General features: G+C 61.1%; 52 protein-coding genes, 2 tRNA genes and 4 pseudogenes (2 of these 58 cut by a window edge). 42 read left to right on the top strand and 16 right to left on the bottom strand.

Translation table 11 applies throughout. The annotated features are described in order from the left end of the window. Positions 1 to 379, top strand: partial view of a bacterioferritin gene (gene bfr, locus IPK59_08555; GenBank protein MBK8158793.1) — the 3' portion only. Its footprint begins 104 nt before the window's first position; the window shows 379 of its 483 coding nt (coding positions 105–483); its start codon lies beyond the left edge, outside the window; it ends in the stop codon at positions 377 to 379. Between the two features lie 4 nt (positions 380 to 383). Here the strand turns inward: bfr and IPK59_08550 are convergent, their stop codons facing one another. Beyond that, entirely contained in the window at positions 384 to 599 is a 216-nt protein-coding gene (locus IPK59_08550; protein MBK8158792.1) for a (2Fe-2S)-binding protein, read from the bottom strand. Between the two features lie 364 nt (positions 600 to 963). Between IPK59_08550 and hemP the strand changes: the two genes are divergently transcribed. From hemP to IPK59_08490, 12 genes and pseudogenes are all read left to right on the top strand, one after another. After that, positions 964 to 1,197, top strand: coding sequence for a hemin uptake protein HemP (gene hemP, locus IPK59_08545; GenBank protein ID MBK8158791.1), 234 nt, complete (start codon positions 964 to 966; stop codon positions 1,195 to 1,197). 99 nt (positions 1,198 to 1,296) lie between these two features. Next, the gene (locus IPK59_08540) at positions 1,297 to 2,352 is read left to right on the top strand and encodes a hemin-degrading factor (GenBank protein ID MBK8158790.1); all 1,056 of its coding nucleotides are present in this window, start codon (positions 1,297 to 1,299) and stop codon (positions 2,350 to 2,352) included. Continuing rightward, a complete protein-coding gene (locus IPK59_08535) occupies positions 2,349 to 2,942 on the top strand; it encodes an ABC transporter substrate-binding protein (GenBank protein MBK8158789.1) in 594 nt (197 codons plus the stop codon). The genes IPK59_08540 and IPK59_08535 overlap by 4 nt, the downstream gene beginning before the upstream one ends. Before the next feature lie 19 nt (positions 2,943 to 2,961). Beyond that, positions 2,962 to 3,243, top strand: a complete 282-nt coding sequence (locus tag IPK59_08530) for a hypothetical protein (protein MBK8158788.1) — start codon at positions 2,962 to 2,964, stop codon at positions 3,241 to 3,243. 17 nt (positions 3,244 to 3,260) lie between these two features. After that, a complete protein-coding gene (locus IPK59_08525; protein ID MBK8158787.1) occupies positions 3,261 to 4,340 on the top strand; it encodes an iron ABC transporter permease in 1,080 nt (359 codons plus the stop codon). Next, on the top strand, positions 4,337 to 5,110 hold the full coding sequence (locus IPK59_08520) for an ATP-binding cassette domain-containing protein (protein MBK8158786.1): 774 nt from the start codon (positions 4,337 to 4,339) through the stop codon (positions 5,108 to 5,110). Before IPK59_08525 ends, IPK59_08520 begins: the two co-directional genes overlap by 4 nt. Positions 5,111 to 5,263: 153 nt before the next feature. Next, positions 5,264 to 6,120, top strand: a pseudogene (locus IPK59_08515) (dienelactone hydrolase family protein). A gap of 176 nt (positions 6,121 to 6,296) precedes the next feature. Next, complete coding sequence (locus IPK59_08510) at positions 6,297 to 7,034, top strand: transporter substrate-binding domain-containing protein (GenBank protein MBK8158785.1); 738 nt, start codon at positions 6,297 to 6,299, stop codon at positions 7,032 to 7,034. 41 nt (positions 7,035 to 7,075) lie between these two features. Further along, a complete protein-coding gene (locus IPK59_08505) occupies positions 7,076 to 7,996 on the top strand; it encodes a 3-hydroxyacyl-CoA dehydrogenase (protein MBK8158784.1) in 921 nt (306 codons plus the stop codon). Between the two features lie 33 nt (positions 7,997 to 8,029). After that, positions 8,030 to 8,674 (top strand): nitrile hydratase subunit alpha, encoded by a 645-nt coding sequence (gene nthA / locus IPK59_08500; protein ID MBK8158783.1) that lies wholly within the window; start codon positions 8,030 to 8,032, stop codon positions 8,672 to 8,674. 2 nt (positions 8,675 to 8,676) lie between these two features. Further along, positions 8,677 to 9,333: a nitrile hydratase subunit beta gene (nthB, locus tag IPK59_08495; protein MBK8158782.1), complete on the top strand. Its 657-nt coding sequence runs from the start codon at positions 8,677 to 8,679 to the stop codon at positions 9,331 to 9,333. Beyond that, a complete protein-coding gene (locus tag IPK59_08490; GenBank protein MBK8158781.1) occupies positions 9,320 to 9,727 on the top strand; it encodes a nitrile hydratase accessory protein in 408 nt (135 codons plus the stop codon). The genes nthB and IPK59_08490 overlap by 14 nt, the downstream gene beginning before the upstream one ends. Here the strand turns inward: IPK59_08490 and IPK59_08485 are convergent. Both IPK59_08485 and IPK59_08480 read right to left on the bottom strand, forming a co-directional pair. Continuing rightward, a complete protein-coding gene (locus IPK59_08485; GenBank protein MBK8158780.1) occupies positions 9,724 to 10,173 on the bottom strand; it encodes a YaiI/YqxD family protein in 450 nt (149 codons plus the stop codon). The genes IPK59_08490 and IPK59_08485 overlap by 4 nt on opposite strands. Beyond that, positions 10,170 to 12,194 (bottom strand): FAD-dependent oxidoreductase, encoded by a 2,025-nt coding sequence (locus IPK59_08480; GenBank protein MBK8158779.1) that lies wholly within the window; start codon positions 12,192 to 12,194, stop codon positions 10,170 to 10,172. Before IPK59_08480 ends, IPK59_08485 begins: the two co-directional genes overlap by 4 nt. Positions 12,195 to 12,496: 302 nt before the next feature. Here IPK59_08480 and IPK59_08475 point away from each other — a divergent pair, with 302 nt between their 5' ends. After that, the gene (locus IPK59_08475) at positions 12,497 to 14,563 is read left to right on the top strand and encodes a DEAD/DEAH box helicase (protein MBK8158778.1); all 2,067 of its coding nucleotides are present in this window, start codon (positions 12,497 to 12,499) and stop codon (positions 14,561 to 14,563) included. Positions 14,564 to 14,570: 7 nt separating this feature from the next. Here the strand turns inward: IPK59_08475 and IPK59_08470 are convergent, their stop codons facing one another. Then, the gene (locus tag IPK59_08470) at positions 14,571 to 15,011 is read right to left on the bottom strand and encodes a hypothetical protein (protein MBK8158777.1); all 441 of its coding nucleotides are present in this window, start codon (positions 15,009 to 15,011) and stop codon (positions 14,571 to 14,573) included. Between the two features lie 171 nt (positions 15,012 to 15,182). Here IPK59_08470 and IPK59_08465 point away from each other — a divergent pair, with 171 nt between their 5' ends. Continuing rightward, on the top strand, positions 15,183 to 15,971 hold the full coding sequence (locus tag IPK59_08465) for a class I SAM-dependent methyltransferase (GenBank protein ID MBK8158776.1): 789 nt from the start codon (positions 15,183 to 15,185) through the stop codon (positions 15,969 to 15,971). Between the two features lie 21 nt (positions 15,972 to 15,992). Here the strand turns inward: IPK59_08465 and IPK59_08460 are convergent, their stop codons facing one another. Together IPK59_08460 and IPK59_08455 are read right to left on the bottom strand one after the other, a co-directional pair. Continuing rightward, positions 15,993 to 16,712: a DUF4328 domain-containing protein gene (locus IPK59_08460; protein ID MBK8158775.1), complete on the bottom strand. Its 720-nt coding sequence runs from the start codon at positions 16,710 to 16,712 to the stop codon at positions 15,993 to 15,995. Positions 16,713 to 16,851: 139 nt separating this feature from the next. Then, a tRNA-Arg gene (locus tag IPK59_08455) sits at positions 16,852 to 16,925 on the bottom strand. A 139-nt stretch (positions 16,926 to 17,064) separates the two neighbouring features. On the opposite strand from IPK59_08455, the gene IPK59_08450 reads away from it, so the two are divergent. The 8 genes from IPK59_08450 to IPK59_08415 all read left to right on the top strand — a co-directional run bounded on the left by IPK59_08450 (position 17,065) and on the right by IPK59_08415 (position 25,191). Continuing rightward, positions 17,065 to 18,369: a tyrosine-type recombinase/integrase gene (locus tag IPK59_08450; GenBank protein MBK8158774.1), complete on the top strand. Its 1,305-nt coding sequence runs from the start codon at positions 17,065 to 17,067 to the stop codon at positions 18,367 to 18,369. Positions 18,370 to 18,505: 136 nt separating this feature from the next. After that, entirely contained in the window at positions 18,506 to 19,069 is a 564-nt protein-coding gene (locus IPK59_08445; GenBank protein MBK8158773.1) for a hypothetical protein, read from the top strand. 587 nt (positions 19,070 to 19,656) lie between these two features. Next, positions 19,657 to 20,283: a hypothetical protein gene (locus tag IPK59_08440; GenBank protein ID MBK8158772.1), complete on the top strand. Its 627-nt coding sequence runs from the start codon at positions 19,657 to 19,659 to the stop codon at positions 20,281 to 20,283. 296 nt (positions 20,284 to 20,579) lie between these two features. Then, positions 20,580 to 21,008 carry a helix-turn-helix domain-containing protein gene (locus IPK59_08435; GenBank protein MBK8158771.1) on the top strand — a complete coding sequence of 143 codons (429 nt, stop codon included), beginning with the start codon at positions 20,580 to 20,582 and terminating at the stop codon, positions 21,006 to 21,008. Positions 21,009 to 21,159: 151 nt separating this feature from the next. After that, positions 21,160 to 21,573 carry a hypothetical protein gene (locus IPK59_08430; GenBank protein ID MBK8158770.1) on the top strand — a complete coding sequence of 138 codons (414 nt, stop codon included), beginning with the start codon at positions 21,160 to 21,162 and terminating at the stop codon, positions 21,571 to 21,573. 3 nt (positions 21,574 to 21,576) lie between these two features. After that, positions 21,577 to 22,368 carry a hypothetical protein gene (locus IPK59_08425; GenBank protein MBK8158769.1) on the top strand — a complete coding sequence of 264 codons (792 nt, stop codon included), beginning with the start codon at positions 21,577 to 21,579 and terminating at the stop codon, positions 22,366 to 22,368. Positions 22,369 to 22,667: 299 nt separating this feature from the next. Beyond that, positions 22,668 to 23,723 carry a DUF4935 domain-containing protein gene (locus tag IPK59_08420; GenBank protein ID MBK8158768.1) on the top strand — a complete coding sequence of 352 codons (1,056 nt, stop codon included), beginning with the start codon at positions 22,668 to 22,670 and terminating at the stop codon, positions 23,721 to 23,723. Between the two features lie 278 nt (positions 23,724 to 24,001). Next, positions 24,002 to 25,191, top strand: a protein-coding gene (locus IPK59_08415) for an IS3 family transposase (GenBank protein MBK8158767.1) whose coding sequence is annotated in 2 segments (ribosomal slippage) — positions 24,002 to 24,254 and positions 24,254 to 25,191 — 1,191 coding nt in all. Because the reading frame shifts where the segments join, the coding sequence is not laid out codon by codon here. Between the two features lie 244 nt (positions 25,192 to 25,435). On the opposite strand, the gene IPK59_08410 is transcribed toward IPK59_08415, so the two are convergent. Continuing rightward, the gene (locus IPK59_08410; GenBank protein MBK8158766.1) at positions 25,436 to 25,660 is read right to left on the bottom strand and encodes a hypothetical protein; all 225 of its coding nucleotides are present in this window, start codon (positions 25,658 to 25,660) and stop codon (positions 25,436 to 25,438) included. Beyond that, positions 25,660 to 26,454 carry a hypothetical protein gene (locus IPK59_08405; protein MBK8158765.1) on the bottom strand — a complete coding sequence of 265 codons (795 nt, stop codon included), beginning with the start codon at positions 26,452 to 26,454 and terminating at the stop codon, positions 25,660 to 25,662. Before IPK59_08405 ends, IPK59_08410 begins: the two co-directional genes overlap by 1 nt. 1,031 nt (positions 26,455 to 27,485) lie before the next feature. On the opposite strand from IPK59_08405, the gene IPK59_08400 reads away from it, so the two are divergent. The 5 genes and pseudogenes from IPK59_08400 (at position 27,486) to IPK59_08380 (ending at position 31,393) form a co-directional block, all read left to right on the top strand. Then, positions 27,486 to 27,722 carry a hypothetical protein gene (locus IPK59_08400; protein ID MBK8158764.1) on the top strand — a complete coding sequence of 79 codons (237 nt, stop codon included), beginning with the start codon at positions 27,486 to 27,488 and terminating at the stop codon, positions 27,720 to 27,722. 210 nt (positions 27,723 to 27,932) lie between these two features. After that, positions 27,933 to 28,250, top strand: coding sequence for a hypothetical protein (locus IPK59_08395; protein ID MBK8158763.1), 318 nt, complete (start codon positions 27,933 to 27,935; stop codon positions 28,248 to 28,250). Next, positions 28,247 to 28,495 carry a hypothetical protein gene (locus IPK59_08390; protein ID MBK8158762.1) on the top strand — a complete coding sequence of 83 codons (249 nt, stop codon included), beginning with the start codon at positions 28,247 to 28,249 and terminating at the stop codon, positions 28,493 to 28,495. Before IPK59_08395 ends, IPK59_08390 begins: the two co-directional genes overlap by 4 nt. Before the next feature lie 252 nt (positions 28,496 to 28,747). Continuing rightward, the gene (locus IPK59_08385; GenBank protein ID MBK8158761.1) at positions 28,748 to 29,266 is read left to right on the top strand and encodes a hypothetical protein; all 519 of its coding nucleotides are present in this window, start codon (positions 28,748 to 28,750) and stop codon (positions 29,264 to 29,266) included. 938 nt (positions 29,267 to 30,204) lie between these two features. Continuing rightward, a pseudogene (locus IPK59_08380) lies at positions 30,205 to 31,393 on the top strand (IS3 family transposase). Positions 31,394 to 31,657: 264 nt separating this feature from the next. Here the strand turns inward: IPK59_08380 and IPK59_08375 are convergent. Both IPK59_08375 and IPK59_08370 read right to left on the bottom strand, forming a co-directional pair. Then, positions 31,658 to 32,260 (bottom strand): SocA family protein, encoded by a 603-nt coding sequence (locus IPK59_08375; protein MBK8158760.1) that lies wholly within the window; start codon positions 32,258 to 32,260, stop codon positions 31,658 to 31,660. Positions 32,261 to 32,462: 202 nt separating this feature from the next. Continuing rightward, positions 32,463 to 32,539: transfer RNA gene (locus tag IPK59_08370), tRNA-Arg, on the bottom strand. 143 nt (positions 32,540 to 32,682) lie between these two features. Here IPK59_08370 and IPK59_08365 point away from each other — a divergent pair. Continuing rightward, the gene (locus tag IPK59_08365; protein ID MBK8158759.1) at positions 32,683 to 32,961 is read left to right on the top strand and encodes a DUF3572 family protein; all 279 of its coding nucleotides are present in this window, start codon (positions 32,683 to 32,685) and stop codon (positions 32,959 to 32,961) included. A gap of 7 nt (positions 32,962 to 32,968) precedes the next feature. On the opposite strand, the gene IPK59_08360 is transcribed toward IPK59_08365, so the two are convergent. Both IPK59_08360 and IPK59_08355 read right to left on the bottom strand, forming a co-directional pair. Further along, entirely contained in the window at positions 32,969 to 33,955 is a 987-nt protein-coding gene (locus IPK59_08360; protein ID MBK8158758.1) for an alpha/beta fold hydrolase, read from the bottom strand. Between the two features lie 4 nt (positions 33,956 to 33,959). Continuing rightward, complete coding sequence (locus IPK59_08355) at positions 33,960 to 34,931, bottom strand: ABC transporter ATP-binding protein (protein MBK8158757.1); 972 nt, start codon at positions 34,929 to 34,931, stop codon at positions 33,960 to 33,962. A 102-nt stretch (positions 34,932 to 35,033) separates the two neighbouring features. Here IPK59_08355 and IPK59_08350 point away from each other — a divergent pair, with 102 nt between their 5' ends. Both IPK59_08350 and polA read left to right on the top strand, forming a co-directional pair. Continuing rightward, positions 35,034 to 35,210, top strand: coding sequence for a zinc-finger domain-containing protein (locus IPK59_08350; protein MBK8158756.1), 177 nt, complete (start codon positions 35,034 to 35,036; stop codon positions 35,208 to 35,210). Beyond that, positions 35,210 to 38,028 (top strand): annotated as a pseudogene (polA, locus tag IPK59_08345) (DNA polymerase I). The gene IPK59_08350 and the pseudogene polA overlap by 1 nt, the downstream one beginning before the upstream one ends. Positions 38,029 to 38,110: 82 nt before the next feature. Here polA and IPK59_08340 read toward each other — a convergent pair. Together IPK59_08340 and ubiG are read right to left on the bottom strand one after the other, a co-directional pair. Next, positions 38,111 to 38,803, bottom strand: coding sequence for a lipid-binding SYLF domain-containing protein (locus IPK59_08340; GenBank protein MBK8158755.1), 693 nt, complete (start codon positions 38,801 to 38,803; stop codon positions 38,111 to 38,113). A 179-nt stretch (positions 38,804 to 38,982) separates the two neighbouring features. Further along, positions 38,983 to 39,783 (bottom strand): bifunctional 2-polyprenyl-6-hydroxyphenol methylase/3-demethylubiquinol 3-O-methyltransferase UbiG, encoded by an 801-nt coding sequence (gene ubiG, locus IPK59_08335; GenBank protein MBK8158754.1) that lies wholly within the window; start codon positions 39,781 to 39,783, stop codon positions 38,983 to 38,985. A gap of 238 nt (positions 39,784 to 40,021) precedes the next feature. Between ubiG and IPK59_08330 the strand changes: the two genes are divergently transcribed. From IPK59_08330 to clpB, 11 genes and pseudogenes are all read left to right on the top strand, one after another. Then, positions 40,022 to 41,227, top strand: a complete 1,206-nt coding sequence (locus IPK59_08330) for an aspartate kinase (protein ID MBK8158753.1) — start codon at positions 40,022 to 40,024, stop codon at positions 41,225 to 41,227. Positions 41,228 to 41,253: 26 nt separating this feature from the next. After that, positions 41,254 to 42,315, top strand: a complete 1,062-nt coding sequence (locus IPK59_08325) for a nitronate monooxygenase (GenBank protein ID MBK8158752.1) — start codon at positions 41,254 to 41,256, stop codon at positions 42,313 to 42,315. A 4-nt stretch (positions 42,316 to 42,319) separates the two neighbouring features. Next, positions 42,320 to 44,602, top strand: coding sequence for a phosphoenolpyruvate--protein phosphotransferase (gene ptsP, locus IPK59_08320; protein ID MBK8158751.1), 2,283 nt, complete (start codon positions 42,320 to 42,322; stop codon positions 44,600 to 44,602). A 202-nt stretch (positions 44,603 to 44,804) separates the two neighbouring features. Further along, positions 44,805 to 46,010, top strand: a complete 1,206-nt coding sequence (locus IPK59_08315; GenBank protein MBK8158750.1) for a DUF4115 domain-containing protein — start codon at positions 44,805 to 44,807, stop codon at positions 46,008 to 46,010. Positions 46,011 to 46,206: 196 nt separating this feature from the next. Further along, complete coding sequence (ispG, locus tag IPK59_08310; GenBank protein MBK8158749.1) at positions 46,207 to 47,322, top strand: flavodoxin-dependent (E)-4-hydroxy-3-methylbut-2-enyl-diphosphate synthase; 1,116 nt, start codon at positions 46,207 to 46,209, stop codon at positions 47,320 to 47,322. A gap of 50 nt (positions 47,323 to 47,372) precedes the next feature. Next, positions 47,373 to 48,617: a histidine--tRNA ligase gene (locus IPK59_08305; GenBank protein MBK8158748.1), complete on the top strand. Its 1,245-nt coding sequence runs from the start codon at positions 47,373 to 47,375 to the stop codon at positions 48,615 to 48,617. Next, positions 48,583 to 49,869, top strand: coding sequence for a glutamyl-tRNA reductase (locus tag IPK59_08300; GenBank protein MBK8158747.1), 1,287 nt, complete (start codon positions 48,583 to 48,585; stop codon positions 49,867 to 49,869). Before IPK59_08305 ends, IPK59_08300 begins: the two co-directional genes overlap by 35 nt. 3 nt (positions 49,870 to 49,872) lie before the next feature. After that, on the top strand, positions 49,873 to 50,949 hold the full coding sequence (prfA, locus tag IPK59_08295; protein ID MBK8158746.1) for a peptide chain release factor 1: 1,077 nt from the start codon (positions 49,873 to 49,875) through the stop codon (positions 50,947 to 50,949). Positions 50,950 to 50,987: 38 nt separating this feature from the next. After that, on the top strand, positions 50,988 to 51,815 hold the full coding sequence (gene prmC, locus IPK59_08290; GenBank protein ID MBK8158745.1) for a peptide chain release factor N(5)-glutamine methyltransferase: 828 nt from the start codon (positions 50,988 to 50,990) through the stop codon (positions 51,813 to 51,815). A 310-nt stretch (positions 51,816 to 52,125) separates the two neighbouring features. Next, positions 52,126 to 53,082: a DUF4167 domain-containing protein gene (locus IPK59_08285; GenBank protein ID MBK8158744.1), complete on the top strand. Its 957-nt coding sequence runs from the start codon at positions 52,126 to 52,128 to the stop codon at positions 53,080 to 53,082. Positions 53,083 to 53,304: 222 nt separating this feature from the next. After that, positions 53,305 to 55,902 (top strand): annotated as a pseudogene (gene clpB / locus IPK59_08280) (ATP-dependent chaperone ClpB). Positions 55,903 to 55,961: 59 nt separating this feature from the next. Here the strand turns inward: clpB and IPK59_08275 are convergent. Both IPK59_08275 and IPK59_08270 read right to left on the bottom strand, forming a co-directional pair. After that, a complete protein-coding gene (locus IPK59_08275) occupies positions 55,962 to 56,492 on the bottom strand; it encodes an HPP family protein (protein ID MBK8158743.1) in 531 nt (176 codons plus the stop codon). 175 nt (positions 56,493 to 56,667) lie between these two features. Next, positions 56,668 to 57,072, bottom strand: partial view of a peptidoglycan DD-metalloendopeptidase family protein gene (locus tag IPK59_08270; GenBank protein MBK8158742.1) — the end only. 1,317 nt of this gene lie beyond the right edge of the window; only the last 405 of its 1,722 coding nucleotides appear in the window; the start codon falls outside the window, past its right edge; it ends in the stop codon at positions 56,668 to 56,670.

Raw genomic sequence — 57,072 nt, 5'->3', positions numbered from 1 at the left:
GGGCATGAAGAAGCTTGGCGAAGTCACGTATCATGAATCCATCGACGAGATGAAACACGCCGACAAGCTGATCGAGCGCATCTTGTTTCTGGAAGGCCTGCCCAATCTGCAGGATCTCGGCAAGCTGATGATCGGCGAGAACGTGAAGGAGGTCCTCTCCTGCGATCTCAAACTCGAGATGATGGCCCATCCCGACCTCAAGGCCGGAATCGTGCTGTGCGAGCAGGCCGGCGACTATGTCACCCGCGAGCTGCTTACGGACATCCTGGAATCAGAGGAAGAGCATATCGACTTCCTGGAGACCAATCTCGAGATCCTCGAGAAGATGGGCCTGCAGAATTACATCCAGTCGCAATACGAGCCGGGCGAGAGCTCCTGAGGGATCATTCCGCCGCAAGCGGAAGCGGTTCCTGTTCGCGCAACGTCTTTGAGCAGTTGCCGACGCCATTGATGATGTCCTGGGCCATCGGCAGGCAGGTCCCGCAGCACGGGCCGCTGCCCAGCACTTGGTAGACCGCCACCGGGCAGCTCAATCCGCTGGCGCGCGCCGTCTGTTCGATTTCGCTCTCGCGATAGCCATTGCAGATACAGACATACATCGGTCGATGAACTCACCAAGAGTGTGACGTCTCGCTGGGAGATATTTGTATCTCTGCGAATGATTGTCAATGTCATAGACGCGGATTTATGGTCCTTGATGCCGATTTTGCAAATGAGAATAATTATCACTTGAACCATCCACCCAGCTTTGATATTTCTGTCTCTGTTGATAATGACTCGCAACTGCAACGGCTGATTGAGGCAAATCGGCGGGTCATTCCCTCCCATCACCAACAGGTCGCAGGAGTGGACATGGACAGAGAAACTTATGATTTTCGCCTTTCCGCTGCAGTTGCAGCCACGACCGGGGATCAGACCAGCGGGCCGGAATCACGGCCGGAAACACGGCCCGAGCCACGCCTGATGTCGGCACGGCCCCTGGAGCTGCGCGAGCGCCACAATGGCCGGGACCGGCACGCGGCCCCGGCGATGGCGGGGACTTCGACCCGCGACAATGCCAGCCCGCACCGCGGCAGCATCCAGACGGTCACCATTCAGTCCATCCTGAAGGGCGCCCGCGAGGCCATCATCGATTTTGACGGGGCGGCCTATCGGCTGCGCATCACCCGCAACCATCGCCTCATCCTGACCAAATAACCCGCTCTGCCACGACGGCAGGGCAATACGGCTTTGGCCGGCCAGCGCACTGCGTTTGTGCGCTGTGTCGGCGCGTTTCTGAAACTGGGGAGACGGTTCATGTCGCGCGTCCAATCCGCCGAGCAGATTGTCGGCACACTCGGTGCCCGCTGGCAGGTGCTGCGTGCCGAACAGCCGCGTCTGCGAGCCCGCGATGCGGCGCAGGAACTGGGTGTCAGCGAAGCGGAATTTGTGGCGGCGCAATGTGCCGGCGAAGCCACGCGCCTGATGCCCGACTGGGCGGCCTTCTTTGCCGGCCTGCCGGCCCTTGGCCGCGTCATGGCGCTGACCAGGAATGACAGCTGCGTGCATGAGCGCAAGGGAGTCTATGAGCCGGCAACCTTCATGGCCCATGCCGGCCTCGTTCTCGGGCCGGATATCGATCTTCGACTTTTCCCGCAGCACTGGGCCCATCTCTTTGCGGTGACGGATCACAGTGCATCACCGACACGGCACTGTTTCCAGGTTTTCGACCGGTTCGGCGGCGCGCTGCATAAGATCTACGCCCTGGAGGGAACGAGGCTGGAGGCTTGGGCGCATCTCGCCAAATCCATGATGGCGATCGGCCATCCCGATCTCGCGGTCGACCCACTGCCGCCGACACCCATTCGGCCAAGGGCCGTCGCGAACCGCGATGCGCTGCGGGCGGATTGGGCGCTGCTCAAGGATGTGCATGACTTCCCCGCCATGCTGAAACGCCATGAGACGGAGCCTCTCCCGGCCATGGAGGCCATGCTAGGCGCCTTTACGGAGCGGCTGACCCGATCGGCGACCTTCGATCTCCTCAACAGGGCTAGCGCCGAGCAGGTGCCGATCATGGTGTTTGTCGGGAACCGCGGCATCATCCAGATCCATACCGGGCCGGTGGAACGGATCGTCCGGTTGGATCACTGGCTCAATGTGCTGGATCCGGATTTCAATCTGCATCTGCGCGAGGATCATATCGCCCATTGCTTTGCCGTGAGAAAGCCAACGAGCGATGGGATGCTGCATTCGGTCGAACTGTTCGATGCCGTGGGCGAGCGGATCGCCACCTTCTTCGGCAAGCGGAAGCCAGGGCAGCCGGAGCTGGAAAGCTGGCGCGACTTGGTCGCCGGGCTGGAGCGCGCACAGTGAAGCTCGACCGCCGCACATGGCTGTTGGCGGCGCTCGGCGCCACATTGGCGCCGCGTCCTCTGTCAGCGCGCCAGCAACGCATCGTCTGCGCCGGCGGGGCCATGACGGAATGCGTCTATGCCCTGGGTGCCGGTGATCAGGTCGTCGCCGTCGACACCACCAGCCTCTATCCCCGCGCAGCACTCAGCCTGCCCAAGATCGGCTATTTGCGACAGTTGGCGGTCGAGGGCGTGCTGTCGCTGTCGCCCGACATCGTTCTTGCCGACCGCGATGCCGGTCCACCCAACGTGCTCCAGCAGTTAAGGGCGACGGGCAGCATCCTCCATCAATACGAAGGTCCGCTTTCCGCGGAAGCCGTGCCGGACAAGGTCCGCTTTGTGGGCCTTGTGCTGGATCGCGCGACCAAGGGCGAGGAGGTGGCGACCGCCATCAGCACCGACCTCGCCACGCTGGCACAAGCGGTGGCGCGGGTGGAAAAACGACCGCGCGTCCTGTTTATCCTCGGGACCATCAAGGGGCGCATGGCGGGGCGGGGGCACCATCGCCGATCTTGTCATCAACCTTGCCGGCGGCCTGAATGTTGCCGGTGATTTCGACGGTTACCGCGCCATGTCGGCCGAAGGGATCATCGGCCAGCAGCCGGATTTTGTCGTCACCATGTTCCAGAGCGACCATGCGCCGCTTGCCGGCGAAGACCCGGTGCAAAAAGCGACCAAGGAGTTGGGGCTGGATATCCTGCCGCCGGAAAAGCGCCCGCAGATCGTGCCGGTCGACGGCGCCTATCTTCTCGCTTTGGGGCCACGCTCGGCCCATGCCTGCCACGATCTCGCGGCGAAATTGCACCCCACCCTCGACTGGCCGCCCTTGCCGACGCGCCCCTGGGTCGGTTGAGCGAAGCAAGGGCGCCGATGACAAGCATCGATCTGGGTGCCGCGCCTGCCTTTGAAGGGATACGCCAGCGCCGTCGCTGGCGCATCGTCCTGGCGCTCGGCTGCTTCGCCGGTCTCGCGACGCTGCTTGCCGTCGGTGTCGGGCCACTGGACACGGTTGCTCTCGATATCATCGGCTGGGCGCTGCATGTGCCGCTGGGCGAACCGCTTACCGAATTGCAGCAAAGCGTCATCGTCGATATCCGCCTGCCGCGCGTCGTGATGGCGCTGCTGGCCGGCATCGGCCTCGCCATCAGCGGTTGCCTGATGCAAAGCCTGTTCCGCAATCCGCTGGCCGATCCCGGCCTGATCGGCGTCAGCAGCGGGGCGGCACTTGCGGCGGCTGTCACCATCGTGCTGGCGGAACATCTGCCGATCTGGTTTCTCCATCTTGGTCCCTTTGCCTTGCCGGTGGCGGCGGCCATCGGCAGCCTGCTTGCGACCCTTGCAATCCTGCGCCTGGCCGACCTTGCCGGCGGCGAAACAACCCTCGTGCTCCTGCTGGCCGGGATCGGTATCGGCGTGCTGGCGGAGGTCGGCGTTGGTTTCCTGATCTTCATCAGCAACGAGCAGGAGTTGCGCGACCTCACATTTTGGCGCATGGGCAGTCTCGCTGGAAACGGCTGGGCACAGGCCGCCATCGTTGCCATCCCGGTCGCCGTCATCGTCCTCTTCGCGTGGCGCATTGCGACCGCTCTCAACGCCTTGTCCCTGGGCGATGACGTCGCCGGGCATCTCGGCATCGACGTGGTGCATTTGCAGCGCGGCATCGTGATCACCGTGGCTGCGGCTATCGGCGCCATCGTTGCCTTCTCTGGCATGATCGGCTTCCTGGGCCTGGTGGCGCCGCATCTGGCGCGCCTGCTGGTCGGCCAGGATCATCGCTGGCTGGTGCCGGCAAGCGCCCTCATCGGCTGCGTCATCATGACGTTCGGTGATCTGGTGACGCGCATCGCCGTGGCGCCGGCGGAGTTGCCGATCGGCCTGGTGACGGGCGCCCTGGGCTGCCCGGTCTTCCTCTTTCTGCTGGTCCGGCAGATGCGATACGGCACGACATGATCAGCGCTGCCGGCATCGCCACCACGCGTGGTCATCTCCGCGATATCTCGCTGCGGGCCGAACGTGGCAAGATCCTCGCCTTGATGGGGCCGAACGGGTCGGGCAAGTCGACGCTGCTCCATGTTCTGGCCGGCGACCTTTCGCCAATCGCAGGCGACGTCCGGCTGCTGTCGCGCCCGCTCAGCGCCTGGGACCGGACAGCGCTCGCCATGCACCGCGCCGTGCTGCCGCAAGCCTCGCAGGTCGCCTTTCCGGTCCGGGTGCGCGATCTGGTCGGTATCGGCCGGCTACCCTATCGTGGTTGCGCCAAAGGCACCGACCGCGCGTCCGTGGCGGATTCCCTGGCGGCAGTCGGTCTCGCGTCGTTGGCCGATGCGCTCTATCACCGCCTCTCCGGCGGCGAAAGGCAGCGCGCGCAATTGGCCCGTATCCTCGCCCAGATCTGGCAGCCGCCGGGCGACGCCGCACCCCGGCTGCTGCTGCTCGACGAGCCGACCAACAATCTTGATCCGGCGCAGCGCCTCGCTGTCATGGCCTGTGTGCAATGTTTGGCGCGGCGCGGGGTCGCGATCGTGATCGTCCTGCACGATCTCGGCGAAGCCCTGCGATTCGCCGATGAGGGGCTGCTGCTGCGGGACGGCCGCACCCTGGCCCAGGGGCCGATCCAGGATGTTCTGACCCCTGACCTGATCGGCGCGGCATTCGACGTGACAGCCGCGATCGTCGTGGGCAATGGCCATCCCGCCATGGTGGCGATGTCGGGTCGCTGATGGCCGGCCGCTGATCCCCCACGCATCAATCCGCGTATCTTGATGGATCTGTCGCAAAAGCGGACGATACAGGCTGGATATTGCGCGGCGGGCCCCTATATCGATTTATGCCAACCATACAAAAATCGCAGACACAGGCAGGGAGACGGAGACATGAACCAGAAGGTCATCGATCTTTTCGACCGCTACACGCATGGCGGTATGGATCGGCGTAAATTCCTGGAAAAGCTGGCTATTCTCGCCGGTGGGTCGAGTGCCGCCCTGGCGCTCCTGCCGCTGCTCGAAAACAATTACGCGAAGGCCGAACTGCTGCCGGAAAGTGATCCCAGTATCAAGACCGAAACCATCGCCGTCGCCTCCGCTGGGCAGGATTACAGTGTCTATCTGAGCAAGCCGAGCGCCGGTGAGAAATTTCCAGCCGTCCTGGTGATCCACGAAAATCGCGGTCTTAACCCGCACATCAAGGATGTCACGCGCCGGGTCGCCGCTGCGGGATTCCTTGCAGCCGGTGTGGATTTCCTGAGCCCGCCGGCGGCACGCCGACCGACGAGGACAAGGCACGCGATCTCATCGGTGCGCTCGACAAGGCAGCAACCGAGGCCGCGGCCCGCGATGTCGTCGCGGCCCTGCGCAGCCGGCCCGACAGCAACGGCAAGGTCGGCGCCATCGGGTTCTGTTGGGGTGGCGGTCAGGTCAATAGATTGGCGGTCACGGATGCAACGCTTGACGCCGGCGTCGCGTTCTATGGCATGCAACCGGACGCAGCCGATGTCGGCAAGATCAAGGCGCCCTTGATGCTGCACTATGCCGAGAAGGACGACCGGATCAATGCCGGCATTGCGGCTTATGAGGCGGCATTGAAGGCTGAGGGCAAGACCTATCAGCTCTTCATCTATCCCGGCGTGAACCACGCCTTCAACAACGACACCAATGCCGCGCGCTATGACAAGACCGCGGCCGACCTCGCCTGGTCCCGCTCGATGGCGTTCCTGCATGAAACCCTAGGTTGATCTAAATCGTTGAAATATCCAGTCGCACGTGCTGGGTGCAGCACGTGCGACTTACGGCTTTCTTAACCACTCCCCGCGAAACTTGATGCTGAACAAGCTGAAGCGGCGCAGCTGCTGCTAGTTGGGGTGTGGCCATGCGAAGATCCGGGCGGTGGGTATTTTGCACGATTTTGGCGATGTCAGCCGCGATGGCGCTCGCCTGCAGCCAGATTGCCCACGCCGAAGAGCGCCCTGTTATCCTTGCCTGCAATGACTTCCCACCGCTCAAGATCGAGAGCCCCGGCGCGGACGGGTTGCGCGGCAGCGATATCGAGAGTATCGGCGAAATCGCCCAGCGCAGCGGCCTCAAGCTCGAAACCCGCTTCATGCCCTGGAACCGCGGCTATGCGCTGGCGAGCGATGGCGCGATTGACGGACTTTGCAGCTGTTCCTTTCGCGCCGATCGCGCGGAGCTGTTCTACTTTTCCGACCCGATCGGGGAAACCTCGGTCGGCATCTTCCATCCGCCCGGTGAAGTTCCAGAGCCGATTGCCAGCGTCGCTGATCTTGCCAATCCGGGCATTGGCGTCGTCGGGGTCGTGAAGGGCTACAATCTCGACGCTGAACTGTCCGATGCCAAAGTCAGGCACCTTTCTGTCAGCGGCGACCAGCAAGCCTTCGTCATGCTGGTCAACCACCGCATCGACCATCTCTATTCGTTTCGGGCGCCGATCGATTTCATTCACCGTGCCACGGGTGAGACCGGTATCGCCTATACGGAGTTGCGGAGTTCGCCCTATTTCATCTGCCTCAGCAAAAAGGTTGATGGCGCCATCGGCAAGATCGGCCGCATCAATGACGCCATCGCCGAGATGCGACAGGATGGCGCCTTTGACAGGATTCAGCGGCGCTACGGACAGAAACCAGTCAATTGATGGCTGTCATCGTCGGCGGAATCGGCTAATCAATCAGGATCATGACGACGACACGGGACATCGGCAGGGTTGCCGTCATCGGCAGCGGGTTGATCGGCGCAAGCTGGGCAGCGCTCGCCTGCAGTCATGGATTGTCGGTCGCTGCCTACGATCCCTCGCCGCAGCGGCGCGCGGAACTGGGCGACGTCGTGGCGCGGCTTCGTGGGCAATTGTCGACCCTGCGCCCCGACGACCACGGCAGATTGACCATCGTCGACACACTTGCCGAGGCCGTGGACAGCGCCGACATTATCCTGGAATCCGCGCCGGAACGGCTCGATCTCAAAATATCGCTGCTGGCCGAGATCGACCGTCACTGCGCTGCCAGCGCCATCGTCGCGACCAGTACCTCGTCATTGCTGTTGAGCGACATGACCGCGGCCTGCGGCAACCGGGCCAGATTTATCGTGGCGCACCCCTTCAATCCCCCACACCTCATGCCTTTGGTCGAGTTGTTTGGCATCGACCAGGGCATCGTCGAGCGCGCCGAGCGCTTTTTTCAATCCCTGGGCAAGCACACCATTCGCTTGAAGCGAGAAGTGCCGGGCCATATCGCCAATCGCCTGGGGGCAGCGCTCTGGCAGGAGGCGGTGCATCTGCTCGCCGAAGGTGTCGCCGACGTGGCCGATATCGACGCCGCACTCATCCATGGCCCGGCCATGCGCTGGGCGGTCCAGGGCACGCATCTCACCTATCATCTTGGCGGCGGGCAGGGCGGCATCCGCCACTATCTCGACCATCTCGGCCCCAGCCAAGAGAAACGCTGGGAAACGCTGGGGCGCATGCGCCTGACGCCGGAGATCAAGCAGTTGCTGATCGACGGCATCGAGGCCGAAGCGGCCGGCAGGTCGGTTGCCGATCTGGAGGCCGAGCGCGACCGTTTCCTGATTGATCTCTTGAAGCTGCGCGGCCACACTGCCTGATCCTTTCCGACCCCAGCCAGGCATACCTGCATCATGACCAGCTATGATTCCAAGAAGATCGTCGAGATCCACGAACATCTGCACAGCGACCTGCCGAGCGACCCGGCTTTGCGCGTGAAGGCGCTGGAAAGCCTGCTGGTCGAAAAGGGTATGGTCGACAGCGCCGCGATCGACGCCTGGATCGATCTCTATGCCGAAGAAATCGGTCCCCGGCGTGGGGCTCATGTGGTGGCGAAGGCCTGGACCGATCCTGCGTTCAGAGCAAGGCTGCTGGCCGACGGTACCGCCGCCATCAGCGAGCTCGGCTATCAGGGTCATGCCACCGGGCATCTCAAGGCGGTCGAGAACACGCCGCAGGTCCATAACCTGGTCGTCTGTACCCTCTGCTCCTGCTATCCCTTCACCTTGCTCGGCATCTCGCCCGGCTGGTACCGGCTGCAGGAATACCGTTCGCGCGCCGTGCGCGATCCGCGTGGTGTGCTCAAGGAGTTCGGTGTCACGATCGGCGACGATGTCGAAATCCGCGTCTGGGACAGCACGGCGGAACTGCGCTATCTCGTGGTACCCGAACGGCCCGCCGGGACCGATGCGCTGGACGAAGCGGCACTCGCGCAGTTGGTGACACGCAACTCCATGATCGGCACCGATATCCTGCGGCCATACGGGGCAGGGAGGTAGCCATGCCGCGCACCCATGATGTCGGCGGCAAGCAGACGACCAAGCCCATCGACGTGGCGGAAGACGAGGCGCCTTTCAAAGCCGCCTGGGAAGGCCGCGCCTGGGGCATCAACGAGGCGCTCGAGGGGCATCCCGGCTGGACACTCGATTGGTGGCGCTATGTGCGCGAACTGATTCCTGCCGAAGACTATCTGACGCGGCCCTATTTCGATCAGTGGATGCAGGTCTACGCCGCCATGATGGTCGATTCGGAGGTTGCCAGCGTGGCCGAGATCGCGCGCGGCAAGGCGGTGGGACCGAAACCCAATTTCGGCAAGCCCATGGGGGCTTCCGACGTTGCCCGGATCTCGCGCATCGCCCGGGATTACACCCGGCCGGCGACCCAGGCGCCGGCCTTCGCCATCGGCGATCGCGTGCGGACGAAAACAATCGGTGGCACCGGCCATACGCGTCTCCCCGCCTATGCCATGAACATGTCCGGCGTCGTCCAAGCCTATCATGGCAATCATCTGCTGCCCGATGCCGGTGCCATGGGCCGTGAGCATGCCGAACCGCTTTACAGCATTGCCTTTGTGGCGGCCGATCTGTGGCCGGAGGCAAAGGGCAAGCGCGACCGCGTCTTCATCGACCTGTGGGAGAGCTATCTTGAGCAGCCCTGACCTCCTGGCCAATATCGCGCAGCCGGGTCCGCTGCGTGCCCGCGATGGCGAACCGCTCTTCTCCGAGCCCTGGCAGGCGCAGACCGTGGCCCTCGCCACGGCCATGGTGGCACAGGGCCGGATTTCGGCCGTGCGCTGGTCCGACGCGTTGGGGGCCGAGATCAAACGTGCGCTGGCATCAGGTGCTCCGGACAATGTCGCCACCTATTACGATTGCGTTCTCGTCACGCTCGAGACCCTGACCATGGAAGCGGAACTCGCCAGCGCCGGCCAATTGTCGGAACGCAAGGCACAATGGATCCGCGCCTATGAAAACACGTCCCATGGCGCACCGGTCATCCTGGGTGCAGGCGACGTTGGTGGTTTTTGCGGCGGCGGTGGCGGCGACTGCTAGAGTTTCTTCGCCTTTTGAACCGCCAGCTCCAGGGCATTCAGGAACCGTGAGCGATCCGCCGCTGAGAAAGCCGGCCCGCCGCCCTTTATTTCGCCCATATCGCGGAGCTGGCTGCTGAGTTCACGCATGGCGAGCGCGGTCCCGATGCTGTTTTCGGTGAAGGGCTTTCCCGTCGGTCCCAGCACCTGGGCGCCGGCCTTGAGGCATCGGTCGGCCAATTGAATGTCGGTGGTGATGACGATGTCGCCCAGCTTGGCGCGCTCGACAATCCAGTCATCGGCGGCGTCGAACTTGTCGCTCACCACCACATTGCGGATGAGCGGATTATGGCTGGAGCGGAAGCCGCTGTTGCTGACCAGATGCATGACGATTTCATGGCGCAACGCCACGCGCTCGATCTCTGCCTTGACCGGGCAGGCATCGGCATCGACATAAAGCTCGGTCACGGTGCGACCATCGCGCGGTCGCGCTTGAACGGCTGCGCATCAAGCAGATCATGGGCCGCCCGGTGACCATCATGAACCGCGGTGGCGATAAAGCCCGGCGCCTTGCAATCGCCGATGCGCTGGATGGACATCGGGCCGGCATCGCCTGAAAGATCGCGCCACAGTTGGTCGTTTGGCTCGCGCGAGGTGACGGGGATGAATCCGCCGCAGGCGATTTCCCGGGTTCGGCCCGTGAAGACGCAGGTGAGTTCGGCGCTCTCGCCCCGCAAGGCCGTCACCGCTTGGCTGACGATGATCTTGACGCCGGCCTCGATCAACCGTGCCTGCACCAGATGCTGCTCGTTGGTGTAGAACGACCAGGCCGACACCAGCCCGGTGGTCGTGACATAGGTCACGTCAAAGCCTTCCCGTGCCAGCAGTTCGGATAACGCACTCGCCATCAGATAGCCTTCATCGTCGAAGATGACGACGGGTCCGTTGGGGCGCTTGCCCGCCATGATCTCATTCGGGCTTAGTGTGCGCACATCGTCAAAGCTCGGCACCGCGGCGGCGTGATATCGACCGAGGCCGGTCTTGCGCCAATGACTGCCGGTCGCGACCAGGACATGGTCGACACCCGTCGCACGCACATCCTCGGCCGTCATGCGGCTTTCGAGATAAACCGTCACACTGTCGAGCTTGCCGAGCTGATGCGCCCGGTAATCGCGCACCCGGATCCATTCGCGGAGGCCCGGCAGCTTAGATTCGATGAGAACGCGACCGCCCAGCTCGCGGCCGGCTTCCGTCAGCATCACCTCATGGCCTTGTCGACCCAGCGTCAACGCTGCCTCAAGGCCGGCCGGGCCGGCGCCGACCACCAGGACCTTTTGTACTTGCGCCGTCCTGGTGACGATCTCCGGATGCCAGCCGCGCCGCCATTCCTCGCCCATGGTGGGATTCTGGGTGCAACGCAACGGTACGCCCTGGATGTCGCTTGCATAGCAGATGTTGCAGCCGATGCATTCGCGGATGTCTTCCTCACGACCCTCGGCGATTTTTTTCGGCAGGAACGGGTCGGCGATGGAGGGCCGCGCCGCGCCGATGAGATCGAGCGTCCCGGACTTGATCAAGGCCAGCATCGATTCCGGCGAGGTATAGCGACCGACACTTACCACGGGTTTCCCCACCAATTGCCGCACATCTTTCAGGAAGGGTTCCAGCGAGCCCTGGGGATGAAAGCGGGAGACCCCCATCTCCTGGCCGTAATCGCTGATGGTGACGTCGAAGAGGTCGGGGAGATCGCGGATCATCTCGAACAAGGCGCGTCTCTCGCCGGTAGGATCTGTGCCGGGATGAGCCTCGTCATCAATCTCGATGCGCACGGCAATGGCGCAAGCGTCGCCGATCGCCTCCTTCGTCTCCTCAAGGAGTTCGCGCAGGATTCGCGCGCGGTTCTCCAGCGATCCGCCATATGCGTCGTCGCGCTGGTTCATCTCGCTATTGAGGAATTGCGCAATGAGATAGCCGTGCGACGCATACACATAGACGATGTCGAAGCCGGCCTCCTTCGCGCGGAGCGCAGCCGCCTTGTGGGCGCGGCGATAGTCGCGGATATCGGCCTTGTCCATGCGCCGGCTCTGCACCGGTGCCTTGCTGGCCATCTGGCTCACCGGCCCCATCGGTGTCGCGCGCGACAGCAGGTTGGCGGAGCGGAAGCCGCCATGCCACAGCTCAATGCCAGCCAACGCGCCATGCGCATGCACGCCCGACGCCGCCTTGGCCATGTTGCGCACATCGCCCTGGTCCCACAGCGTCGCATAAGGCGAGGGCAGGTCGTCGGCGCTGGGGTCGATCGAGCAATATTCCGTGCACACCACACCCCAGCCGCCCTCCGCCTTCATCGCCCGCATGGCGGCGAGTGTCTCGGGCATGGCGAAGCCCATGCCGGTACAATGCGGGACCTGGTAGAAGCGATTGGGGGCCGTCACCGGCCCGATGCGGATGGGTGTGAAGAGCGGGTCGAAACGGGGCTCGCGCGGCATAGGACGTCCTGATTCTGGCGATTCGGCTGCTGCACTTTGCCCAGAATCAATGGTTTCAGACAAGAATAGGACCCGATCCCGCATGTCAGGGGTCTGCCATGCGGGATTAAGCCGCATTCGCACCTGCGAAGAACATTGGCGCTTTTCGGCCGATTGGGGTATCTAGCGCGCTTAAGACCCACAGGCGCGCCGCCGACGGGCCATAAATCCAGTAAATCGATCCAAGGGCCGAACTCAGGGGCCAGGATCGTCGGATCGGCCGGAAACAGGTGCCCCTTCACCTTTTTCCAGATCGGACAGTCATGCCTTTCCCCACGACCAATCCTGCCCTCGAACGTGCCTTGGCCGGGCGTGCCTATCTTGAACCAACCTCCGTGCAATCGGCGGTCCTCGCTGATGAAGCTGCGGGGCGCGACCTTCTCGTTTCCGCCCAGACGGGCTCCGGCAAGACCGTCGCTTTCGGCCTTGCCATGGCGGCGACTCTGCTCGGCGACTCAGAACGCTTCGAGCGCGCGGGCGAACCCCTGGCCCTGATCATCGCCCCGACGCGCGAACTGGCCGTGCAGGTGCATACCGAACTCTCCTGGCTTTATGCCGATGCCGGCGCCCGCGTCATCTCCTGTGTCGGCGGCATGGATGCCCGCGCCGAGCAGCGCCTCCTCGCCAATGGCTGCCATATCGTCGTTGGCACGCCGGGGCGTCTCCGCGACCATCTCGAGCGTGGCCGTCTCGACATCTCGAGCCTGAAGGTCGTCGTCCTCGACGAAGCCGACGAGATGCTGGATCTCGGTTTCCGCGAGGATCTCGAGTTCATTCTCGATGCGACGCCCAAGTCGCGCCGGACCTTGCTGTTCTCGGCCACCATCGCCCGGGAGATCGCCAACCTCGCGCGCGACTACCAGCAGGACGCCCTGCGCATCGACACCCAGGTGCGCAACCAGGCCCATGGCGACATCGAATACCGCGCCGTGCGCGTAGCGCCGACCGATGTTGATCATGCCATCGTCAATCTGCTGCGCTTCTATGAAGCGCGCGCGGCGCTCATCTTCTGCCACACGCGCGAAGCGGTCCGCCATCTCCATGCCAGCCTGTCGGAACGCGGCTTTTCGACCGTGGCGCTTTCAGGCGAACTCAGCCAGTCCGAGCGTACCCACGCCCTGCAGGCCCTGCGCGATTGCCGAGCCCGCGTCTGTGTCGCGACCGACGTCGCCGCGCGCGGCCTCGATCTTCCCGATCTCAGCCTCGTCATCCATGCCGATCTGCCGCGCGAGAAGGCGACCTTGCTGCACAGATCGGGTCGCACCGGCCGTGCCGGCCGCAAGGGCATCTGCGCCCTCATCGTGCCGTTCCCGCGCCGCCGTCATCTCGAAAGACTGCTGACCGAGGCCAATATCAAGGCGATCTGGCAGGATCCGCCCAAGGCCGAGGAAATCCGCGCCCGCGACCAGGAACGCATGCTGGAAGACCCTGCCATCAAGGAACCGGCGACCCCCGAGGATATCGTCCTCGCCCAGGCCTTGCTCGCCGGAAGGCCGGCCGAGGAAATCGCCGCGGCACTTATCCGCTTCTACCGGTCGCGCCTGCCGGCGCCCGAAGACATGTTCGACAGCGGCCCGGCGGATATGCGCCAGGAACGCTATGAGGAGCGCGGCGAGCGCAAGCGCCGCGACGATGGTGCCCGTGGTGGTGACAGAGGGGGCAGCGACAGAAGCGAAGGTGGTCCCGTCTCCTGGTTCCGCCTCGATGTCGGTCGCGAGAACAATGCCGATCCGAAATGGCTCATTCCGCTCATCTGCCGCCGCGGCCACATCACCAAGCGCGAGATCGGCTTCATCAAGATCTTCGACAAGGAAACCAAGTTCGAGATCGCGGCCGATGCGGCCGATCGTTTCTTGAGCGCCGTCGAGAAATCGGGCGACCAGGAAATCAGTATCAAGCCGACGACACCGTTCAACAAGGATGCCGGCCGTTCGAACGCCGACCGCCTGACCAGGGACAACCCGCCCTCGGAACGGCTGCCGCGCAAATTCGATGCACCCGCCGACGGTGCAAGGTCTGATCGCCCGCGTACCGAGCGGCCGCGCGATGGCGAGCGGCGCCCCTTCGCCGCCAAGCGCACGGAAGGTTACGCCCGGCCGCGTGATGACAAGGCACCGTTCAAGAAGGAGGGGCGCAGCTTTGAAGGCAAGCGCTCCAATAACCCGAAATTCGATAAGCCGAAATTCGAAGGCCCGCGGTCGGAGGGATTCAAATCGGATCGCCCTAAATTCGACAAACCGAAGTTCGACAAGCCAAAATTCGATGGACCGAAATTCGATCCGGCTGGCAAGGCCAAGAAGAAGCATCGCAAGGGACCTAGCCGTCCCTGAGCGACCCCTAATCCATCAATGACTTGAAATCGAGCGCGGCGCGGTCGGGCGCGACCCAGACTCGCCGTGCCTCGACCGACATCAGCCGGTCCTTGCTCCAGTAGTCGAGCGGCAGATCCCGCCGTGCCCCTGGGCTGGCCAGGAAATCCCGGACGATATCGCTGAGCGCGGAACTGCCGGCAACACGCGCGAGATAGGCGCTGATGAGCGCGATATAGAAGCGGGTGATGGTCTCGTGATAGCCGTCGCTGTCACTGTTGGCGGTGCCGCTGGCCGCGTTGTAGCGCCAGATGATGCCCGGCAATTCCTTTTCCACATCGATATCCGGCCGCTGCCGCAGCAGATAGATGCAGGCGATGCAATGGGCGGCGTGCGTCCATGCCGTCTTCGGCAGGGTTCGGGCCAGCAATCCCTCGCCGATATGCGTGATGTCTGCGTCTGAATACATGGATCCAACTGACAAGGATTGAGCACGGGCACGGCCTTGACCCTAAAGTCTTTGTCCTTGCCGGGCAACGTGCCGGCCTTGCGCCACATTGCCTCATGGGTCGGCCTTGGCTACTGTCGCCACGGACGCCCGGTTGATCTGAGGAAGCCTCGCCCCAAAAATGTCTCTCTCATGACGAAATCCGACGAGATGCATGTGGCAGCGCCCGGTCGCGGGCGGCGTCTGATCCAGGCGGCTCTCTGCCAACTCGTCGCCTGTGTCGTGGTCTTCGGCAGCAACACTCTGTTGCGCGAGGTCTTGAACATCACCGTGCCGCTGCCGGCCCTCCTGCTGGCATCCGGCCTGTTGGCTGCGATGCTGGGATACTGGCGGCGGCTGCCCCTGTGGTGGCTGCCGGTGCTGGCGCTGTTCCCTCTCGCCGTCGCGGCGGCACTTTGGCTGCAGCTACCGGCATGGGTCTATCTCCTGGCCTTTGCCTTGCCCCTGTCCCTGCAATGGAACGCAGCGCGGGGCGGCGTGCCGCTTTATCTCACCAACCGACAGACGATTGCGGCACTGGCGCGCCTGCTGCCCGACCGGCCGGGCCTGGTCGTTGCCGATCTCGGCAGCGGCCTCGGCGGCACCCTGATGGCGCTTGCCCGCACCAGGCCCGACGCGCGCTTCGAAGGCATTGAGACGGCGCCCTTGCCCTTTGTCCTATCCTGGTTGCGTGCGCTGCTGGTAAGCCGCGTCCGCTTCACCTATGGCGATTACCACCGCCGGAACCTCGCGGCCTATGATGTCGTCTACTGCTTCCTGTCGCCGGTGCCGATGCCCGACCTCTATGCCAAGGCCCGCCGGGAAATGCGCCCGGGCACGATTCTCATCAGCAACAGCTTTATGGTGCCCGGACATCCAGCCCATGAGATCATAGACGTGGATGACGCCCGCCAGACACGCCTCCATATCTGGCGTTTCTGACCCGCCAATCCGGCGCGCAGGTCAGAAGGCGGAATAGGCGCGCCCATCGATATGCCGGCGCGTGAGGTCGGCGACGATCTTGAGAAAGACCAGGCTCAGCGCAATGCCCGCTGCTGTCGAGACGTTGGTCAATATGTTGGACTGAAGGAGCGTATCGATCTCCCCCGCCCGGTCGGCGAACCGGTAGGCGGCGTTGCTGAGGACGCTGTTCAACAACCACAGGAACCACCACCAGCCTAGGATGGCGGGAGTTTCCTGTGTCCTCCAGTTGAGCGGGTCGCCGCTTGCCTTCCAGTTCTCCTTCATCGCCTGGAAGGGCGCCCATAGATTCAGAAGCGGAATGAAGTAGCAGCCGATCGACCAGCCGGGCGTGTAGCGCAGATCATTGACGCCTGTCGCCCGCAGATTGGCGTTGATGCGGTAAAGCCAGATGAGCGTCAGAATGCCGGCGACGATGAACAAACCAATCTGGGTGAATCCGATCGCCATCTGTCGCAGGTCGTTCGCCTCGGCGAGCGCCATGATATCCGGATTATCACTATGGACGCCGGCCTGAATGTCAGAGAGAAATTTATACTCCATCAGACCGGAGACGATCGCCGCGGCGCCGATCACGATATCGGCGATCAACAGCCAGCGAATCCAGCGTGCCGGGCCGGCAACATCCTTGACCACGTATCGCGCATCGGGGGTTGTTTTGAAGTTGTCGGTCGGATTCGGATCTTGTGAGTCGACTGTCATTGCCCCATCACCCCCGCCATTGCCGACCGATCACGCATCGGCCTGCAGGTTCGTCGGACAGAGTAAAGGTTGATAAAGCCGATTCGCACGACAATTCAGCCCGTGGATGCGGGCTGGACGTCTAACTCATTGAAAAGATTGGCGCACCCGATACGATTCGAACGTACGACCTTTGCCTTCGGAGGGCAACAATAGCCCCTACCTTGGCACCGCCAAGGATCGCCAGAGCTACAGAAAACCTTATTTAATCGCGCCTCTTGTCGCCACCGTTACCCGGCCATATCTTATTTTGGTGGGTCCCCGGTGGGTCCCCACCTGAATATGCCTGTAAATGCAGCGATGGGGGGCCGAAATGCCGACAGTCAATCTCACCAAGCGGGTGGTCGATACCGCCAAGCCCCATCCGGCCGGTGACGTTTACCTTTTCGATGATGAGGTGAAGGGCTTCGGTCTCCGGGTGAAACCCAGCGGCGCTAAGAGCTTCATTTTCTCCTACCGGGTGGGGCATGGCCGGGCCGCCCGCAAGGCACGGATGGTGATAGGACGCCCTGGCAGCCCCTGGACGGTCGAGACGGCCAAGCGCGAAGCCAAGCGCCTAGGCGGCATTGCTGCCGCTGGCGGCGATCCTGCCGCCGCCCGCAAGGCCGATGAGAACGCCACCATGACGGTTGACGATCTGTGCAAGGAATACCTGAAGGAAGTCGAGGGCGGCCGGGTGCTGACCAAATTTGATGTTCCCAAGGCTGCCTCGACCCTTGTCACCGACCGCGCCCGGATCAACCGGCATATCGTGCCGCTCATTGGCAAGAAGCGGGTCCAGGAACTGACCAAGGCCGATATTGACCGGATGCTGCGGGACATAGCCGGGGGCAAGACGGCCGTTGATGAAAAGACCGACAAAAAGCGCGGCCGGGCGCGGGTGACGGGCGGGCAGGGGACAGCCACGCGGACGGTGGGCATGTTGGGCGGGATCTTCAGCTATGCCATCGAGAAGGGCTATTGCACCGAGAACCCGGTGAAGGGCGTCCAGCGCTACCGCGACAATAAGAATGAACGGTTCCTGTCGCCGGAGGAATTGGGGCGGGTGGGTGCGGCACTGAAGAAGGCCGAAGCCGACGAAAAGGACCTTTACGCCATCGCGGCCACCCGCTTCCTAATCCTGTCGGGTTGCCGGAAATCGGAGGTCCTCACCCTCAAATGGGACCATGTTGATATCAACCATGCCTGCCTGCGGCTGCCTACATCTAAGACCGGCAAAAAAGTTGTCCCGCTGGGCGCGGCTGCCCTGGCGTTGCTGACCGATTTGCCGCGCGTCAGCAAGAACCCGCATGTTTTTCCCGGCCGGGTCGAGGGCAAGCACTATGTCGGACTGCCGCGCTTCTTTGAAAATATCCGCAAGGCTGCCAAGCTGCCAGAGGTCCGGTTGCACGATCTCCGCCACAGCTTCGCCAGCGCTGGCGCTGCGGGCGGCCTGGGGCTGCCGCTGATCGGGGCGCTCCTTGGTCACAAGGACACCAAGACAACCGCCCGCTATGCTCACTTGGCCGACTCTCCGGTGAAGGCGGCGGCCGATCGGATCGCGAAGTCGATCAAGGCAGCGATGGATGCCAAGCCGAAAGCGGATGCTGCGAATATGAATCGGCGCGCCAAGGGGTAGCTCAAGGGAAAGGAGCATAGCCGGTTGTGGAGGCCCGACGGCAGTCGCCTGCGACCCCAAAGCAAATCCCACTCGACCTGGAAACAATCCCAATTAAGCTGGTAATGTAACCGTTCCGTTCTGGGGGGCAGGCAGAATGCAGATAAACATCTTCTCTGGCGGCCGACGTATCGCGTTTGCACTCGGTTTCATTATCGCCTGCCTTGCGGCGTTGTTTGCGTTTCTTGTCAGCGACACACGCCCGGTTGAGGCGGTCGTCTATTCCATAGAGATGAAACAACCGGTCAAGCGTGCAGCCGGATGCAACTACAATGACGACTCAACAAGACAGTCAGTGGGGACCGTCTATGAGTGGTTCGACGTCGACGTCGTTTTCTGCTTTCGCAGCATCAAGCTTGAGGACGGGCAGTACATTCCTTACACAAACCCAAGCGGAGAATGGATGGCCGGACAGTCTTATTCTGATGAAGTCGACAAGTATGAAAGAGACTTCATTCGGGAATTTGTCATTCCCAGTGCTGATCGCATAGAAGCCGCCACAATCGCACGCGAAAATGTGCACCGCGTCTTTCTCTACAGCATGCTCGCATTTGCCGGAGCAGCAGTCGCGGTCTGGATCATCACCTACATCCTTGGCTGGATTGTGCGCGGCTTCTTAGGTGTGCCGCGCGGACAAGATTTCCGGCCCCCTCAACTGTGAAGCTCTCTATTCAAGCTGGCGCATGGGCTTGATGAAATTTTTAGGGGACATAAAGTTTCACGACTGACTGCTAAGATTCGCATCCAACTATGGGGAAGCTGTCTCATGAGGGCACAGAGTCTGAGAAAACAAGTTTTGCTGTTGGCTGCAACAGCTGGTCTCCTATCAGGATGCGGAGACAGCTGCGGCGAATACTCAGATTTCACATGCCAGGAAATCGAGGCCGCGCGTTACAATGTGTATTTCTACTACCCTGATCAACGCGAAGAGTATCTTGATGAGGTGACCACTCTTTCAGCCTGCGGGAATGTCGCGCGCAGTTTCGCCAGCTCCAAGAATATGTCCTCTGCAGATTGGGGCTATATCTGCTGCATGATCGCCAACGGATCGAGTTGCTACGAGAAACATAGGTAGTAGCTCGGCCAAAACCAATCATTCCGAGGCTGATCGCCGCACTTAAACGCTAGCGAGACCTCGCACTACAAGAAGATCAGACGCGGCTGCCATCAGTAGAAATCAGCTAGCGGCTAAGAAATCGGCGCAGCTACAAGTTTCCCTCAATGGATCAGAAACAATGAGAACCGCAAATGGCTCGCAAGAAGAAGCCTGATCTTAATGAACTGAAGGAGATATTCCGCGAGGATGGATCGTTAGAAAGCTATCTGCTAATTCGCAGATCATTCCCCAACCAAAAAGTCGAAGTGGGCAGATTCGGGGGGGTCGATCCGTTCCTTGTCATGCGAGCTGAATTGGAAGAGCACGGTGTTGTGCCTACGCTCATTCTTGGTGTGATGGACGGAGACGAGGTCCAAATTGATGAACTGGCCCTAAGAATAATGGAATGGCTCGTGGTTCGATCCGCGCTCATAAAATCGGGCCAAACCCATTTGAAAATCAAAAGGGAAGCGGTACCGGATTCCCTCATAGATTATCTCCTAATGATCATTATCGAGTCCTGCGAACGCCACTCGGTCTCGATGCCACCAGCTCTAGTCGTTCTTCTTAGGGAGAGATTGGGAGGGCCAAATCCAGCGCGCCACGCTCGATATGAAATATCAGAAAAGCAAAAGGAGGCGGTTTGGGTGGCTGCCCAAATTTTTGGGGCGAATGAAAGTATCTCCATAAGAAGGTTAGCCAAAGAGCTGAACATTGAGCCGAGTACAATATCTCGATGGTTCAAAAAGGAGAACTTGAGGCTGAGGCTCAACAGGTAAGAGACATGCTCGAAAGACATAAAAATGGGACGTTATTTGAGGGAATGATGAAATCAACAAAGTTTAAGAAGCGCACTACTTAGGCGTTGCACGAAATTCCAAGTGCGCAACGGCCATCTGGGCACCTAGCTTTCCGCAGTCGCCGCCACTAATGCGCGGCAATTAGAAGGAAAGCGCAATGACAGATACCTTCAGCAGATCAGCCGCCGGAACGGCAACCGGCAGTCAAAACGCCGATCCTCGACAATCTCAGCACGCTTTGCCGGAGCGGCAAGGAAAATGAGGGGGAAAGCTGGATTCCCGTCCAGGAATGGCTGCTGCGGTTGCGGCGGCAGGGTGTCGCGGTGCTTCTCATTCACCATGCCGGCAAGGGCGGCAACCAGCGCGGCACGTCGAAGCGCGAAGATGTTCTCGACACCGTCATAGCCCTGAGGCGCCCACTCGATTATGAGCCTGACCAGGGCGCCCGCTTTGAAGTCCATTTCGAGAAGGCGCGCGGCATGAGCGGGGATGATGCCTTGCCGTTGGATGCGCGGTTAATCCTCGACGATGACACCGTCAAATGGTCCTGGCAGCCGCTGGTCGATGCCAAGGCGAGCGCGGTCGAGGCGATGCTGCAAGACGGCCTGCCGATCCGGGACATTGCCGAAGAAACCGGCATGTCGAAATCCGCTGTCCACCGCCTCAAGGACAAGCTGAAGAAGGAGGGCCGCATCAATGGCTGAAGTTCAGCAGGTCGATTCTTGTCCCATTGTCCCAGCCCTAGGGAGCGGGACAGCGGGACACACCTCTGAGTCGAATGGTGGCAGCCTCATTCGGTCCCTGGCGGATCGTGTCATTGCGCGGGACAAAGAGCGGGACAGGGCGCGGGACACAATGCCGAAGCTGGTTTCCAACCAGGGACAGCAACCCCAGCAGCCAAGAAAATGCCCACCGTCGCTGGACTGGTCCGCAGAAGATTGGTGCGGGTTCTATCACGAAAGGGCGGCAATCCTGGAATGCGACAACAACCTGCCGCGCGTCGAGGCGGAAAGAGTCGCCTACGGTACGACCCTGGCGAAATGGATGGATGCCCACCGGCCGCCCACCGACAGGCAGGACCAATGCGCCCATTGCCGAGGTGATCGGCCGGGCGCGGTGCTTATCCCCTGCCTCAGCGCTTCGGGCGGGCATTACGGGGTGCATGACAAATGCCTGCCGGATCTTTTGGAGGGGATGCGCCAGCGCGGCATTGCAGCGCTATCGGCGTATGGCCTGGCACCCAGCCTGGGCGAGCGGCAGAGGGGCTAGGCGATGGCAAAGAAAGCGACACCTCCCAAGAATGAAGTGGTGCCAGTTGCACCCTTCAAGCCCACGGTAAAGGACGATGCTGCGGTCAATGCCTATTACGCACGAGAGAAGGAACGACCGAATCCAGGCAAGATCAAAATCGAGAAGCAGAAAGGCGAGCAGATCAGCATCACTATCGCCCCCGCACTTGGCCCCCTTTCGAAAGACAAGGGCGCGGGAATAGTGGCGGTGGCGCGACTGACCGAGACCTTCGGTGGCGTCGATTACGATGGCGCCAATCGCCTCTTGCGCGGCCTGATCAATGCGACACCAACCAAGGGCGGCGTGAACGACCAGTTTGTGAATGAGTCCCTGGCCCTGGTGGCAGCGATTGCACCGCAAGACGGGGTCGAGGGGATGTTGGCAGTCCAGATGGTCAATGCGCATAGCCTCATTTCAGAACTGCAGCGGCGCATGATCAACAGCGTCGAGAGCATCGCACAACAGGATAGCAACGGTGGGCTGTTGGTCCGATTGCTGCGAACCTATACCGCCCAAATGGAAGCCCTGAAGCGCTACCGGACCGGGGGCGAGCAACGAGTGAATGTCACCCACCAGCATGTCACGGTGAATGCCGAGAAGGCAGCCGTTGCCGTCAATCCGCCCTCAGCCAACGTGCAGGGGGTGGGGGTCACAGAAAAAACCGAGGAACAACCCCATGAGCCAAGACCCGCCCAACTCACCTACGCCCCCGGCGATCCGTTGCCGTGCGCACTCAAAGCGGACCCGCAAGCGGTGCGGGAACGCGCCGGTTAAGGGGTGGAAAGTATGCAGATTTCACGGTGCCGGTGGTGGGGCGCCGAAGGGAAACAAGAATGCTTGGAAACATGGACAATTTAGTGCGATATCGATGCTGAGAAGAAAGCAGGCGCTGCAGATCCTTAGAGACCTCGAAGGTATAGATAAATGGTTCAAAAGTTAAATCTGAGGCTAGAGACACGTTGGGTGCCGTGCGCTTCCGGTTTTAATCGCGAAGGGTCGGCTGTCCTCGCTCGCTAGTGAAGCGGCTGCGATAACGTTACTTCTGTGTTCGCCGCATTGCTGATCGGATGATTATGCCTGACAATCCAATCCAGGTTTTCTTTGATGCAAATGTCCTGATCTCGACAGGCAAGCCTCCGGGCGGGCCAATTTTTCGTCGTATCGCTGACTTGGTCAAAGGCGGGTTCATTTCTGTCTTAACAACAGACGTAACGGTGCAGGAAGTCGCAAGGAAACACGTCGAGAATGATTATGAGGTCATTAAGGAACTTTCGCGCTCACATTTTCGGAAGATTACCGCCGAGACGCTAAACATACCTATTCGAGAAGTCACAAAGGAAGAAATTCGAACCTCGTTATTTCGAAAGTACGGTGCCGAAACCGATAGGATGTTTAAGACTTTGCAAGCTAAAGTTATCCTCATCGATTCTGTTCAACCTTCAAAGATTTTTTTCTGCTTACAGCAAAAAGAAGGCTTCTTTAGTGGGGAAGGAAAACAGCATCAATTCTCTGACGCATTCATTTTTGAATCTCTGCGGCAGACGGCGACAGATGAATTGCCAATCATCATAATCACAAACGATGACGATTTTCTGGCCCCAACTAAAGGCGAGAAAAATCTATCCGTCCTTCGATCTGTGCCAGATCTCTTCAAGCATCTCGACCTAGAAATCAAAGCCCCTGAGGTCGAAGCCTTTCTGGAAGAGCATAATCAAGACTTGGTCGGCTTGTTTGATTCCGAGTTGAAGAACTGGAGCCTGTTCGCTGCTGACGTTGAGGATGCCGAAATTGAGGTCGACAGTGTCAGTAAAGTGACACTTTCGGAAATAGCGACGTTTGATAATGCAGAGAAGGATGGGTCACATCTCGTCGTGGGCACTGCTCTTGTTACTGCGAGTGTGTCCTATACGCATCCCGATTGGGAGACCGCAATTTATGACAGCGAAGACAAGGTCCTTATTCCGCTCGGAGATTCATCGGGTGAGACAGAAATCGAGCTGGAGGTAGATTTTTCCCTAAGCATATTGCTTAAACAGGAGAGCAACGAACCTGAAGAGATTGATGGATTCGAGTTTCGAAATGACGACTTCACGTGGGTGACGTTGCACTCTGACGTAAATGAATACTGAGGGCTGTCCCCGTCATGGGTGCAAGCATCCTGCCTAAAGTGTGGACCTTCTAAAAAAGGTCTAGGTAGATGGGCGCAACATCTTCACAACTTTTCATGCAGTTCCTGATTGCGTTAGCAATGTCAACTCTGAGGTTGCCTTTCACCGTGGTCTCCTTGCTCACAATGGCTTTTTGGATTTCCGCGCGTGGGAACTGATATGGGTCGTGAAGTGGTGACCTGCCACTGAAGAATTCCTCCAAAACGGATTAGAGTCTGGCCCAGCAATGGAGACAGACGATGAAGAAGAGGCGGTTTACGGAAGAGCAGATTATCGCGGTGCTGCGGGAACATGAGGCCGGGGCGAAGACGGCGGATCTGGCCCGCAAGCACGGGGTATCGGAGGCGACGCTCTACAACTGGAAGGCCAAGTTTGGCGGGCTGGATGTTTCTGAGGCCAAGCGGCTGCGGGCCCTGGAGGACGAGAACGGCAAGCTGAAGCGACTGCTGGCCGATAGCATGCTGGACGCGTCGGCGCTGCGGGAGCTTCTGGCAAAAAAATGGTAAGGCCCGCCGCCAAGCGTGAGGCTGTCGCTTTTCTGAAGGGTCGGTTTCAGATAAGCGAGCGCCGGGCCTGTTCCGTCATAGCCGCCGATCGCAAGATGATCCGCTATTGCTCCAGGCGACCGCCAGAACCAGCCCTTCGGGCCAGGTTGCGGGATTTGGCCAATGAGCGCCGCCGCTTCGGCTATCGGCGCCTGTTCATCCTGCTGCGCCAGGAGGGCGAGGCATCCGGCATCAACCGGATCTACCGCCTCTATCGCGAGGAGGGTCTGACCGTGCGCAAGCGCCGTGCCCGGCGGCGCGCTGTCGGCATTCGGGCGCCGATCCTGGTCGAGGCCAGAGTCAACGCCCGCTGGTCGCTGGATTTCGTTCATGACCAGATGGCGAACGGCCGCCGCTTCCGCATCCTCAACGTGGTTGATGATGTGACCCGGGAGTGCCTGGCTGCCATCCCCGACACGTCGATCTCGGGACAGCGCGTGGCGCGGGAACTGACAGCGCTCATCACCCGACGTGGCAAGCCCGGCATGATCGTATCGGACAATGGCACCGAGCTGACCTCGAATGCCATCTTCGCCTGGGCCAAGGATCACGCTGTCGAATGGCACTACATCACACCAGGAAAGCCGATGCAGAACGGCTTTGTCGAGAGCTTCAACGGCCGGATGCGCGACGAGCTGCTGAACGAGACCCTGTTCCGCGGCCTCGATCACGCCAGGTCGGTCATTGCCAGGTGGGCTGAAGATTACAACACAGCGCGACCACATTCCGCGCTCAACTACCGAACTCCGGTGGCCTACGCCGCCATCCTGAAAGCCGCAAGGGGCCCTGACGCTGCGCGCACTGAAAGCTCCGCGCCAGAGCCCCTTGCTACCACCGCGCCACACGGCGTATCAAACAGCGAGACTCTAAAAGCGACTGGATGACGCTTCAGTGGCAGGTCAATCGGGATCAACATTTTCTGGATCATTTTCAGAAGGTTCTGTACGGACATGACGGCAGTTGAATCGTATATTTTCAATCTGTCGGCAGGTGTTTCCTTGTCCTTCAGGAATTCGCGTTCAGGCAAAGTGTATTGGTAGCACTCTCTGATTTCGGCTTCATGTGGTGCGCGAAGTGACTTTGCTTTTTCCAATAGCTTGTTGATACGCTGATAGGTGATTTCTTGCATTACTTTCCGGTTAGCTTTCCTGTGATGGTGGCACCTGTTCCTAGTGCATCGGGATCACCAGAATTTTCTTGAAGGGATAGAGATGCACGTCCACGCATAGAAGCGAGACGGGCACGTTCGGCAGCTTGTGCGGCGGTTTCAGCGGCGGCTTGTTGGGCGCGTAGCTGATCGGCGCTGTCTGCCTTCTTCACTTTTGGAGAAGAAAAAATCTTTTTTGGGCACATTACAGGCTCATCAAATTGTTGATTGGCAAATTGTAGGAGAATGGGAGTCCAACTGACTTCACCTTCTTCTTTGCCAAACCTGTTTCTGGATCAATTTCACCATCAATGAAGTTGTCTGGTGTCTTAGCTGTGGTTGAATTGTTGGCTGTCTGGGTTGCGGCTGCTTCTTCGTCAACGTTTGGCTTCGAATTCAGGATTGCCTTGGCGAGTGTGTTTGAACCATCGCCTTTGCCACCCGTCATGCCACCACCTAGACCATTCTTGTTTTTGGCACGGTCATCTGATGCAGCGTTGCCGAAAGATGAAATACCTTCACCTTCCATGTCATCAACGCGGCCCATTGCTGGATCATCCATGCGTGTGGACTTCTTGCGGCCTGCGTCAACGTCTTCTTGGTTTTTTTGAACCATGTCGCCCATTTCATCGCCCACAGCCATCAAAGCGCCCATGCCTGGGGCTGGGACTAGTGCACCGACAACGGCACCAAGGAGTTTGCCGAATTCGTCACCGGGTTTCTTGTTGCGTTTTGGGGCGGTATCCAAAGTTGAACCATCTTGCATCGGTCCTTGTTGTGGACGCGATTTGCCAGAAGGATTTACATCCAACGTTGAACCATCACGGTTGGGGCCTTGTGCTGGACCTTTACCGCTTGGGTTTTTGTCGATTGTTGACCCATCGCGGTTCGGTCCTTGTGCTGGACCCTTCTTCGGACCAAGCCCTGCTGATCCATCACGGTTGGGGCCTTGTACTTCTTTTGATTTGTCTTTGGACTTTTTCGAACCGCCTGCTGCCATTGTTTGAATCCTCTAATGAATGGAATTGAAGTGTTTCCATTATTTAGGTCGGACAAGGATTCAGGCTGGGGATGGACAGGGAAGGGTGATTATGGTGGGGTGGAAGCGTTCAACCTAGGGGGGGAAAAATGCAGACGTTGGGTGGAATACTGATCTTCGTCCTATTCATCGCTACCGGAGTCTTCGGATATCTACAGACGACATTCTATATTCCGTTGGGTGCTGCCTTTATCGGTTCTCTTTTCGTTATGCTGTTTCGGCCAGAAGGTAGGTTCGCGGTCCAGCAAGACGGGGCTTTCGCTGCTCTATCGAAAATGATGGTCCCAACGTTCATCCTCTTCGCTGTCGTCTTCGCAGTTGGTTGGGGGGTCGGATCACTGGTCGGGTAAGGGCAGGTAGTTTTGAAATTTGGGCTGCAAAAATTTCTGACAGTCGAGAGGATTCCGAGGGGTAGCCATTTTTTCAAACCTTCCGCAAATATTCCTAGTTTCCCCCAAACCAGCAAGAAAATTACCCAAACAGCTAAGTCACTGTAAAATATACGTTCATTCATCCATTCAATCCGGCAAACCCACGGCTCATAGCACAGCCGTAGCACAATGTTCCGAATAGCTGAATGATTTCAACATGCAGTAGTAGATTACAGATTGACGTGTTGTGTGTTGGGTGAGGTGCAGAAGGTTTGAAAAGCGAATTATATCAATAGGCTGTAGGGTGGGACGCCTGTATTTGTTGAGTTTCTGGCGAATAGGATTTTGAACTATGCCGAATGAAATGAGTCGGGCTTGGTTGTATATACAAGTTGATTGGCAGGATTCAGTAGAGTTTACCGAAACCCCCTGACCATTCCCTTTGCCCACTCACAGCCGCTACGGACCCTCACCACGGGCTTCTGATCCAATCGCCATACATTTCAACCTTCTGCTTCCTGACCCTTGGTGATCGGCTGGAACGTCTCTGGTGGATTGCCTGCGATGGTGGAATGATGGTGGTTGTCTGCTACTGGATTTCAAATCTTCTGGGGAAACATCATGGCCTCTAAGCGGCACGTGCCTTTCATCATGGGCATTGTCACTATGGCGATAGCTCTATTCGTATTCTTCACTGTGGATAGCTGGTGGCGGTGGGTGATTGCTGTTCCGTTGTCCATGTTCGCCTGGGCATCGCTCAAGACGGCATTATTTGCATCGGACAAAGAAGTGCGGGAACTGACTGGCACGGGACCGATGAGCAAAGACACCGCTGAACGCTTCAAGGATCGAATGTAATTTCAAATCTGTTTGGGGGTGTGGGATGACTGATCGAGGAATAATCGTTGCGGCGTTGTTGATCAGCATTGCTTTTGGATTGAATGCACTATCTGAACGATACCAGATGGCCGGACAACATAGCGTGGTTGCCTACGATAGCTGGACCGGTTCTTGGTGCTTAATCAGCATGTCTCCATCGCCAAAGGGATGTGATGCGCAAGGTGATTGATGAAGCTTTTGCGGAATGGCTGGGTACGTCATTGGATCGTCTTAGCTATGGGGTGGATGGTTGGTTATGGATTGTTGCATACGGAACAAATCAAACTCGCCTGGGGCTTCGGGTGGGACGCGGCTTATCCATCGGCTGACTGCGTGTACGATCCTGAATCCTATGTTTGCAAAAGTATCAAGGCAGATGTAGCGGCGATGAACGAAGACAAACGCATTGATCATCTTCAATTGATGTTCGGCCCGCCTTTCGTACTGCTGTTGGTTGGAGTTGGTGGGGCCTGGGTGTTTCGTGGGTTCAGAAAGAAGGGGGAATGATGAAACGTCTGGTAGCTATCTTGTTCTTGATTGGCTCGGGTGATGTTGCTTGGGCTGATTGTAACTACGCGATCAACGACTACAACGATGCAATCTCTGAAATATCGTATGCAATGAAGCGGTATACGAACTGCGTGAGCAATAGCGAAGGGCAGGACGATTGTTCTTCAGAGTTCAGGAAGTTGAAGTACGCTCAAGACGAATTTGAAAGTGCAGTTTCAGCCATCTCCTACGAGTGTGACTGAGCGTTGATCGGTGGGTTCAGGAAGCGGAAATAAAATCTGATTGAGGGGCAGGGGAATGAACCTATCGAAACTTCAGCTTGGTGCATTAGTCGTTCTTGGGCTTCCTCTCGTGTTCCTATATGTGCAGCTTCATCGCTATCAGTATGTGGCATTGACACTGGAAGGTGGTGGGGTTGGCGGGGTGATACGGGTTGATTCGCTCACGGACAACACATGTATTGTGATCGTTGCGAATGGGCAGGGGAATTGCTGATGAAACCTATCTTGATTGCCGCATGCTTGATGTTAGTGGCTGGTGTTGCTCGGGCAGAGCCAGGCCCAATGGTGACCTATCTGATGAACTCAACCGCATCTGATTTCACAATTGGAATGCTCAGGTTAGAACTTGCTCTTGATAAGCACGCTAATCGACTAGGAGAAAACTATGCGGTCCTTCCGCTATATGACTGGGAGAAAAACCGCATAAATGTATGGGTGTGGTATAATACAAAGACAGATGTTGATTTCATCTCTGAGAAACACTGCAAAGAGGTTGTGTCTGATATTCGCGGCCTTCTTGGCATAAAGTTAGACACGGGCAAGCCATGGAGCGGCGATGAATCGTTTATCGGAATGTACTTCACTCCAATTGGGTATGAATCGAAGGCGCAGCCAAAGGACCTTGGCAAGAATCTAGAATCGGACATTGCAATTCTGCGGCAGGGTGAGGTTTTGCCCTTCCAGATGGTGGGCGACCGCCCGAAAGCGGCCGCCTCCCCACCGGTCCTCTAGCGGTGCCGCGGCTGAACATCTCAGTCGCCTTTGAAGCATGGCTCGGTGAGTCCAGTCGGGAGGCAGCCACTTCCGAAGCCTCGGAACAACCGCACCTCATTGTGGCCGATAATTGACCCTGCTCTCCGAAGCGCTTCCCGTGCGGCCTCATTGGAAATCAACTACCAGTCACCCTTTGGCACAGGATGGGGCTTGTTTGTCGGCCAATCGCCCTGAGGGTCTGGCTCCTTAGGATCGTTATACGGGTTCGGCTTCGGCTTCGGCTTCGGCTTCGGCTTCGGCTTCGGCTTCGGCTTCGGCTTGTCTGGGTCGGGCCAGGGCGGTCCGTATCCCGGCTTGTTGGGATTTGGCGGTGACGGACAACCCCAGCTATCCGTACAGTCCTTTGAATCAGCTGGCGTAGGCCATGGGCTAGGTGGAGGAAATCCGCCGCCGCCGCCACAAGCATGCAGATTAGCAAGGCTGCAAGCATTGGGGTCCCACTTTCGCGGATCTCTAGTCTCGTCTGATTTATCACCAGAGGAACCACGACCGTGATCCTGCGCCGACGGTTGACCTCGGTCATTGGCATCTACTGAACTATCTTGGGCATGAACCGAAGGGGCGAACGCGACACAGACGAGCACACTTACAGCGACACCAGTAAAAATTGGGATGGAAACCTTCGAAAATTTTCTCATAGTGTTTGCGTCCGATGGTTGTCACAACAATGAAAGGCAGGACCGATTTCTTTTCCGTTCCGTTTCATTTCGGTCCAGGCTATGAGACGTCTCTTCGGACGAATGGTTGCAGCAGAATGACCATTGCTCTGCCCCTCAGCATCCGTCCCGCATGTAGGCAATTCCGGTGGATACTTCGACTTGCTAATATTGTTTGACCTGCCACTGAAGAATTCCTCCAAAACGGATTAGAGTCTGGCCCAGCAATGGAGACAGACGATGAAGAAGAGGCGGTTTACGGAAGAGCAGATTATCGCGGTGCTGCGGGAACATGAGGCGGGGCGAAGACGGCGGATCTGGCCCGCAAGCACGGGGTATCGGAGGCGACGCTCTACAACTGGAAGGCCAAGTTTGGCGGGCTGGATGTTTCTGAGGCCAAGCGGCTGCGGGCCCTGGAGGACGAGAACGGCAAGCTGAAGCGACTGCTGGCCGATAGCATGCTGGACGCGTCGGCGCTGCGGGAGCTTCTGGCAAAAAATGGTAAGGCCCGCCGCCAAGCGTGAGGCTGTCGCTTTTCTGAAGGGTCGGTTTCAGATAAGCGAGCGCCGGGCCTGTTCCGTCATAGCCGCCGATCGCAAGATGATCCGCTATTGCTCCAGGCGACCGCCAGAACCAGCCCTTCGGGCCAGGTTGCGGGATTTGGCCAATGAGCGCCGCCGCTTCGGCTATCGGCGCCTGTTCATCCTGCTGCGCCAGGAGGGCGAGGCATCCGGCATCAACCGGATCTACCGCCTCTATCGCGAGGGAGGGTCTGACCGTGCGCAAGCGCCGTGCCCGGCGGCGCGCTGTCGGCATTCGGGCGCCGATCCTGGTCGAGGCCAGAGTCAACGCCCGCTGGTCGCTGGATTTCGTTCATGACCAGATGGCGAACGGCCGCCGCTTCCGCATCCTCAACGTGGTTGATGATGTGACCCGGGAGTGCCTGGCTGCCATCCCCGACACGTCGATCTCGGGACAGCGCGTGGCGCGGGAACTGACAGCGCTCATCACCCGACGTGGCAAGCCCGGCATGATCGTATCGGACAATGGCACCGAGCTGACCTCGAATGCCATCTTCGCCTGGGCCAAGGATCACGCTGTCGAATGGCACTACATCACACCAGGAAAGCCGATGCAGAACGGCTTTGTCGAGAGCTTCAACGGCCGGATGCGCGACGAGCTGCTGAACGAGACCCTGTTCCGCGGCCTCGATCACGCCAGGTCGGTCATTGCCAGGTGGGCTGAAGATTACAACACAGCGCGACCACATTCCGCGCTCAACTACCGAACTCCGGTGGCCTACGCCGCCATCCTGAAAGCCGCAAGGGGCCCTGACGCTGCGCGCACTGAAAGCTCCGCGCCAGAGCCCCTTGCTACCACCGCGCCACACGGCGTATCAAACAGCGAGACTCTAAAAGCGACTGGATGACGCTTCAGTGGCAGGTCAGTGGGAGCCAAGTCTCTTTGCCAAATACGTCTTTTTCGCCACCCGGTATCAGATAGTAGCCCTGCTGACTATTACATCCGGGTGCGAAGCTGCGACCGTGTCGTTGTGAGGTCGCGACAAGAAGCAAAATGTCTTTTTCTGGGTGGGCAGCTACAACGACCAGGAACTTGTTTTTCTCGGTGCCGTCTCTGAATCTGAATCCGTTCCAATGCAAGACCAGACCGATTTGCAACATGGTGCCAACCGTTAACTCTGGAGATCAGCAAAGAGATTGCGACGATATTCGAGCTCGTCTTTATCGATTGTCGGCATGCTCCCGATGATGGGATCGCATTCGAGAGCTAACTCATAGGGGATCAGTTCTTTGTTACCCGCGCCTTTCCTGAAAATTTTTGTCCAGGGCAGTTTCCTTCCGTGAGAGAAGTTACTCATATCGTTACCGGGAGTGTCTTTAAAGAACTCTGCGAGACGATCCATGATCTCCAGCTCGCGCTTGCTAAAAAGTCGCTTATTAAAAGTGGCGCCGACTCTCGCCTTAATATCGCGCCTCTTTAACTCTCCTGTGAGATCATCATGGATCGGCATGAAAGACACCAATCGTCCCATGTCCGGTTTTGGATTGTCGACCTCGCCATACAAGGCCATCGGCACGGGGCCTTGAGCTAGCGCGCGATAAGGCATATCGGTGACTGATTTTCCAGTCTGCCTATAATGTTCAAAATCTAGGAAATTCAGAAGTTTGAACAGCTTGAGCGTGTGGCAGAATCGAGTGTGCGAAATAAAGAACAATATCGCGTGAAGTAGCTTCTCGCGGTGGTGGGTTACCCTATGATTTTGCAGTTCGGCCATTTGCTCTTAAGCACGTTGCTCAGGTTAGATTCGTCGAACAAAGTAAGATTGCTTTGAACTGGTCGTCTTATTAGTGCAAAGCAATGCGGCGCGTTGACCCTAGCACGCCCGTGTCAGACTTTCTTGGCAATTTTGTGGGTCCCTGGTGGGTCCCTGACGCTTAGGATAAGCTATCATCTGCGGTCTAAGTTATTGAAAAGATTGGCGCACCCGATACGATTCGAACGTACGACCTTTGCCTTCGGAGGGCAACGCTCTATCCAGCTGAGCTACGGGTGCATGCCTTGCGCAATCGGCCGGAACATAACCGGGACGCCTGCGCTTCGCAAGGGTCAGGGCGGTCCTAAAATCTGGCTGATTGGCGGCGGCGCCGCGCTAGAATGCGGCCGACCGTCGTCATGTCCCCCTGGATGTCCACCGCCATGCTGCTGAAAACACCCAAAGCACCGCCACCCGATCCCGAGGCCCTGGCGCTGCAGGCGCTTGCCTTCCTCATCGCGGATGATGATCGGCTGTCGCGGTTTCTCGGCCTCACCGGGCTGGACGGGAATGCCGTGCGCGGGCTTGCCCATGATCCGCACGGGCTGGGCGCAGTGCTGGATTACCTGCTGGGGTTCGAGCCGCTACTCCTCGAGTTTGCCGCCGAGACCGGTGTCGATCCGGCCATCATCGCGGCACAGCGCCGCCGCCTGCCGGACTGAGCCGCGTTCAGTCGGGCCTGCTGTCGGCACCACTCGGCAACGGTGAAGCGGGATCGCGGATCCAGGCGGCGATGTCGTCATAGATGATGTGGGCCCCGAGATCGCGCAGCATCATGTGATAGCCCTGAGGGTATAGGGCGAGGCGCCCCTCGGTGGGCGGCAGCGTCGGCAGTGTCGCCAGGAACCGGCCGACGGATTCCGTCGTCAGAATATCTTCGCGGTCGCCGAACATGATCAGCCAGCGCGGTGCCGGACCAAGCTTCGCGCCGGCGTCGAAGGCCAGCGTCATGAGTTCGACCAGGCCAAAGGCCGTATCGACGCGTGTCGCCTTGATCACCTTGGGGTCGCGGCCCATCTGTCGCAGCATCTGGTAATTGTTCGACGGCTCACGATAGACGCCGTTGGGACGCACCGCCGCGCGCGGGATGGTCGCCATGGCGAAATCGAAAATGGTCCGGTTAAGCGAGCTTTGCGTCTGCCAGCCCCAGATCGCGGGGGCGGCCAAGATGATGCCGTCGACTGGCATCTCCGTGCGCGCGGCGACGGCAGCAAGGATGACGGCGGCCCCCATGCTTTCGCCGAGCAGATAGACCGGCTTGTCGGGATGCGCCGCCTTGGCAAGATGGGCTGCGGTCGCGAGATCCTTGATCATCTGATCGGATCCGGCCCAGAGGCCGCGCTGCGGCGTGTCGCCGAAGCCGCGCTGGTCAAACGCATAAACGGCAAAGCCGCGCCGTGCGAGACCCTTGCCGGGCGCATCGAAGGCGCGGTTGTAATCGTTGAAGCCATGGAGGGCCACGATCGATGCCTCGGTCGGCCGGTCCCAGGGCAGCCAGGTCCGCATCGGCAGATCGACACCATCGGCGGTATGGAACGCCTTGTCGGTGAAGGCCGGCGTGTCGACCGGCGGGCCGATCACCTGCCATTGCGGCGTGCAGGCGGATACCAGCAGCAAAACCACGAGCAGCGCGACACCGCAGCCCAGGCGCGTCATCGCATCAGGCCGATTGCGGCTGACGGCGCGTCAGCTCGAGGAAGATGTCTTCGAGATCGGATTCCACGGTCGAGAGATCGACGATCTCCAGATTCGTGGCGCGGATCGCATCCAGCACGGCGCCGACCTGTGTCTGGCTCGGCCGGTAATGGAGCTTGAGGCGCCGTGGCCCCAGCAATTGCGGATCGAAATTGGCCAGCGCCTCGGGTGGTGCCGCAAGATCGGCGCCGACGATGATGACCACTTCCTTGCGGTCGAGACGGCTGACCAGGGTCGAGGTCGGCTCGCAGGCGATCACCTTGCCATGGTTGATGATGGCGATCTGGTCGCAAAGCTCCTCGGCTTCCTCAAGGTAATGTGTCGTGAGCAGAATGGTGACGCCGGATTTGTTGAGCTCGCGGACATAGGCCCAAAGCTGCTGGCGAAGCTCCACATCGACGCCGGCGGTGGGCTCATCCAGCACCAACACCGGCGGATTATGGACCAGGGCTTTTGCCACCATCAGGCGCCTCCGCATACCCCCGGAGAGGGTGCGGGCATAGGAGCCGGCCTTGTCGCCGAGGGAGAGGGCTTCCAGCAATTCCATCGTCCGGCGCTCGGCCTTCGGCACGCCATACATGCCGGCCTGCAGATCGAGGAGATCGCGTGGGGTGAAGAACGGGTCGATATTGAGCTCCTGCGGCACCACGCCGATCGCGGCTGCGGCGTGGCGCGGATCGGCATCGAGATCGATGTCCCAGATCTTTACGCGGCCTTCGGTCTTGCGGACCAGCTGCGCCAGGATGTTGATGAGTGTCGATTTCCCGGCACCGTTGGGGCCCAGCAGGCCGAAAATGCCGCCGCGCGGGATGGCGAGATCGACATGATCCAGCGCCAGCTTGGGGCTGCGCTGGCTCTTGTTGCCCGCATAAATCTTGACCAATCCCTGGATCGAGACGGCAAGCTCCGGCAAAGAAACGTTATTGTTGGCGACCATGGCTGGATTTGCGACCAAAATGGTGTGTCGGCGGTTGCTTCGCCCTGGAAGCCTGCCTATCATTGCGGCATATCAAGCGTCAATGTCGAGCCGAGCAGCCAGATGGAACCGATCGAAACCGAAATCGTCACCAAGACCCGTATTGCCTGCGAGGGCGGTGGCGGCCCGTCCGGACATCCCCGCGTCTATCTCAATCTGGGCAAGGACGGCCATGTCGATTGCCCCTATTGCGGCAAGCATTTTGTCCTGAAGGAAGGCGCATCCGCCGGCGCCCATTGATGTCGGCTCCAGCGCGAAAACCTGATCACGTCTATCTGATAGACGGCTCCGGATACATCTTCCGGGCCTTTCATGCCCTGCCGCCGCTCACGCGCAGCGACGGGACGCCGGTCAATGCCGTGCTCGGCTTCACCAACATGCTGCTGAAGCTCATTGAGGATTCCGACGCCGAATATATCGCCGTCATCTTCGATGCCGGGCGCCACACCTTCCGCAACGACATCTATGCCGACTACAAGGCGCACCGGCCGGAAGCACCGCCGGAGCTCATTCCCCAATTCGTGCTGATCCGAGAAGCCACGCGCGCCTTCAACGTACCGGCCGGCGAGATGAAGGGCTATGAGGCCGACGATCTGCTGGCGACCTATGCGACGCAGGCCGCGGCACTTGGCCATGAGGTTACCATCGTCTCCTCGGACAAGGATCTGATGCAGCTGGTCGACGACCGCATTTCGCTCTTCGATCCGATGAAGAACCGCAAGATCGGCCGCTCGGAAGTGCTCGAGAAATTCGGCGTGGCGCCGGAGAAGGTGATCGACATCCAGGCGCTGGCCGGGGATTCCTCCGACAACGTTCCCGGCGTGCCCGGCATCGGCCTGAAGACCGCGGCCGAGCTCATCAACACCTATGGCGATCTCGATACGCTGCTGGCCAAGGCCGGCGAGATCAAGCAGCCCAAGCGGCGCGAGAACCTGCTGGCGAATGCCGATCTCGCGCGCATCAGCCGCGACCTCGTCACCTTGAAGCGCGACGTGCCCATCGAGGTGCCGCTCACCGATTTCGACAAGCGAGCGTTTGACGGTGCCGCCTTGGAATTCGTGATCAAGAACGAGTTCCGCTCGCTGGCTTCCAAGGTGCAGTCGCGCCTCGGCGAAGCAGCGATCAAGACGGCGAAAGCGGCCGGGGCGTTTGACACGCCCGTGGTTGCGACCACGTCGGCGCCCCAGGCAACCGTACCGACCACCAAGATCGGCGGACCCTACGAGCTGGTGCAGGATGAAGCGGCCTTGGCCGCTGGGTCGCGCGCGCGACCAAGGCGGGCCAGCTCGCCTTCGACATCGAGACAACCTCGCTCAATGTGAACGAGGCAAAGCTGGTGGGCGTTTCGCTGGCGACCGAGGCAGGGATTGCCTGCTATGTGCCGGTCGGGCATGTGGGGACGACGGGCGATCTCCTGGGTGGTGGCGCTGAGGCGCCGCGCCAGATCCCGCTCGCCCGTGCGGTTGAATTGCTGAAGCCGCTGCTGGAGGACCCGTCCGTGCTCAAGATCGGGCACAACATCAAATACGACATGGCGGTGATGGCGCGCTACGGCGTCACCGTGGCACCGATCGACGATTCCATGCTCATCTCCTATGTGCTGGAAGGTGGCGCTCATGGTCATGGCATGGACGAGCTGTCGACACTCCATCTCGGCCACGAGACGATCAAGTTCAACGACGTGGCGGGCAGCGGAAAGGCGCAGGTGACCTTCGACCATGTGCCGCTCGACAAGGCCCTGGCCTATGCGGCGGAAGATGCCGACGTCACCTGGCGGCTCCACCAATTGCTGAAGCCCCGCCTGGTGGCGGAGCGCCTCAACACGGTCTACGAGACGATCGAGCGCCCCTTGATTCCGATTGTCGCTGAGATGGAACGCGCCGGCGTCAAGATCGACGCTCAGGAACTCAGCCGCCTCAGCCAGGATTTCGCCCAGCGCATGGGCGAGATCGAGCGCGAGATCCACAGCATCGCCGGCACCGAATTCAATGTCGGCTCGCCCAAGCAATTGGGCGAGATCCTGTTCGACCAGTTGAAGCTGCCGGGCGGCAAGAAGGGCAAGACCGGCGCCTATTCGACCGGTGCCGACGTGCTTGAAGAACTGACCGTCACCTCCGGCCACCCGCTGCCGCAGAAGGTGCTCGATTGGCGCCAACTGGCCAAGCTCAAAAGCACCTATGCCGATGCGCTGCCACTGGCCATTAATCCGGAAACCGGCCGCGTCCATACCTCGTTTGCACTGGCGGCCACCACGACGGGACGCCTCGCCTCGACCGATCCCAATCTGCAGAACATCCCCATCCGCACCGAGGAGGGCCGCAAGATCCGCCGCGCCTTCGTGGCGGAAGCCGGGCACATCCTGCTCTCGGTCGATTACAGCCAGATCGAATTGCGTCTCGCCGCCGAAATGGCCGACATCGAACCCTTGAAGCAGGCTTTCCGCGAAGGCGCCGACATTCACGCCATGACGGCCTCGCAGGTGTTCGGCGTCCCCATCGAAGGCATGGACCCGATGGTCCGCCGGCAGGCAAAGGCCATCAATTTCGGCATCATCTACGGCATCTCGGCCTTTGGCCTCGCGCAACAGCTCGGCATTCCGCAAGGCGAGGCCAAGGCCTATATCGAGGCCTATTTCAAGCGCTATCCTGGCATCCGCGACTATATGGACCGGATGAAGAAGTTCGCCCATGAGAAGGGCTATGTCGAAACCCTGTTCGGCAGGCGGTGCCATGTGCCGGGCATCAACGACAAGAATCCCGCGCGGAAGAGCTTCATGGAGCGCGCCGCCATCAACGCGCCCTTGCAGGGGACGGCCGCCGACATCATCAAGCGCGCCATGATCCGCATGCCGGCCGCCTTCGCCGCGGCTGGCTTGAAGGGCCGCATGCTGCTGCAGGTGCATGACGAATTGCTGTTCGAAGTACCGGTGGCCGAGGCAGCGGAATCCTCCCGCGTCGCGCGCGAGATCATGGAAAACGCCCATCTGCCGGCAAGGACGATTTCCGTGCCGCTCATCGCTGATGCGGGAACGGGCCTTAACTGGGCCGAGGCGCATTGATCGTCCATCTCGGAGTCTGCGCCTAAACGAAAACGGCCGGAGATTTCTCTCCGGCCGTTCGCAATTTGCGAGCCAGGAACAATCAGTAAGGCGACAGCGCGTTCACCAGGTCCTTCGTGTTCGGATTGGAAACCTTGCGGTCGATCACGATCTGCTGCGGCAGGACGCCCGGGCCGTAATAGGCGGCGTTCCAATCGTTCTTCCTGAGGATGCCCGCGCCGTTGAAGCTGACACCGCCGAACAGGCCCGCGGTCTTGGCGAAGGTATACACGTCGGCCTGAAGATTGGTGGTCGTGTTGGCACCGACACCCTTGCCGATCGGGCCCGCCGCCACCGACATGTCGCCACCGAACTTCATCTGGTCGTTGAGCACGGCCTGCAGCGCCTTGTCGCTCATGATCGTGAAGATGGTCTCCGAGGTCTGGCCGCCGACCTGCAGGCCGACTGAGCCTGCGGCCAGCGTATAGAAGGCCGGCTGGCTCCAGCCCTGGTTGGGATCGCGCACCATGAGGACGCCATTGCCACCTTCGCCACCGATCACGAACCCGGCCTTGAACAGGTCAGGGAAGATCATCACGGCCTTGGCCCGCTTGAGATAGCCCGGCAACTCGCCGAACTCATAAGAGCCGATCAGCTTTTCAAAGCTGATGCGCGCCTTGTCGATCAGCTCCTGCTGGGGCGTCAACGCCTGGGCGGGCGCCATATGCCCGAGGCTGAGCCCCAAAGCGAGGGTCATGCCCAGAAACGGGGCCGTCAATTTGCGCAGAATGTTCATTCAGTATCTCCTCATCGATGCAGGCTGCGTAGAAACGCTGCCGACTCATCTTGGTTCCGCGATGCGCGCCACAAGTGTTAACGGGGCTTTGCGACTCGGGAGCGGATCAGCAACACAGATAAACCCGACGGACTCGCGCCGCAATGCGGCTCACGGAGGATTGAATGTGGGGGGCGGAGCTAGGCTGGCTTCACCACCGCCATGTAATTGACGTCGAGGTCGCGGCTGAGGTGGAAGCTGTCCTTGAACGGATTGTAGGAGACGCCGCTCAATTCGGCGATGGCAAGGCCATGGTGCCGCAACCCGCGCGCCATTTCCGACGGGCGGATGAACCGGTTCCAGTCATGGGTGCCCTTGGGCAGCCAGCGCATCACATATTCGGCGCCGATGATGGCCATGGCATAGCTCTTGATGGTGCGCGACATGGTGGCGATGAACAGGATCCCGCCGGGCTTGAGAAGACGGCTGCAGGCTTCCAGGAAGGCATCGACATCGGCCACATGCTCGATGATCTCCATCGCCAGCACGATGTCGAAGCGCTGCCCCTGGGCCACCAGATCCTCGGCGGCGCAATTGAGGTAGATCGCCTTGATGCCGCCTTGCTCGGCATGGAGGCGCGCCACCTCGACATTGCGCGGGGTCGCATCGACGCCGGTCACCTGGGCCCCCAGCCGGGCCATGGGTTCACTCAGCAGCCCGCCGCCGCAGCCGATATCGATGAGGGAAAGACCGTCGAGCGGGGCAGGGGCGGCGGCGTCCCGGCCGAAATGGGCGGCCACCCGGTCGCGGATGAAATTGACGCGCACCGGGTTGAGGCGGTGCAGCGGGCGAAACTTGCCGGTGGGGTCCCACCAGGCCTCGGCCATGGCGGCGAATTTCTCGATTTCCGACCGGTCGATGGTGGTCTTGATGACGCTGCCTGAATTTTCATCATCCGGTCGGCCGAGCTGCGGGACACTGGTAGCCAGTCCGGGGACCATGAGAAAAACCCTTCAAACGATTGAAAAACAGGCCGGGAAGCGGGCCGGAACGCTTGCGTCGGCCGCCTTGGTTCAGTATGGATACGCGCGCTTGGCAAAACAAGATTTCACCCGCCTTTATTTCACTGGCCCAGTTTTGCGGGCAAGGTCGCATTTTACCGGTTATTCGAGGGGTTAGGGGCTTTTCCCGATGAACGCAGCAGTCCGGCAGATTGGGTCCGCGAAGACCCGGATCGTGATGAAATTCGGCGGCACGTCAGTTGCCAATATCGAGCGTATTAAGGCCGTCGCCTTGCGCGTAAAACGGGAAGTTGATGCCGGTCATGATGTCGCCGTGGTGGTTTCGGCCATGTCAGGAGTCACCAACCAGCTGGTCGATTGGTGCCTTGACTTCGCGCCGCTCCATGACGCGCGCGAATACGATGTGGTGGTCGCGTCCGGCGAACAGGTGACCTGCGGGTTGACCGCCATCGCCTTGCAGGAACTGGGTGTGAACGCCCGCTCCTGGCTGGGCTGGCAGGTGCCGATCCGCACCGATGACGCCCATGGCAAGGCGCGCATCGAGTCGATCGCCGGCGAGGAACTGGAGCGCCGTTTCGCCCAGGGCCAGGTGCCGGTCTTCGCCGGTTTCCAGGGGGTGGGGTCCGACAACCGGGTGACCACGCTGGGGCGCGGTGGCTCCGATACCTCGGCCGTGGCGCTGGCGGCGGCCATCAGCGCCGACCGTTGCGACATCTTCACCGATGTCGATGGCGTCTATACGACCGATCCCAGGATCGTCGCCAAGGCGCAAAAGCTCGATAAGATCACCTACGAGGAAATGCTGGAGATGGCGTCATTGGGCGCCAAGGTCCTGCAGACCCGGTCGGTTGAAATGGCGATGAAGCATCGTGTGCGGCTCCAGGTCCTCAGCAGTTTCGAGGACAAGCCGGGGACGATGGTGGTGGATGAGGAAGAAATCATGGAAAAAGAATTGGTGAGCGGCATCGCCTATAGCCGCGACGAAGCGAAGATCACGCTCATTCGCGTGGCCGACAAGCCGGGTATCGCCGCCGGCATCTTCGGCCCGCTGACGGATGCCAATATCAATGTCGACATGATCGTCCAGAACATCTCCGAGGACGGCCAGACCACCGACATGACGTTCACCGTCTCGAAGGGCGACTTCGACCGCGCCAAGCAGGTCCTCGAAGCCAGCCGCAATACCTTGAGCTACAAGGAACTGATCTCCGACAAGAACGTCGTGAAGGTCTCGGTCATCGGCGTCGGCATGCGCTCTCATGCCGGCATCGCCCAGCGCATGTTCAAGGCGCTGGCGGAGAAGGGCATCAACATCCAGGTGATCTCGACCTCCGAGATCAAGATCAGCGTGTTGGTGGCCGAGGAATATACCGAACTTGCCGTCCGCGCGCTGCACACGGCCTACGGACTTGACGCTGATTAACTGAACCGACGTAACAGGAGTTTCCCATGGACCGTGCCCACGCGTCTGCTCACCTCGATGAGCTGTGGCAGCGTGGCCGCGAGTTCCTCGGTACGCGCTATGCCATCATGGGCGGTGCGATGACCTGGGTCTCCGAGCGCCACCTTGTCTCCGCCATCTCGAACGCCGGCGGGTTCGGTGTCATCGCCTCGGGTTCGATGCCGCCGCACATCCTGGAAGCCGAATTGAAGGCGACGCGGGCGATGACCGATGCGCCGTTCGGCGTCAATCTCATCACCCTCCACCCGCAGCTCGACCAGCTGATCGATGTCTGCCTCGATCTCAAGATGTCGCATGTGGTGCTGGCCGGCGGCTTGCCGCCGGGAGCCGCCTTGAAGCGCATCAAGGAGGGCGGCGCCAAGGTCATCTGCTTTGCACCCGCCGTGGCCATTGCCAAGAAGCTGGTGAAATCCGGCTGCGACGCCATCGTTATCGAGGGCATGGAAGCCGGCGGGCATATCGGTCCGGTATCGACCAGCGTGCTGGCGCAGGAAATCCTGCCGGTCATCACCGACGTCCCGGTTTTCGTGGCCGGCGGCATCGGCCGTGGCCAGGCCATGCTGGGCTATCTCGAAATGGGTGCCTCGGGCGTCCAGCTCGGCACGCGCTTCGTCTGCGCCACGGAATCGATCGCGCACCCGAAATTCAAGCAGGCCTTCATCCGCGGTAATGCCCGCGACGCCATCCCCTCGACGCAGATTGATCCCCGCTTCCCGGTTATTCCGGTGCGCGCGCTCGTCAATGAAGGCACGCGCAAGTTCATGGACATGCAGCGCCAGGTGATCGATCGGTTCAATGCCGGCGAGCTGGACCAGAAGGCAGCGCAGTTGGAGATTGAGCATTTCTGGGCGGGTGCCTTGCGCCGCGCCGTGATCGACGGCGATGTCGAAACGGGCTCCGTCATGGCGGGCCAGTCGGTCGGCATGGTGACGAAGGAAGAGCCAACCGCCGCGATCATCCAGGATCTCATCGAAGGCGCCCTGGCGGCTCTGGCCGATCGGCGTCACCCGTCGGCGCCAGCCGACCGGTCTCAGATTTTGCAGGGATGACCGGATGAGCCAGCAGGGCGGTCCCGCGGGTGGTGATCTGACGGGCGCTCGGCTGTTGCTGAAACGCATCCGCACCACGATGGCGCGCAACCTGCCGGCACAGCGCCGGTTGGATGAGGTCGTGCGCACCATCGCCGGCGCCATGGTGGCAGAAGTCTGCTCGGTTTATGTGCTGCGTGCCGGCGAAGTCCTGGAACTGTTTGCGACCGAAGGTCTGAAGGCAGAAGCCGTCCATTTGACGCGCCTGCGGGTAGGCGAGGGCCTGGTGGGCGATATCGCCAGCCATGCGCGACCACTGGCGCTGGCCGATGCGCAGCATCATCCGCAATTCGCCTATCGCCCGGAAACCGGCGAAGAACTCTATCAGTCGCTGATGGGCGTGCCCGTCCTGCGCTCCGGCCGTGTGCTGGGCGTGCTGGTGGTGCAGAACAAGACGCGGCGCCATTACACCGAGGAAGAGGTCGAGACCCTCGAGACCGTTGCCATGGTGGTCGCGGAACTGATCGCCGGCGGCGAACTGGTCGGTCGCGAGGAACTCTCGCCAATCACCGGAATCGGCGTCCTGCCAGAACGGCTGGATGCACAGGTACTGGCGCCTGGCTTGGCGGTGGGGGTTGCCGTCCTCCATCAGCCCGACATCACGCTCACGCAATTGGTGGCGGAAGACCCGCTGAAGGAAATTGACCGGCTCGACGATGCCTTCACATCGATGAAGCTGGCGCTCGATGAATTGCTGACCGAACAGGACGGCACCGGTGGCGAGCATCGCGAGGTGATGGAAACCTATCGCATGCTGGCGGAGGATCGTGGCTGGGCCAATCGCATCATCGAGGCGATCGAGACCGGCCTCACCGCAGAAGCCGCCGTGCAGAAGGTCCAGAACGACATGCGCGCTCGCATGCGCGATATCCAGGATCCCTATCTGCGGGAACGTCTCTCCGACCTCGACGATCTCAACAACCGGCTGCTGCGGCATCTGCTGGGCATCCAGGAATTGCCGGAGGCCCGCGACCTGCCCGACAACGCCATCCTGGTCGCGCGCAACATGGGCCCGGCCGAATTGCTCGATTACGACCGCAAGCGCTTGAAGGGGGTCGTGCTGGAGGAAGGTACGGCGAGTTCCCATGTCGCCATTGTCGCGCGTGCTCTCGACATTCCGCTGCTGGGGCATTGCGCCGGCCTGATGACGAAGGTGCAGGCCGGCGATTCCCTTGTGCTCGACGGCGAGAACGAGCAGATCTTTCTGCGCCCGTCCGAAGACATCCTGCAGGCCTTCGCCGTCAGCATGACCGCCTTGCAGGCGCGTCAGGTGTCCTACGCCGCTAATCGCGATCTGCCGGCCGTCACCAAGGACGGCGTCGACGTCCAGCTCATGATCAATGCCGGCCTGCTGATCGACGTGCCGCAGCTCGATGCGACAGGCGCCAGCGGCATCGGCCTTTATCGCACCGAAGTGACATTCATGGTAGCGCATGCCTTTCCCGATGTCGCGCGTCAGCGCGATGTCTATGGGCGCGTGCTCGACGGCGCCGGCAGCAAGGCGGTCGTGTTCCGCACCCTCGATATCGGCTCGGACAAGGTGCTGCCTTATTGGCATCGCGATGCCGAGGAAAATCCGGCCATGGGTTGGCGCGCGTTGCGCATCTCGCTCGACCGGCCGGCCATGCTGCGCCAGCAATTGCGCGCCATGATTCTGGCAGCCGGCGGCCGCGCGCTGCATGTCATGTTTCCGATGGTCTCGCTGGTCGACGAATTCGACGATGCCAAGGAGATCCTGGATCTCGAGTTGCAACGCGCCGAGGAGAAGGGCAGCGCGCTGCCGGAAAGTGTGCGCGTCGGCGCCATGTTCGAAGTCCCGGCCCTGTTCTGGCAGATGGAGGAGATGCTCGACCGCGTCGACTTCCTGTCGATCGGCAGCAATGACCTCGCGCAATTCGTTTTCGCGGCCGATCGCGGCAACACGCAATTGCAGGGCCGCTATGATTCACTCTCGCCGGCCTTTCTGCGCTTGATCGGCGCGATCATCGCGGCGGGAAAGCGCCGCAACAAGCCGGTCAGCCTGTGCGGCGAGATGGCCGGAGATCCGATCGATGCGATGGCGCTGCTGGCCTTGGGCCTGCGGACCTTCTCGATGGCGCCGCCGGCGCGCGGGCCGCTGCGCGCCATGATTCGCAGCCTGGATCTGGGGCAATTGGAGGCCTATGTCGCCGCGCTTGGCCCCCAGCGCGGCCCCGACATGCGCAGTTCGCTGCGTGCCTTTGCCCGAGACCACGACGTCGCCATCTGACCCCCGTCGGGAGGGAGTTGGGCGATGCAATCGTACCTCTGTGTGTGTTTCGGGCGATCTTAGCGGTCCGAAGGCGTTAAAGGAGATTGCGATTAAGGATCGACGAATATATATAAGTAGTTGACTCGGCGTGGCCTTTTCAAACGGGCGCGGCGTTGGGGGCGGTAACCAGGATCGCTTTATGGCAAGTCGTAAAATAGGAATGTTCGGGGTCGAACCGAACGAGTTTATCGATGATCGCAACGAGGATGGCGTCGCCGCCCTGTTGCGCCGCCGCCGCGAGGAGCTGGGGCGAGACATTCCCACCGTGGCACGCCAGCTGCGCATCCGCGCGGTGTACATCAATGCAATCGAAGAGGGCCGCCTGCAGGACCTGCCCGGCACCGCCTATGCCGTTGGATTCGTGCGCGCTTATGCCGATTATCTCGGCCTCGATGGCAACAGCATCGTCGGCGATTACCGGGATGAACTGGCCCGTCGTTCACGACAGAACCAGTTGATCTGGCCCGTGGACCAGGTCGAGCACAAGCATTTCCCCGGCGGCATCGTTCTGGTGGTGAGCTTGCTGGTCGCCGTGGCGCTCTATGGCGGCTGGTATGTGGCCTCGCTGCCGGGTGGCACCGGTATCGATCTGATCGACCAAGTCCCTGAATTAATGAAGAAACAGACCAGCGGTGATGCGCCCGACGGTGGCGACGCGCCGGCTGAGGAGGCGCCCGGCCAGTCCGGCGCGGCGACCGAGCCAGATACGGGTGGGGGCACAACGCCCGCCAGTGCGCAGGCATCGCAATCTCCGGCTCCAGCCACCGTGCCGGCACCAGAGGTCACCGCGCCCGTGCCAGCGCCCACGGCTGTGGCAGCGCCAGCGCCAATGGCAGCGCCCGCGGCTGAGGCAGTGGTCGCCCAGCCGCCGGTCGTCGCGGCGACGGCGATTGCTCCCGCCGCTCTGCCTGAAGCAGTGGAACCGGCAGCTGCCCCAGCGGCCGAACCGGCCGCGAGCGAGGAAGAGGCCGCGGCGTCGGATGTGACTCCGGAACCTGTACAGCTTGACCAATCCAATGGCCAGACGGCCGCCATTGACCAGCAATCCGCCGAACCCGCAGCCAGCGACGTCCCGGCAGAAGCCGCTGCAGCCCCTGTGTCGGCGCCCGGCAAACGCATCGTGCTCCGCGCCACCAAGGATTCGTGGGTTGAGATTTTTGATGCGCAGGATGAGGTTGTCCTGCAGCGGATCCTGCGTGCCGGCGAAACGTTTGCGGTGCCGGATCAGCCGGGTCTGACGATGAATACCGGCAATGCCGGCGGCGTGGTGATCGAACTCGATGGCAAGGCGCGGCCGGCCCTGGGGTCGGTCGGCGTCGTCAAACGCGGCGTGAAGCTTGATCCGGTCTCTTTGGGTGGCCAATAACCTCTTGAATTAAAGCGCTATTTCCGCCCTTCGTCGGGTGAATGGTGGCGCTCCGGGACTTGATCTTTTGTCCCAGGCAGCGCATGTTCAGGCCAAATGAGCCGCCAGGAAGGCCCGCCCGGGAAGGCCCGCGATATGCAAGCCAGTGGGGTCGGGTGTGGCGTCTGCCCCTTAGCCAGTTGTGAGCAAAGACATTATGAGCGTTCGGCCCTATCGCGACATTCAGCGCCGCAAGTCCCGTCAGATCCGGGTCGGTAACGTCCTGGTTGGTGGTGACGCCCCGATCAGCGTCCAGACCATGACCAACACGCTCACCACCGATGTGGCGGGGACGGTCGACCAGATCAATGCCGCGGCCGCGGCCGGTGCCGACATCGTGCGCGTCTCCTGCCCCGACGAAGACTCGACCAAAGCCTTGAAGGACATCGTGCGCCAGGTAAGCGTGCCGATCGTGGCCGACATTCACTTTCATTATAAGCGCGGTATCGAAGCGGCCGAGGCGGGCGCTGCGTGCCTGCGCATCAATCCCGGCAATATCGGCAGCGCCGACCGCGTCCGCGAAGTCGTGAAGGCCGCCAAGGATCACGGCTGCTCGATGCGCATCGGCGTCAATGCGGGCTCCCTGGAGCGAGAATTGCTGGAGCGCTATGGCGAACCCTGCCCGGAAGCCATGGTGGAAAGCGGCCTTAACCATGCCCGCATTCTCGAAGACCATGATTTCCGCGAGTTCAAGATCAGTGTCAAAGCGTCGGACGTGTTCCTGGCGGTGGCTGCCTATCAGGGCCTGGCCGATGCCTGCGACTACCCGCTTCACATCGGCATCACCGAAGCCGGGGGCCTCCGCATCGGCACGGTGAAGTCGGCGATCGGCCTTGGCTCGCTTCTGTGGGCCGGCATCGGTGACACGGTGCGCGTCTCGCTTTCGGCCGATCCGGTCGAAGAAGTGAAGGTCGGCTTTGATCTTCTGAAATCGCTCAACCTGCGCCACCGCGGTGTCAACATCATCTCCTGCCCGTCCTGCGCGCGGCAGAATTTCGACGTCATCAAGACCGTCGAGGCTCTGGAGAAGCGGGTGGCGCACATCACCACGCCGATGTCGGTCAGCATCATCGGCTGCGTCGTCAACGGTCCTGGCGAAGCGCGCGAAACCGATATCGGCTTCACCGGCGGCGGCAACAACACGCATATGGTCTATCTGGCCGGCAATCAGCATCACCGGTTGAAGGACCAGGACATCGTCGAGCATATGGCCGAGCTCATCGAGCAGAAGGCCGCGGCGATCGAAGCTGCCAAGGCCGAAGCGGCCGAATAGCAGAACGCCGACTACAATCCCTAATCAAAGAATACCCGGGGAACTCTACGATGTCAGGTTTGCAGCCGGTTCGCGGCACCCATGATCTGTTGCCCGACGACATGCGCCGCTTTCGCCGCATTGCCGACACGGCATGCAGCGCCGCCCTTTGCTTTGGCTATCAGGAAGTGGCGACGCCGATCTTCGAATTCACCGAGGTGTTCAAGCGGACCCTCGGCGACACGTCGGATGTCGTCACCAAGGAGATGTACACCTTCACCGACAAGGGCGGTGAGACCGTGACCCTGCGACCGGAAGGGACGGCGGGTGTGGCCCGCGCGCTCATCTCCGGTGGCCTGTCGCAGCACCTGCCGCTGAAGTACTTTTATGTCGGTCCGATGTTCCGCTACGAGCGCCCGCAGAAGGGCCGCATGCGCCAGTTCCACCAGACCGGCGTCGAGCTGCTGGGCGTCAAGGAACCGGCCGGCGATGTCGAGGTGATCGCCATCGGCGTCGAATTCCTGCGCCGCATCGGTGCCTGGGAACGCTGCGAACTGGAACTCAACACGCTGGGTGATGCTGCGAGCCGCCAGGCCTATCGCCAGGTCTTGATCGCTTACCTCAACGGCTTCCGCGACCAGCTGTCGAAGGAAAGCCTCGAGCGGCTGGAAAAGAATCCGCTGCGCGTGCTCGACAGCAAGGACGAGAATGACCAGAAGATCGTGGCAAATGCGCCGCTCTATACCGACTATCTGACCGACGAGGCGAAAGCCTTCTTCGCCGAGGTGCGGGCGGGGCTCGATGCGCTCGGCATCGCCTATCGCATCAACCCGCGTCTGGTGCGCGGTCTCGACTATTACTGCCACACCTGTTTCGAAATCACCTGCCCTGAGCTCGGCGCGCAGAAGACCGTGCTGGCCGGTGGCCGCTATGATGGCCTCGTCGGCATGATGGGCGGTCCCGAGACGCCCGGTGTCGGCTGGGCCAGCGGTGTCGAGCGCTGCGCCATGCTGCTTGCCGAAACGCCGCCGGTGCCGCGCCCGATCGCCATCGTGCCGCTGGGTGAGGCGGCCGAACGCCAGGCCACCGTGCTGTCCGGGCAATTGCGCCGGCAGGATTTCATCGTCGATCTCGGCTTCTCCGGCAATATGGGCAAGCGCATGAAGCGCGCCAACAAGATCAACGCCGTGGCGGCGGTGATCCTCGGCGATGACGAGCTGGCGCGTGGCGAGGCATCCTTGAAGCTGCTCGACAGTGGCGAGCAGAAGACGGTCCGGCTTGATGAACTTGAGGCGGCGCTCGCCGCCTATCGGTGATTTGCTTGGGATAGCACCGCGCACATTCCTGATCGTCGGTGCCGAGTACAAGCGGGCGCCGGTGCTGCTGCGCGAGCGTTTGCAGGGTGACGAATCCGACGCCCTGCGGCTGCTCTGGCGCTGTCGCGAGGTCGGCCTCGACCAGGCGATGGTGCTGGCGACTTGCGATCGCTGCGAAGTCTGGGCGGCGGTGACGGACGAGGCCCGCGCCCGGACCGATATCACCACGCTCATTGCCGAGGCGGCCGGAGACAACGTCGCTGACGTGCAGCCGCAGCTCCACTATCTCAGCGATAGCGATGCCTTGCGCTACGCCTTTGCGGTGGCGGCCTCGCTGGAAAGCCAGGTGGTCGGCGAACCGCAGGTCCTGGGTCAGGTCAAGGAAGCCTATCGCCTGGCCGGCCGCGCCGGCATGACCGGCCCGATGATCGATTCCGTATTGCAGGCAGCACTCTCGACGGCGAAGCGGGTGCGGAGCGAAACGGATATCGCCGCGCAATCCGTCTCGATGGCCGCCTGTGTCGTCAAGCTGGGTCGCCAGGTTCATGGCAAGCTCGACAAGGCCGGTGCCCTCTTGATCGGCGATGGTGACCTTGGCGACCTGGTGGCCGATCACCTGACCGAGGCAGGCATCAAGCGTTGGTCAGTCGCGCATCCGACACCGCTGCGCGCGCGTGAACTTGCCAATCGCCGGCAGGCGCATGCCGCCTCGCCCAGCGAGCTGGCGCAGGCCCTGGCCGATGCGGATATCGTCATCGCCGCCCTCGACAGCCTCAGCTATGTGGTGACGGCCCCGATGATCGAGGTCGCCTTGAAGACGCGGCGGCGCCGGCCGATGCTGCTGCTCGACCTCGCCATTCCGGGCGATGTCGATCCGGCGATCGACCGGATCGACGATGCCTTCCGCTATGGCTTCGACGACCTTGAACGCCTCGCCATGTCCGGCCGCAAGGAACGCGAGGAAGCGGTGACGGCCGCCTATGCGATCGTCGATGCGGAGCTGGCCAATTTCCTGCGCGGGCAGGAAGAACGCGGTGCCGCGGATATGGTATCGGCCCTGCGTGCGCATTTCGAATCCGAGCGCCTGGCGGTGCTCGCGGAAAATCCGCAGATGGATGCGGTCGAGGTGACGCGGCGGCTGGTCAACCGCCTGCTGCATCGCCCCATCACTGCGCTCCGCCAGGGGCAACCCGACAAATCCCTCGATGCGGCGGCAAGCCGTCTTTTCGACCTCGATCAGAAGCAAGAGTAACCCATGTCGTTCCGCGATAAGCTTGGCCGCGTCGTCAAGCGCCATGAAGAGCTTTCCTCGCTTCTCGCCACGGGTGGGCAGAAGGACCCGCAGGAATTTGCCCGCCTGTCCAAGGAATATTCCGACCTCGGCCCCATCGTCGAAGCGATCAAGGAGTTGCAGAAGATCGACAGCGAAATCGCCGAGATGACGGTGATGGTGGCCGACCCCGCGGCAGATCCCGAAATGAAGTCGCTTGCGGAAGATGAGTTGGGCGAACTGAAGCGTCGCCTGCCGGCACTCGAACAGCAGGTCAAGGTCTCGCTCCTGCCCAAGGACGAAGCCGACGCGCGCAATGCCATTCTCGAAGTCCGTGCCGGCACGGGCGGTGAGGAGGCGGCCTTGTTTGCCGCCACTTTGTTCCGCATGTATGCGCGCTACGCCGCGCTGAAGGGCTGGCGTTTTGAACCGATGGATATCAGCGAAACGGGCCTTGGCGGCTACCGCGATGCGACCGCGAACATTACCGGGCGCAACGTGTTCGAACGTTTGAAATTCGAATCCGGCGCCCACCGCGTGCAGCGCGTGCCGGAGACCGAGGCGTCTGGCCGCATCCACACCTCCGCCGCCACCGTGGCCGTGCTGCCCGAGGCGGAAGATGTCGATATCAAGATCGACGAGAAGGACCTCAGGATCGACGTGTTCCGTTCCAGCGGGCCGGGCGGTCAGTCGGTCAATACGACGGACAGCGCCGTGCGCATCACCCATCTGCCGACCGGCCTCGTCGTGCAGCAGCAGGATGAGAAGTCTCAGCACAAGAACAAGGCCAAGGCCTTGAAGGTCCTGCGCGCCCGGCTCTACGACCTCGAACGCTCGAAGCTCGATGCCGCGCGCTCGGCAGATCGCAAGAGTCAGGTGGGCTCCGGCGATCGCTCGGAACGCATCCGCACCTATAACTTTCCGCAAGGGCGCTGCACGGATCACCGAATCAACCTCACCCTCTACAAGCTCGACAAGATCATCGAGGGCGAGGCTTTGGACGAGATCATCGAAGCCTTGATCTCGCACGACCAGGCCGAGAAGCTGGCTGAAGTCGAGTGAGTGCCGCCGTGCGCATTGCCGATCTGCTCAGCGAAGGCATGAAAGCCTTGCGCGCGGCCGGTATCGAGACGCCGGCAGGTGAAGCGCGACTGCTCCTCGGCGTGGCGGCGCAATTGCCACCTGCCATCATGATCGGTTTTCCCGAACGCAGTGTTCCGGCCGAGGCGGCCGAGGCCTATCGCGCACTCATCGCGCGGCGCGCCGACCGCGAACCGGTTTCCCATCTCCTGGGTCGACGCGAATTCTGGTCGCGCCCCTTCATCGTCAGCCGCGACGTGCTCGATCCGCGGCCGGACAGCGAAGCGCTGATCGAGGCCGTGCTGGCGGAAATCGGCGACCGGCAGGCACCCTTGCGTATCCTCGACTTTGGCATCGGGTCCGGCTGCCTGCTTTTGACCCTGCTCAGCGAACTGCCGCGGGCGCGTGGATGGGGCGTTGACCTCAGTCCGGCGGCCCTGGTAATCGCCGAACGGAATGCCACCCAATTGCGCCTCGCCGATCGGGTCGTCCTGCGCCAGGGCAGGTGGGATGAAGCGCTCCTGCCTGAAGACCGCCAGCCCTTCGACCTCATCGTCAGCAACCCGCCTTACATACCGACCGCCGATATGCTGGCGCTGGCGCCGGAAGTCGTTCGCCATGAACCCCATCTTGCCCTGGATGGCGGCCAGGATGGACTCGACGCCTATCGCCATCTGGCGCGGGCCCTGCCGCCTTTGCTGGCACCGGGCGGCCTCATAGCGCTCGAAATCGGCCTCGGCCAGGGCGAGTCGGTACGTGGACTGATGGTGGCGGGTGGCCTCCTGGCTTCCGGCAGCGCCTTTGACCTCGCCAACCGCGAGCGCTGCCTGCTGTTTCGTCGCGCCTGAAATTTGGATTTAGTCTCAATATTTTAGGTGTGGGCGCCCAATCACCCGATTGTCATCCCGGGAGCCGCTCAATTGCAAAATAGTAGTTGGAATTGAAGGGCGAAGCAGATACGGTTTGCGCGGCATCGGGGCGAGGTAATTGGGTGATGGCCACAGGGCCAAACCGCCCCCCACTGGGCCTCCGCACATCAAGTTTAAGCCGGGGAGTCTGAACCTGCCATCGGCGGTCCTTTTGACCGTCCGCGGTGGCCGTCAGACCACGGGATCGAGCGGAATGGCCGTAGCCGCAACAGAAGCGAACGATCGACGCATGAGACCAGGGAACAACAACAACAATCGGCGCGGCCGCAATCGGGGCCCGCGCAAGCCGCATAGCGGCATGCCCAGCAAGAGCCAGAATTTCGACGGCGGCGGATCCGATACCAGGGTACGCGGCAATGTCTATCAGGTGCTCGAGAAGTACCTGCAGCTGGCGCGCGATGCCGGTGTGGCCGGCGACCGTGTGGCAGCCGAGAATTTCCTGCAGCACGCCGATCACTATTACCGCGTCATCACCACGATGAATGACGGCCAGCGCCCGCGCGTCGGTGGCCGCGAGATCTCGGTGGCCGACGTCAACGTGCAGAATGTGAGCCAAGGCCTTTCCGCGGCACTCTACAGCGGCGGCCCCTCGCAGCCCAACATGTCGGATACCGGTAACAGCGGCCCGGCACCCCAGCAGGGCAATGGCGGTCAGGGCAATGGCCATCAGAACAACAATCACCAGGGCAATGGCCACCAGGGCAATAGCCAGGGCAACAATGGCGACGACAATCAGCCGTCGCGCGATGGCAATGTCCGCGCCAGCCACGGTGGCGACAGCCATGGCGGCGAGGGCGATGGCGGCGATTACGGTCAGCAGAATCAGAATCGCGACCGCAACAATCGTGGCCGCAGCAACAATCCCAACCGTCATTCCGGTTCCTACGGCAACAGTGGTGGAAACCAGTCGGCACAGGGCAATAACGGCGCTGCGCCGGCTGTCGTCGACCGAGCACCGGTCCCCAATCCGGTGCCACCCGTCCAGACCAGTGACGAGCAGCCGGAGTATCCGGAACATCTCTTGCCACCAGCAGCACCTGAAGCGGCCGCCGAAGGCGCCAGGACGCCCCGAGACGGCGCCAGGCCCCCACGCGGGCGCCTGCGCACCCGCAGGCCCCGCGCGGCCGAAGGTGAGGGCGAAACTGTCGCCGAAGGAACGGCACCGGCCGTCGAAGGCAGCGAATAGGCAAATATCAGTGGGCGGCATTTTGGCGCAGGCCAATTTGCGGCGGAATCAGGGGCCGGGGCGATTTTTCGCTCCGGCCCTTTGCTTTTCAGCCCTTGTTTTGACGTTAACCTTTTCCATATCCCTATTGTACCCGGGGGAGTTCAAGCACAGGATTTCCCTGACATGGCATCCATGGCCGCGTGCCTCGAGGAGGGCGCGGCCGAGAGAGGGCTTCAGATTATGGAAATGGAAAAATTCACCGAACGGTCGCGGGGCTTCCTGCAATCCGCGCAGACTCTGGCCTTGCGCTCCGGCCATCAGCGGCTCACGGCCGAGCATCTGCTCAAGACCTTGCTCGACGACAAGGAAGGCATGGTCGCCAATCTGATGAAGGCGGCCGGGGCCGACCCGGCGCGCGCCTTGTCGGCCGTCGAACGCGAACTCGACAAGCTGCCGCGCGTCGAAGGCGGTGGCGCCGGTCAAGTCTATATGGCGCCGGAACTCGCGCGCATCCTTGGCCAGGCCGAAGAGATGGCGCAGAAAGCCGGTGATGGTTTTGTCACCGTCGAGCGCATGCTGCTGGCACTTGCTACTTCCAGCGACAACCCGGCCGGCAAGGCTCTCAAGGATGCCGGCCTCGTCCCGCAAAAGCTCAATCAGGCAATCAACGACCTGCGCAAGGGCCGCAAGGCCGAAAGCGCCAGCGCCGAAGACAGCTATGACGCGCTGAAGAAATATGCCCGCGACTTCACGCAGCTGGCCCGCGAGGGCAAGCTCGACCCCGTCATCGGCCGCGATGAGGAAATCCGTCGCACCATCCAGGTGCTCTCCCGCCGCACCAAGAACAACCCGGTGCTGATCGGCGAGCCCGGCGTCGGCAAGACCGCGATCATCGAAGGCCTCGCCGTGCGCATTGCCAATGGCGATGTGCCGGAAGGCCTGAAGAACCGTAAGCTGATGTCGCTTGATCTGGGAGCCTTGATCGCCGGCGCCAAATATCGCGGTGAGTTCGAGGAGCGGCTGAAATCCGTGCTCCAGGAAATCTCGGCGGCATCGGGCGAGATCATCCTGTTCATCGACGAGCTCCACACCCTGGTCGGTGCGGGCAAGGCCGAAGGCGCGATGGATGCGTCCAATATGCTGAAGCCCGCTTTGGCGCGCGGCGAACTGCATTGCGTCGGTGCCACCACCCTCGACGAATACCGCAAGCATATCGAGAAGGACGCGGCCCTTGCGCGGCGCTTCCAGCCGGTCTTCGTCGCGGAGCCGAATGTCACCGATACGATCTCGATCCTGCGCGGCCTCAAGGAAAAGTACGAGATGCATCACGGCGTCCGCATCACCGATGCGGCGATCGTCTCGGCGGCGACCCTCTCCAACCGCTACATCACCGATCGGTTCTTGCCGGACAAGGCGATCGACCTCATCGACGAGGCGGCCTCCCGCCTGCGCATGGAGGTGGAATCGAAGCCGGAGGAGATCGACGAGGTCGACCGCAAGCTGATCCAGCTCAAGGTCGAGCGCGAAGCGCTGAAAAAGGAAACCGATCCCGCGTCCAAGGAACGGCTGCAGCATCTGGTCGAAGAGGTCGAGAGCCTCGAGGCCAAGTCACGCTCGCTGACCACCATGTGGAAGGCCGAGAAGCAGAAGATCGACGATGCGCAGAAATTGAAGGAGCGCATCGACCAGGCCAAGATCGAGGTCGAGCAGGCGCAGCGCAATGGCAATTTCGCCCGCGCCGGCGAGCTCACCTATTCGGTCATTCCGGATCTGACGCGGCGCCTTGCGGAAGCGGAGCAGGCGGCCGAACACCGCATGCTGAACGAGGTCGTGAAGGAAGAGGATATCGCCGGCGTCGTGTCGCGCTGGACCGGCATCCCGGTCGACAAGATGCTGACCGGCGAGCGCGAGAAGCTGCTCGGGATGGAAGACGCGATTTCCGGCCGCGTGATCGGCCAGGCTGAGGCGGTGAAGGCCGTCTCGAATGCCGTGCGCCGTGCCCGTGCCGGCCTCCAGGATCCCAACCGCCCGATCGGTTCCTTCCTGATGCTGGGGCCGACCGGCGTCGGCAAGACCGAGCTCTGCAAGGCGCTGGCCAGTTTCCTGTTCGATGACGACCAGGCGATGGTGCGCATCGACATGTCGGAATTCATGGAGAAGCACGCGGTCTCGCGCCTCATCGGCGCCCCCCCGGGCTATGTCGGCTATGAAGAAGGCGGCGTCCTCACCGAAGCCGTGCGGCGCAGGCCCTATCAGGTGATCCTGTTCGACGAGGTCTAGAAGGCGCATCCCGATGTCTTCAACATCCTGCTGCAGGTGCTTGACGACGGCAGGCTCACCGACGGCCAGGGCCGTACGGTCGACTTCCGTAACACCATCATCATCCTCACCTCCAATCTCGGCAGCGAGTATCTGGTGGCGCTGGGTGAAGGGGAGGATTCCGACAAGGCACGCGACCAGGTGATGGCCGTGGTGCGCCAGGCCTTCCGGCCTGAATTCCTCAACCGGCTCGATGAAGTAATCCTGTTCCATCGTCTCAGCCGCCGCAACATGACGGGCATCGTCGATATCCAGTTGCAGCGTCTCGACGCGCTGTTGGCCGAGCGTAAGCTGGAACTGTCGCTCGACCAGAAAGCCAAGGAATGGCTGGCCGAGGCCGGCTATGACCCGGTCTATGGTGCGCGACCGTTGAAGCGGGTCATCCAGCGCGAGCTGCAGAACCCGCTGGCGATGCTGATCCTCGAAGGCAAGTTCAAGGCCGGCGAGGTGATTGCGGTCTCGGCCGATCAGGATGGCCTCACCATCGGTGGCGCCAAGCTCTCGAAGGTTGCCGCCTAAACAAGCCTGAGTTGGCCAGGTACCGTCCACGCAAGCGCGTCGGACGGTACCTGGCGGCGTCAGGCAGCGTTCTGCGACGGCGTCACCAGGGTTGGTGCGGTGGGTGTTGACGGGGCTGCGGCGGGCGCTGCGACGGCGCTCCAGCGCGGCAGGCGACGACCCAGCATCGACATGACGGCGAGGGCCACCACGCCGGTCGTGAAGGCGGCCAGCGGAAACTCGCCATTGCCCAGCATGACCAGGATCGGCACCGCCACGGCCGGGGGGTGCAGGATGTCGAGCGCTTCCAGCGCCAGCATCGCCCCGCCGGTGGTGAGGGCGACGCTCCACCAGGCAGGCGGCAGCACGTCCTTCAGCAGCACGGAGATGACGGCGGCCACGACATAGGCGGCGATCAGCACATTGGGGGCCGAGCTCTGGTTCCGCGGCTGTGCGAGAATGACCAGGATGCTGGGCGAGAAGGGCGCCATCAGCAAGGGCTGTGCCGAGAGATGCGCTATGAGCGCCAGCACGCCGACGGCTGCCACCACGACCCCGGCATTGTGCAATCGGTGAGCAAGCAAGAGAACTATCTGCCGGGCGTTGAGCATCGGACCACTTTCCAGGTTTCGCGAGCCACGCATCCTAGGTACCGCCAGGGCCAGGTCCAATCGAATCGCCGGATCACCTCATCAAGCGCGCTTATCAGGCGTCGAGGGGGTCAACAGAAAGGCGGCGGGACCCGAGGTCACCGCCGCCTGTTTCGTGCACTATGTCGTGCCGTTGTTAGTTCTGGCAGCCCTGCGGATCGTTGCAATCGAGGGCGCCTGCGTCCGGTCGCTCGGCGATTTCGACGGCGCCGCGCATGCGCTGGCGGTCGGCATCGATGCTGGCCACCTGGTTCTTGAAGGCCTTCAGATCCTTGCCGGCAAGCTTGCTGCTGCCGGTCGATTTGATCTTCTTCGGATTGACCTGGACGCCATCGACCAGCACTTCGAAGTGGAGATGCGGCCCGGTCGAACGGCCGGTGGTGCCGACATAGGCGATCACCTGGCCCTGCTTGACCTTGTCGCCCTTCTTGAGGCCCTTGGCGAAGCGGCTGGTATGGGCATAGGCGGTCTGATAGGTGCCGTTATGCTTGATGCGCACGTAATTGCCATAGGCGCCCTTGCGGCCCATCTCGACGATGGT

Source organism: Rhodospirillaceae bacterium (assembly GCA_016712715.1).
GTDB lineage: Bacteria > Pseudomonadota > Alphaproteobacteria > Dongiales > Dongiaceae > Dongia.
This window is presented reverse-complemented; position numbering and strand designations above follow the sequence as displayed.

Bases quoted from the DNA above. Each gene is read 5' to 3' on its own strand.
- IPK59_08385 (MBK8158761.1), top strand. From the start codon at position 28,748: ATGAAACCTATCTTGATTGCCGCATGCTTGATGTTAGTGGCTGGTGTT.
- prmC (MBK8158745.1), top strand. From the start codon at position 50,988: ATGAAAGCCTTGCGCGCGGCCGGTATCGAGACGCCGGCAGGTGAAGCG.
- IPK59_08305 (MBK8158748.1), top strand. From the start codon at position 47,373: ATGTCAGGTTTGCAGCCGGTTCGCGGCACCCATGATCTGTTGCCCGAC.
- prfA (MBK8158746.1), top strand. From the start codon at position 49,873: ATGTCGTTCCGCGATAAGCTTGGCCGCGTCGTCAAGCGCCATGAAGAG.
- IPK59_08275 (MBK8158743.1), bottom strand. From the start codon at position 56,492: ATGCTCAACGCCCGGCAGATAGTTCTCTTGCTTGCTCACCGATTGCAC.
- IPK59_08465 (MBK8158776.1), top strand. From the start codon at position 15,183: ATGACGAAATCCGACGAGATGCATGTGGCAGCGCCCGGTCGCGGGCGG.
- IPK59_08395 (MBK8158763.1), top strand. From the start codon at position 27,933: ATGAAGCTTTTGCGGAATGGCTGGGTACGTCATTGGATCGTCTTAGCT.
- IPK59_08365 (MBK8158759.1), top strand. From the start codon at position 32,683: ATGCTGCTGAAAACACCCAAAGCACCGCCACCCGATCCCGAGGCCCTG.
- IPK59_08450 (MBK8158774.1), top strand. From the start codon at position 17,065: ATGCCGACAGTCAATCTCACCAAGCGGGTGGTCGATACCGCCAAGCCC.
- IPK59_08540 (MBK8158790.1), top strand. From the start codon at position 1,297: ATGTCGCGCGTCCAATCCGCCGAGCAGATTGTCGGCACACTCGGTGCC.
- ptsP (MBK8158751.1), top strand. From the start codon at position 42,320: ATGAGCCAGCAGGGCGGTCCCGCGGGTGGTGATCTGACGGGCGCTCGG.
- IPK59_08460 (MBK8158775.1), bottom strand. From the start codon at position 16,712: ATGACAGTCGACTCACAAGATCCGAATCCGACCGACAACTTCAAAACA.
- IPK59_08330 (MBK8158753.1), top strand. From the start codon at position 40,022: ATGAAATTCGGCGGCACGTCAGTTGCCAATATCGAGCGTATTAAGGCC.
- IPK59_08355 (MBK8158757.1), bottom strand. From the start codon at position 34,931: ATGGTCGCCAACAATAACGTTTCTTTGCCGGAGCTTGCCGTCTCGATC.
- IPK59_08475 (MBK8158778.1), top strand. From the start codon at position 12,497: ATGCCTTTCCCCACGACCAATCCTGCCCTCGAACGTGCCTTGGCCGGG.
- hemP (MBK8158791.1), top strand. From the start codon at position 964: ATGTCGGCACGGCCCCTGGAGCTGCGCGAGCGCCACAATGGCCGGGAC.
- IPK59_08505 (MBK8158784.1), top strand. From the start codon at position 7,076: ATGACGACGACACGGGACATCGGCAGGGTTGCCGTCATCGGCAGCGGG.
- IPK59_08300 (MBK8158747.1), top strand. From the start codon at position 48,583: ATGAACTTGAGGCGGCGCTCGCCGCCTATCGGTGATTTGCTTGGGATA.
- IPK59_08375 (MBK8158760.1), bottom strand. From the start codon at position 32,260: ATGGCCGAACTGCAAAATCATAGGGTAACCCACCACCGCGAGAAGCTA.
- IPK59_08530 (MBK8158788.1), top strand. From the start codon at position 2,962: ATGTCGGCCGAAGGGATCATCGGCCAGCAGCCGGATTTTGTCGTCACC.
- IPK59_08430 (MBK8158770.1), top strand. From the start codon at position 21,160: ATGCCGAAGCTGGTTTCCAACCAGGGACAGCAACCCCAGCAGCCAAGA.
- IPK59_08470 (MBK8158777.1), bottom strand. From the start codon at position 15,011: ATGTATTCAGACGCAGACATCACGCATATCGGCGAGGGATTGCTGGCC.
- IPK59_08480 (MBK8158779.1), bottom strand. From the start codon at position 12,194: ATGCCGCGCGAGCCCCGTTTCGACCCGCTCTTCACACCCATCCGCATC.
- ubiG (MBK8158754.1), bottom strand. From the start codon at position 39,783: ATGGTCCCCGGACTGGCTACCAGTGTCCCGCAGCTCGGCCGACCGGAT.
- IPK59_08400 (MBK8158764.1), top strand. From the start codon at position 27,486: ATGGCCTCTAAGCGGCACGTGCCTTTCATCATGGGCATTGTCACTATG.
- IPK59_08390 (MBK8158762.1), top strand. From the start codon at position 28,247: ATGATGAAACGTCTGGTAGCTATCTTGTTCTTGATTGGCTCGGGTGAT.
- IPK59_08315 (MBK8158750.1), top strand. From the start codon at position 44,805: ATGTTCGGGGTCGAACCGAACGAGTTTATCGATGATCGCAACGAGGAT.
- IPK59_08510 (MBK8158785.1), top strand. From the start codon at position 6,297: ATGTCAGCCGCGATGGCGCTCGCCTGCAGCCAGATTGCCCACGCCGAA.
- IPK59_08350 (MBK8158756.1), top strand. From the start codon at position 35,034: ATGGAACCGATCGAAACCGAAATCGTCACCAAGACCCGTATTGCCTGC.
- IPK59_08440 (MBK8158772.1), top strand. From the start codon at position 19,657: ATGGCTCGCAAGAAGAAGCCTGATCTTAATGAACTGAAGGAGATATTC.
- IPK59_08420 (MBK8158768.1), top strand. From the start codon at position 22,668: ATGCCTGACAATCCAATCCAGGTTTTCTTTGATGCAAATGTCCTGATC.
- IPK59_08285 (MBK8158744.1), top strand. From the start codon at position 52,126: ATGAGACCAGGGAACAACAACAACAATCGGCGCGGCCGCAATCGGGGC.
- IPK59_08425 (MBK8158769.1), top strand. From the start codon at position 21,577: ATGGCAAAGAAAGCGACACCTCCCAAGAATGAAGTGGTGCCAGTTGCA.
- nthA (MBK8158783.1), top strand. From the start codon at position 8,030: ATGACCAGCTATGATTCCAAGAAGATCGTCGAGATCCACGAACATCTG.
- IPK59_08340 (MBK8158755.1), bottom strand. From the start codon at position 38,803: ATGAACATTCTGCGCAAATTGACGGCCCCGTTTCTGGGCATGACCCTC.
- nthB (MBK8158782.1), top strand. From the start codon at position 8,677: ATGCCGCGCACCCATGATGTCGGCGGCAAGCAGACGACCAAGCCCATC.
- IPK59_08520 (MBK8158786.1), top strand. From the start codon at position 4,337: ATGATCAGCGCTGCCGGCATCGCCACCACGCGTGGTCATCTCCGCGAT.
- IPK59_08360 (MBK8158758.1), bottom strand. From the start codon at position 33,955: ATGACGCGCCTGGGCTGCGGTGTCGCGCTGCTCGTGGTTTTGCTGCTG.
- IPK59_08550 (MBK8158792.1), bottom strand. From the start codon at position 599: ATGTATGTCTGTATCTGCAATGGCTATCGCGAGAGCGAAATCGAACAG.
- ispG (MBK8158749.1), top strand. From the start codon at position 46,207: ATGAGCGTTCGGCCCTATCGCGACATTCAGCGCCGCAAGTCCCGTCAG.
- IPK59_08410 (MBK8158766.1), bottom strand. From the start codon at position 25,660: ATGTGCCCAAAAAAGATTTTTTCTTCTCCAAAAGTGAAGAAGGCAGAC.
- IPK59_08525 (MBK8158787.1), top strand. From the start codon at position 3,261: ATGACAAGCATCGATCTGGGTGCCGCGCCTGCCTTTGAAGGGATACGC.
- IPK59_08405 (MBK8158765.1), bottom strand. From the start codon at position 26,454: ATGGCAGCAGGCGGTTCGAAAAAGTCCAAAGACAAATCAAAAGAAGTA.
- IPK59_08445 (MBK8158773.1), top strand. From the start codon at position 18,506: ATGCAGATAAACATCTTCTCTGGCGGCCGACGTATCGCGTTTGCACTC.
- IPK59_08325 (MBK8158752.1), top strand. From the start codon at position 41,254: ATGGACCGTGCCCACGCGTCTGCTCACCTCGATGAGCTGTGGCAGCGT.